At 42.9% G+C, this 57,671-nt stretch carries 52 protein-coding genes (1 of these 52 running past the window's edge); 40 read left to right on the forward strand and 12 right to left on the reverse strand.

The window, feature by feature from the left end; all coding sequences use genetic code 11:
• From NSS66_RS22175 to NSS66_RS22190, 4 genes are all read left to right on the forward strand, one after another.
• Positions 1 to 2,238: condensation domain-containing protein (locus NSS66_RS22175; protein ID WP_340959792.1), on the forward strand; the 2,238-nt coding region annotated here is incomplete at its 5' end.
• Positions 2,239 to 2,684: 446 nt separating this feature from the next.
• Entirely contained in the window at positions 2,685 to 3,008 is a 324-nt protein-coding gene (locus NSS66_RS22180; RefSeq protein WP_068938307.1) for a hypothetical protein, read from the forward strand.
• A gap of 67 nt (positions 3,009 to 3,075) precedes the next feature.
• Positions 3,076 to 3,408 (forward strand): hypothetical protein, encoded by a 333-nt coding sequence (locus tag NSS66_RS22185; protein ID WP_053326166.1) that lies wholly within the window; start codon positions 3,076 to 3,078, stop codon positions 3,406 to 3,408.
• Positions 3,383 to 3,658, forward strand: a complete 276-nt coding sequence (locus tag NSS66_RS22190) for a hypothetical protein (RefSeq protein WP_023990460.1) — start codon at positions 3,383 to 3,385, stop codon at positions 3,656 to 3,658. The genes NSS66_RS22185 and NSS66_RS22190 overlap by 26 nt, the downstream gene beginning before the upstream one ends.
• Positions 3,659 to 3,750: 92 nt before the next feature.
• On the opposite strand, the gene NSS66_RS22195 is transcribed toward NSS66_RS22190, so the two are convergent.
• The 3 genes from NSS66_RS22195 to NSS66_RS22205 form a co-directional block, all read right to left on the reverse strand.
• A complete protein-coding gene (locus tag NSS66_RS22195) occupies positions 3,751 to 4,854 on the reverse strand; it encodes a sensor histidine kinase (RefSeq protein ID WP_340959793.1) in 1,104 nt (367 codons plus the stop codon).
• The gene (locus NSS66_RS22200) at positions 4,847 to 5,527 is read right to left on the reverse strand and encodes a response regulator transcription factor (protein ID WP_023990458.1); all 681 of its coding nucleotides are present in this window, start codon (positions 5,525 to 5,527) and stop codon (positions 4,847 to 4,849) included. The genes NSS66_RS22195 and NSS66_RS22200 overlap by 8 nt, the downstream gene beginning before the upstream one ends.
• Positions 5,528 to 5,690: 163 nt before the next feature.
• Entirely contained in the window at positions 5,691 to 6,257 is a 567-nt protein-coding gene (locus NSS66_RS22205; protein ID WP_081365978.1) for a class I SAM-dependent methyltransferase, read from the reverse strand.
• An 809-nt stretch (positions 6,258 to 7,066) separates the two neighbouring features.
• On the opposite strand from NSS66_RS22205, the gene NSS66_RS22210 reads away from it, so the two are divergent.
• The 6 genes from NSS66_RS22210 to NSS66_RS22235 all read left to right on the forward strand — a co-directional run bounded on the left by NSS66_RS22210 (position 7,067) and on the right by NSS66_RS22235 (position 11,453).
• A complete protein-coding gene (locus NSS66_RS22210; protein ID WP_023990456.1) occupies positions 7,067 to 7,657 on the forward strand; it encodes a DedA family protein in 591 nt (196 codons plus the stop codon).
• 44 nt (positions 7,658 to 7,701) lie between these two features.
• A complete protein-coding gene (locus NSS66_RS22215) occupies positions 7,702 to 8,268 on the forward strand; it encodes a class I SAM-dependent methyltransferase (protein ID WP_340959794.1) in 567 nt (188 codons plus the stop codon).
• Positions 8,269 to 8,865 (forward strand): DedA family protein, encoded by a 597-nt coding sequence (locus NSS66_RS22220; protein WP_068938306.1) that lies wholly within the window; start codon positions 8,269 to 8,271, stop codon positions 8,863 to 8,865.
• Position 8,866: 1 nt separating this feature from the next.
• Positions 8,867 to 8,992 (forward strand): winged helix-turn-helix domain-containing protein, encoded by a 126-nt coding sequence (locus NSS66_RS22225; RefSeq protein WP_445671363.1) that lies wholly within the window; start codon positions 8,867 to 8,869, stop codon positions 8,990 to 8,992.
• 546 nt (positions 8,993 to 9,538) lie between these two features.
• Positions 9,539 to 10,708 carry an MGDG synthase family glycosyltransferase gene (locus NSS66_RS22230; protein ID WP_023990452.1) on the forward strand — a complete coding sequence of 390 codons (1,170 nt, stop codon included), beginning with the start codon at positions 9,539 to 9,541 and terminating at the stop codon, positions 10,706 to 10,708.
• A gap of 46 nt (positions 10,709 to 10,754) precedes the next feature.
• On the forward strand, positions 10,755 to 11,453 hold the full coding sequence (locus tag NSS66_RS22235) for a polysaccharide deacetylase family protein (protein ID WP_023990451.1): 699 nt from the start codon (positions 10,755 to 10,757) through the stop codon (positions 11,451 to 11,453).
• A 193-nt stretch (positions 11,454 to 11,646) separates the two neighbouring features.
• On the opposite strand, the gene NSS66_RS22240 is transcribed toward NSS66_RS22235, so the two are convergent.
• From NSS66_RS22240 to NSS66_RS22250, 3 genes are all read right to left on the reverse strand, one after another.
• Complete coding sequence (locus tag NSS66_RS22240) at positions 11,647 to 12,795, reverse strand: sensor histidine kinase (protein WP_075154804.1); 1,149 nt, start codon at positions 12,793 to 12,795, stop codon at positions 11,647 to 11,649.
• Entirely contained in the window at positions 12,788 to 13,468 is a 681-nt protein-coding gene (locus NSS66_RS22245) for a response regulator transcription factor (RefSeq protein ID WP_023990449.1), read from the reverse strand. The genes NSS66_RS22240 and NSS66_RS22245 overlap by 8 nt, the downstream gene beginning before the upstream one ends.
• A gap of 98 nt (positions 13,469 to 13,566) precedes the next feature.
• Positions 13,567 to 14,148, reverse strand: a complete 582-nt coding sequence (locus NSS66_RS22250; protein WP_264454492.1) for a class I SAM-dependent methyltransferase — start codon at positions 14,146 to 14,148, stop codon at positions 13,567 to 13,569.
• A gap of 454 nt (positions 14,149 to 14,602) precedes the next feature.
• Here NSS66_RS22250 and NSS66_RS22255 point away from each other — a divergent pair, with 454 nt between their 5' ends.
• From NSS66_RS22255 to NSS66_RS22280, 6 genes are all read left to right on the forward strand, one after another.
• Positions 14,603 to 15,277, forward strand: coding sequence for a phosphatase PAP2 family protein (locus NSS66_RS22255; protein WP_023990447.1), 675 nt, complete (start codon positions 14,603 to 14,605; stop codon positions 15,275 to 15,277).
• Positions 15,278 to 15,487: 210 nt separating this feature from the next.
• Positions 15,488 to 16,594 (forward strand): TolC family protein, encoded by a 1,107-nt coding sequence (locus NSS66_RS22260; protein WP_076295693.1) that lies wholly within the window; start codon positions 15,488 to 15,490, stop codon positions 16,592 to 16,594.
• 33 nt (positions 16,595 to 16,627) lie between these two features.
• Positions 16,628 to 18,082 (forward strand): efflux RND transporter periplasmic adaptor subunit, encoded by a 1,455-nt coding sequence (locus tag NSS66_RS22265; RefSeq protein WP_076295692.1) that lies wholly within the window; start codon positions 16,628 to 16,630, stop codon positions 18,080 to 18,082.
• A complete protein-coding gene (locus NSS66_RS22270) occupies positions 18,079 to 18,816 on the forward strand; it encodes an ABC transporter ATP-binding protein (RefSeq protein ID WP_023990444.1) in 738 nt (245 codons plus the stop codon). Before NSS66_RS22265 ends, NSS66_RS22270 begins: the two co-directional genes overlap by 4 nt.
• A complete protein-coding gene (locus tag NSS66_RS22275) occupies positions 18,813 to 20,027 on the forward strand; it encodes an ABC transporter permease (protein ID WP_279835098.1) in 1,215 nt (404 codons plus the stop codon). The genes NSS66_RS22270 and NSS66_RS22275 overlap by 4 nt, the downstream gene beginning before the upstream one ends.
• A 133-nt stretch (positions 20,028 to 20,160) precedes the next feature.
• Positions 20,161 to 20,412: an RNA polymerase sigma factor gene (locus NSS66_RS22280; protein WP_226887837.1), complete on the forward strand. Its 252-nt coding sequence runs from the start codon at positions 20,161 to 20,163 to the stop codon at positions 20,410 to 20,412.
• A gap of 334 nt (positions 20,413 to 20,746) precedes the next feature.
• Here the strand turns inward: NSS66_RS22280 and mprF are convergent, their stop codons facing one another.
• On the reverse strand, positions 20,747 to 23,392 hold the full coding sequence (gene mprF / locus NSS66_RS22285) for a bifunctional lysylphosphatidylglycerol flippase/synthetase MprF (protein ID WP_028541751.1): 2,646 nt from the start codon (positions 23,390 to 23,392) through the stop codon (positions 20,747 to 20,749).
• Positions 23,393 to 24,506: 1,114 nt separating this feature from the next.
• Entirely contained in the window at positions 24,507 to 24,602 is a 96-nt protein-coding gene (locus tag NSS66_RS26865) for a hypothetical protein (protein ID WP_176716843.1), read from the reverse strand.
• A 140-nt stretch (positions 24,603 to 24,742) separates the two neighbouring features.
• On the opposite strand from NSS66_RS26865, the gene NSS66_RS22290 reads away from it, so the two are divergent.
• Together NSS66_RS22290 and NSS66_RS22295 are read left to right on the forward strand one after the other, a co-directional pair.
• Positions 24,743 to 25,144: a VOC family protein gene (locus NSS66_RS22290; protein ID WP_028541752.1), complete on the forward strand. Its 402-nt coding sequence runs from the start codon at positions 24,743 to 24,745 to the stop codon at positions 25,142 to 25,144.
• A gap of 209 nt (positions 25,145 to 25,353) precedes the next feature.
• Positions 25,354 to 25,590, forward strand: a complete 237-nt coding sequence (locus NSS66_RS22295) for a hypothetical protein (RefSeq protein ID WP_023990439.1) — start codon at positions 25,354 to 25,356, stop codon at positions 25,588 to 25,590.
• Between the two features lie 403 nt (positions 25,591 to 25,993).
• Here NSS66_RS22295 and NSS66_RS22300 read toward each other — a convergent pair whose 3' ends face one another.
• Together NSS66_RS22300 and bglS are read right to left on the reverse strand one after the other, a co-directional pair.
• Positions 25,994 to 28,843: an alpha-amylase family glycosyl hydrolase gene (locus NSS66_RS22300; protein ID WP_110455570.1), complete on the reverse strand. Its 2,850-nt coding sequence runs from the start codon at positions 28,841 to 28,843 to the stop codon at positions 25,994 to 25,996.
• Between the two features lie 767 nt (positions 28,844 to 29,610).
• Positions 29,611 to 30,324: a beta-glucanase gene (gene bglS / locus NSS66_RS22305; protein WP_023990437.1), complete on the reverse strand. Its 714-nt coding sequence runs from the start codon at positions 30,322 to 30,324 to the stop codon at positions 29,611 to 29,613.
• Positions 30,325 to 30,823: 499 nt separating this feature from the next.
• Here bglS and NSS66_RS22310 point away from each other — a divergent pair, with 499 nt between their 5' ends.
• The 5 genes from NSS66_RS22310 to NSS66_RS22330 all read left to right on the forward strand — a co-directional run bounded on the left by NSS66_RS22310 (position 30,824) and on the right by NSS66_RS22330 (position 36,561).
• The gene (locus tag NSS66_RS22310) at positions 30,824 to 31,801 is read left to right on the forward strand and encodes a LacI family DNA-binding transcriptional regulator (protein ID WP_023990435.1); all 978 of its coding nucleotides are present in this window, start codon (positions 30,824 to 30,826) and stop codon (positions 31,799 to 31,801) included.
• Positions 31,802 to 31,965: 164 nt separating this feature from the next.
• Positions 31,966 to 33,291, forward strand: a complete 1,326-nt coding sequence (locus tag NSS66_RS22315; protein WP_023990434.1) for an ABC transporter substrate-binding protein — start codon at positions 31,966 to 31,968, stop codon at positions 33,289 to 33,291.
• A 59-nt stretch (positions 33,292 to 33,350) separates the two neighbouring features.
• The gene (locus tag NSS66_RS22320) at positions 33,351 to 34,235 is read left to right on the forward strand and encodes a carbohydrate ABC transporter permease (protein WP_061828966.1); all 885 of its coding nucleotides are present in this window, start codon (positions 33,351 to 33,353) and stop codon (positions 34,233 to 34,235) included.
• Complete coding sequence (locus tag NSS66_RS22325; protein ID WP_023990432.1) at positions 34,235 to 35,062, forward strand: carbohydrate ABC transporter permease; 828 nt, start codon at positions 34,235 to 34,237, stop codon at positions 35,060 to 35,062. Before NSS66_RS22320 ends, NSS66_RS22325 begins: the two co-directional genes overlap by 1 nt.
• 83 nt (positions 35,063 to 35,145) lie before the next feature.
• Complete coding sequence (locus NSS66_RS22330; RefSeq protein WP_340959800.1) at positions 35,146 to 36,561, forward strand: glycoside hydrolase family 32 protein; 1,416 nt, start codon at positions 35,146 to 35,148, stop codon at positions 36,559 to 36,561.
• A 75-nt stretch (positions 36,562 to 36,636) separates the two neighbouring features.
• Here the strand turns inward: NSS66_RS22330 and NSS66_RS22335 are convergent, their stop codons facing one another.
• Complete coding sequence (locus NSS66_RS22335) at positions 36,637 to 37,824, reverse strand: macrolide family glycosyltransferase (RefSeq protein ID WP_264454498.1); 1,188 nt, start codon at positions 37,822 to 37,824, stop codon at positions 36,637 to 36,639.
• 199 nt (positions 37,825 to 38,023) lie between these two features.
• Here NSS66_RS22335 and NSS66_RS22340 point away from each other — a divergent pair, with 199 nt between their 5' ends.
• The 17 genes from NSS66_RS22340 to NSS66_RS22420 all read left to right on the forward strand — a co-directional run bounded on the left by NSS66_RS22340 (position 38,024) and on the right by NSS66_RS22420 (position 57,139).
• Positions 38,024 to 38,218: an H-type small acid-soluble spore protein gene (locus NSS66_RS22340; protein ID WP_023990429.1), complete on the forward strand. Its 195-nt coding sequence runs from the start codon at positions 38,024 to 38,026 to the stop codon at positions 38,216 to 38,218.
• A gap of 19 nt (positions 38,219 to 38,237) precedes the next feature.
• Complete coding sequence (locus NSS66_RS22345) at positions 38,238 to 38,408, forward strand: hypothetical protein (RefSeq protein ID WP_007432293.1); 171 nt, start codon at positions 38,238 to 38,240, stop codon at positions 38,406 to 38,408.
• A gap of 247 nt (positions 38,409 to 38,655) precedes the next feature.
• Entirely contained in the window at positions 38,656 to 39,381 is a 726-nt protein-coding gene (locus NSS66_RS22350) for a FadR/GntR family transcriptional regulator (RefSeq protein WP_023990426.1), read from the forward strand.
• A 48-nt stretch (positions 39,382 to 39,429) separates the two neighbouring features.
• Positions 39,430 to 40,614: a M20 metallopeptidase family protein gene (locus NSS66_RS22355; RefSeq protein WP_340959802.1), complete on the forward strand. Its 1,185-nt coding sequence runs from the start codon at positions 39,430 to 39,432 to the stop codon at positions 40,612 to 40,614.
• A 67-nt stretch (positions 40,615 to 40,681) separates the two neighbouring features.
• Positions 40,682 to 42,229, forward strand: coding sequence for an ABC transporter substrate-binding protein (locus tag NSS66_RS22360; protein WP_028541762.1), 1,548 nt, complete (start codon positions 40,682 to 40,684; stop codon positions 42,227 to 42,229).
• Between the two features lie 85 nt (positions 42,230 to 42,314).
• Positions 42,315 to 43,232 carry an ABC transporter permease gene (locus tag NSS66_RS22365; protein WP_340959803.1) on the forward strand — a complete coding sequence of 306 codons (918 nt, stop codon included), beginning with the start codon at positions 42,315 to 42,317 and terminating at the stop codon, positions 43,230 to 43,232.
• Positions 43,233 to 43,249: 17 nt separating this feature from the next.
• Positions 43,250 to 44,182: an ABC transporter permease gene (locus tag NSS66_RS22370; RefSeq protein WP_023990422.1), complete on the forward strand. Its 933-nt coding sequence runs from the start codon at positions 43,250 to 43,252 to the stop codon at positions 44,180 to 44,182.
• 23 nt (positions 44,183 to 44,205) lie between these two features.
• On the forward strand, positions 44,206 to 45,183 hold the full coding sequence (locus tag NSS66_RS22375; protein WP_023990421.1) for an ABC transporter ATP-binding protein: 978 nt from the start codon (positions 44,206 to 44,208) through the stop codon (positions 45,181 to 45,183).
• Positions 45,180 to 46,184 carry an ABC transporter ATP-binding protein gene (locus NSS66_RS22380; RefSeq protein WP_053326145.1) on the forward strand — a complete coding sequence of 335 codons (1,005 nt, stop codon included), beginning with the start codon at positions 45,180 to 45,182 and terminating at the stop codon, positions 46,182 to 46,184. Before NSS66_RS22375 ends, NSS66_RS22380 begins: the two co-directional genes overlap by 4 nt.
• 45 nt (positions 46,185 to 46,229) lie before the next feature.
• Positions 46,230 to 48,254 carry a S9 family peptidase gene (locus NSS66_RS22385; RefSeq protein ID WP_103744683.1) on the forward strand — a complete coding sequence of 675 codons (2,025 nt, stop codon included), beginning with the start codon at positions 46,230 to 46,232 and terminating at the stop codon, positions 48,252 to 48,254.
• Positions 48,247 to 48,714: a hypothetical protein gene (locus NSS66_RS22390; protein WP_103744682.1), complete on the forward strand. Its 468-nt coding sequence runs from the start codon at positions 48,247 to 48,249 to the stop codon at positions 48,712 to 48,714. The genes NSS66_RS22385 and NSS66_RS22390 overlap by 8 nt, the downstream gene beginning before the upstream one ends.
• 186 nt (positions 48,715 to 48,900) lie before the next feature.
• A complete protein-coding gene (locus tag NSS66_RS22395) occupies positions 48,901 to 50,139 on the forward strand; it encodes a sensor histidine kinase (RefSeq protein ID WP_340959805.1) in 1,239 nt (412 codons plus the stop codon).
• On the forward strand, positions 50,136 to 50,786 hold the full coding sequence (locus NSS66_RS22400; RefSeq protein ID WP_023990417.1) for a response regulator: 651 nt from the start codon (positions 50,136 to 50,138) through the stop codon (positions 50,784 to 50,786). The genes NSS66_RS22395 and NSS66_RS22400 overlap by 4 nt, the downstream gene beginning before the upstream one ends.
• A gap of 201 nt (positions 50,787 to 50,987) precedes the next feature.
• Positions 50,988 to 52,379 carry an efflux RND transporter periplasmic adaptor subunit gene (locus tag NSS66_RS22405; RefSeq protein WP_028541768.1) on the forward strand — a complete coding sequence of 464 codons (1,392 nt, stop codon included), beginning with the start codon at positions 50,988 to 50,990 and terminating at the stop codon, positions 52,377 to 52,379.
• Entirely contained in the window at positions 52,376 to 55,486 is a 3,111-nt protein-coding gene (locus NSS66_RS22410; protein WP_023990415.1) for an efflux RND transporter permease subunit, read from the forward strand. The genes NSS66_RS22405 and NSS66_RS22410 overlap by 4 nt, the downstream gene beginning before the upstream one ends.
• A 167-nt stretch (positions 55,487 to 55,653) precedes the next feature.
• Positions 55,654 to 56,115 carry a MarR family winged helix-turn-helix transcriptional regulator gene (locus tag NSS66_RS22415; RefSeq protein ID WP_028541769.1) on the forward strand — a complete coding sequence of 154 codons (462 nt, stop codon included), beginning with the start codon at positions 55,654 to 55,656 and terminating at the stop codon, positions 56,113 to 56,115.
• Complete coding sequence (locus NSS66_RS22420) at positions 56,102 to 57,139, forward strand: threonine aldolase family protein (protein ID WP_075154794.1); 1,038 nt, start codon at positions 56,102 to 56,104, stop codon at positions 57,137 to 57,139. Before NSS66_RS22415 ends, NSS66_RS22420 begins: the two co-directional genes overlap by 14 nt.
• Positions 57,140 to 57,362: 223 nt before the next feature.
• Here NSS66_RS22420 and NSS66_RS22425 read toward each other — a convergent pair whose 3' ends face one another.
• Positions 57,363 to 57,671: the final stretch of a helix-turn-helix transcriptional regulator gene (locus tag NSS66_RS22425; protein WP_023990412.1), read on the reverse strand. Its footprint extends 531 nt past the window's final position; the window shows 309 of its 840 coding nt (coding positions 532-840); its start codon lies beyond the right edge, outside the window; its stop codon occupies positions 57,363 to 57,365.

The raw sequence follows: 57,671 nt of genomic DNA on the forward strand, positions 1-57,671 counted from the left end.
GTGACGGAAGCGGCGATCGACTCAAGCTTCTACGACGAGGAGCTGGCGAAGCTGCCGCAGACAGGCCATGTGCCGATCGGCAAAGCGTGGCTGAATGCGAAATTCTACATCGTGGACGCGCATCTGAACCCGGTGCCGGTCGGGGTGCTGGGCGAGTTGGTTATCGGCGGAGTCGGGGTAGCGCGCGGGTACTTGAACCGTCCGGAGCTGACAGAAGAGAAGTTCGTAGACAGTCCGTTCGCCGCGGGCGAGCGGCTGTACCGCACGGGAGACTTGGCGCGGTGGATGGAGGACGGGAACGTGGACTTCATCGGCCGGATCGACAACCAGGCGAAAATCCGGGGCTACCGGATCGAGACGGGCGAGATCGAGTCGCAGCTGCTGCGGGTGGAAGGCGTGCGCGAAGCGGTGGTGCTGGTTCGAAGTGACGCGAACGGGCAGAAAGCGCTGTGCGCGTACTACACAACGGATGGCGAACTGACGGCGGCAGACCTGAAACGGGCGATCTCCAGCGAGCTGCCGGGTTACATGATCCCGTCGTACTTCGTGGAGCTGGAGCGCCTGCCTCTGACGCCGAACGGGAAAATCGACCGGAAGGCGCTGCCGGCGCCGGAAGGGGGAGCAAGCGCAGGCCGCGAATACGTGGCGCCGCGCACCGAACTGGAGGCGAAACTGGTCGCCATCTGGCAGGACGTGCTCGGGCCGGTCACGATTGGCGTGACGGACAACTTCTTCGACCTCGGCGGGCACTCCCTGCGGGCGACGACGCTGGTCAGCAAGGTGCACAAGGAGCTGAGCGTGGACCTGCCGCTGCGCGATGTGTTCCGGCACTCGACCATCGAAGCGATGGCCGAAGCGATCAGCCAATTGGAGCGGCAGGAACACCTCTCCATTCCAGTTCTGGATAAGAGGGATTACTATCCGCTTTCCTCCGTGCAAAAACGGCTGTACATCCAGCAGCAGATGGAAGGCGCCGAGCTTAGCTACAACATGTCCGGCATGACGGTTCTCGTCGGGCGTTTGGAACGGAATCAATTCGAGGCGGCGCTCAAAGGATTGATAGCTCGTCACGAAATTTTGCGAACCGGCTTCGAAATGGTCGACGGCGAACCGGTACAACGGATTTATCCGGACTTGAAGTTTGCCGTCGAGTATACGAAAGCGACGGAAAGTGAAACGAAGAGCATCGTAGACGGCTTTGTGCGCGTCTTTGATTTGGAGCGGCCGCCGCTGCTGCGTGTGGGCTTAGTCGAATGGGAAGCGGAACGGCATCTGCTCATGCTGGACATTCATCATATCGTCACGGATGGCATGTCGATGGGCATCTTCGTCGAAGAGCTGCTGCGCCTGTATAACGGCGAGACTCTGGAACCGCTTCGGATTCAATACAAGGAATTCGCCGCTTGGCAGCAGTCCGAACCTGTAAAAGAGCGGCTGAAACGTCAGGAAGCCTACTGGCTGGACGTGCTGGAAGGCGAACTGCCGACGCTTGAACTGCCTACGGACTTTGTCAGACCTGCCGCTCGCAGCTTTGAGGGAGATGTGCTGCCTTTCAGCATCGACAAGCAGATGACCGACAGCTTGCAGCGCATCGCCGATGAGAACGGTGCCACCCTTTATATGGTGTTATTGGCGGCCTATTCAATCCTGCTCAGCAAGTACTCGGGACAAGAAGACTTCATTGTAGGCACGCCGGTTTCGGGCCGCACACATGCCGACCTGGAGGCGCTCATCGGAATGTTTGTCAACACTTTGGCGATTCGCCATTATCCGTCCGGGGAGAAGACGTTCCTCGCTTACTTGAACGAAGTCAAAGAAACGATGCTGGGGGCCTACGACCACCAGGATTATCCGTTCGAGGAGCTTGTGAAAAAGCTGCAGGCGCCGCGAGATCAAAGCCGCAATCCTGTATTCGATGTCATGTTTGCTCTGGAAACCAAGGAAGATAACGTTCAAAGCTTCGGGGATATCAAGATCGAATCTTATCCGGAAACTCATACGGTTTCCCAATTTGACCTTACCTTGGTCATTTCGTTGCTGGATGAGGGAATGAACGGGCAGTTTGAATATGCCACTAAGTTGTTTACGCTCAATCTGATCGACAATTTCGCTCAGGACCTGCTCGTGATCATCACCCAAATTTGCGAACAGCCTTCGGTGCTGTTGAAGGATATTTCCCTGAACGGGCAATCCGAACAGGAGCAAGATGTGCTAGAGGCCATTGATATTATTTTCTAATCCCTTACCCGGCTTGGGTGTATGCCGTATTTCTCTCGGTACGCATCCTGCCGGGTGTTTTTTTCCAAATGAAAGGGAAAAATCCACCACAGGAATCTGACGTCAAGTGCCGCTGAGTAACTATTTCAATTTATTGGAAAATCGACAAAACACAACAGACTACTATCCAAATCTGCTTGGTAGTTTTTTTTTTTTGTAAAAGGGGTCGAATAAGCTGAATTGAGATTTTTAAGACTCTCTTTATATCCTGCATTTCCTGCATAAATCCCATTTAGATTTATCATAAAATGATGCTGTTTTTTCAAGGCTTATCCATCGAGATATTTTTTGTGCCAGTTTTTTTGTTCTCAGATCATTATCTCACTCACGGTTAATTGAACGAACAATAGGCTCACCTCATTAGGTTTTTTAATATTGTATGATGGCACGAAGACTGTGCGGCTCCCGTGACACTAGATACCTTGGAAGCCTTAGAACAACAAATAAAAGTAATAAAGCACGATAATGGAATTTATAAACTTAGAACGATTACAGACGAAGAGGATATAATACCTGTACCTGCAATTGGTAAACTGGTTTATAACATTGAAGAGGAAGAATCAACAATTAGAAAAGAAGACGTTAACGGAACTGAACTCGATTACGAAGAATATGATGAAGGGGCTGATTACTTTGTTCCATTACCTACTAATATTAAACCAATAATAGATAGTTTGAATTCACTAGATGACAGAAGAGTTCAAACTGTTATAAATTCTTATTATTGCTAATTGTTGCGTATCACATCTTTCGTTACTTATAAATACACTTGTCTCAAATATCTCGAACGAGAACCAATTGTCAGTTTATTATGACAATTTAATTGAGAGAGTAAAAAAATTTAAGGAAGATCAGAAGGAAGAGTTTATCGGTTTAATGGTGGATATAATTGATTCGCTTAAGGACTATGTTCACAAGGGTCAACTTAATGGGAAAAAGAATTTAGCGAAACCAAACTTAGATAAATTGAGCTACTTTTTAACTATTTGCGGAAAATCAATCTATAAATCTGCTGAATTAGAGTACAAAGATGTCCAAACCGAAGTATGTTTAGTTCCAGGGTATCAAGAGATAATAAGGAAACGTGAAGCTCTTGGAGAAGACAATGGCTTCATTGAAAGAAGTGAATAATGAACTAGTAAGAGATTTGATAGAAGAATTTAATAAAATAAAAATGGATAATAACCTAACTTTAGTTCAAAAAGAGCATCTGAAGACAGCACTTCTTCTTGAACTCTCACGAACTACAGGGCGGTTAGTTCAAATATATGGACAATGGACTAAAGATGGACAGATTATTAGAGATAATTCTTTGAAAAAGAAAATTGATCATTTAAGCACGTTATATGCGACATTCAGTATATTGAGGAAATGGTTATGAAATAGGAATATCCTGAGTCGCTGTAAATGGATTTATTAAGATGTAAAATTATAATAATCCGCCACTGTATAAATATTCTTTAAGGACTGCGGTTAGCTACTTGAGTTGTTTACAAAAGGTAAATTCAATTGGAATGTAAATACGTTATGACTATGATTGAGCGTTAGGGTGCCTTGATGTAACTCAACAATATTCCTAGCGATGGAAAGACCCAGTCCTGCTCCAGTTTGGATACCTTCGCTACTTCTTGAATGGTCAACCTTATAAAAACGATCAAATAGCTTCTCCTCTTGATCTTGCGTGAGGGGAGCTCCTTTATTTTCGACCTCAATCGTAATTTGCTCATGACTCGTTTTCAGTCGAATGCAAATGCCTCCCGGCTTCAAGGAATACTTTAAGGCGTTCATGAGAAGATTATCGATTGCTCTGGCAATTTTATCGCTATCAATGGAGGCAACGATTGGGGAATCACCGATATCTTTTACGATATACACACCGTTTTCTTGAGCAATGGGTTCGAACTCGAACAGCAATTGATCCAAGAGTTGAAATAAATTGATCCTTCTCAGATTTAAGTGGGTATCGACTGAAGTGAGCCGAGTATATTCGAACAAGTCATCGAGCAACTTCTTCAAATGAATTGCTTTGTTATAGGTGTTTTGAACAAAGCGCGTATATTCATCTTTATCCTGATATGAGTCTGTTCTTAAAAGCTCGATATAGCCGATAATGCTTGTCAGAGGCGTGCGCAAGTCATGTGAAATACCTGTGATCAAATCCATCTTGGATTTCTCTATTTCACGTTCTTTTACAATCTGTTGCTCTAAACGTTCTGTCATTCGATTGATGTTGAGCGCAACCCGTCCAAGTTCATCTTGCCGAACAACAGGTACCCGATATTTTAAATTACCTTCGGAAATAATCTGAAGCCCTTGCTCCAATGTAATTAAGTCTCTAACGATTCGCCGTGTCAAAACTAAAAAAGTAAAAATAAACGTTACCATAAACAAGGGGGTAAGAAGATAAGGAAAAAAATTGCGAAACCAATGCCATTCCATAGTACTGCTAATTTTCAAGAAAAGTAAAATGAGAATATCATTTATAGCAATGGCGATAATAAAACTTAGCACCATTCTGATTAAAATGTTGACTTGAATCCGTTTTTTTCGTTTTGACTTTTGTACATGTTCATTCAATTTTATAGCCAACTCCCCACACCGTTTTAATATACTGAGGATCTCTTGGGAACTGCTCTAATTTTTCTCGTAAATTACGAATATGAACCATTACGGTATTATCAGAAAATCCATATGGCGCCTTCCATACATTTTCGTAAATGTGCTCCGAACTAAAAACCTGCCCAGGATGGCTGGCAAGCAAGACCAGAATAGCAAACTCCAGAGGAGTCAACGAAATTTCGTTGCCCTTTAACTTTACGGAATGTTTACTCTTATCGATGATCAGGTCTTTAATAAGAATAAGGGAATTAAATTCTTCTTTTCCTATTAATGTTTGACGACGTAGCTGCGCTTTTACGCGAGCAAGCAATTCTAATGGATTGAACGGTTTGATCATGTAGTCATCGGCCCCGGTAGTCAGTCCGTTAATTTTATCAATATCTTCTTCCTTGGCTGACAGCATGATAATCGGAGTATTCGATATTTCCCTTATTTTAAGGCATGCTCTGATTCCATCCATTCGTGGCATCATGACATCCAAGATAACCAGTTGAATCGGTGTTGTCTTTATGGCATCCAGGGCTTCTTCACCATCGGCTGCTTCAATCACATGGTATCCTTCATTACGTAGATATACATGAATGACATCCCGAATCTCGGAATCATCATCCACAACAAGAATGGTATTCATTACTGACTGCTCCTTCTTTTTTGACTGGGTAGAATAAAGGTATTTAAGGTACCTGAAATTACGCAACTAGTATAGATATCCTGATAATAAGGTAAAGTCTTCACTTTTTCTACATACGCATAAGCAAAACATTTAATGGAGTGAATGAAAGTGCCATCATCATTTAAATTGTTTCCTTTTTGCGACAGACGTAAACGAAAGCGGGAGGGATATTGAAAGGTACTAAATCAATTTTTTCAATGATAAATTTTTCGGAAAGCTGCTTTTTCATTTGAAGCGAATATTGAAAGGCGATAAACAAGCCTCCAGGTTTGAGTGCTTTATAGATCTGTTCAACCAAGGTATCTCTCAATTCACGCTCAAAATTAAAAAAAGGTAGTCCGCTAAAAATACAATCCAGCTGATGAATGTTCTCTTTCTTCATTGCTTCTACTAACTGAGCAGCGTTCGGATGACAGGAGAAGTCTGGGTATTCTGTCTGTAAATTATTCCTCATAGTCTCATTCATCTCAAACAATAACACTTTCGTGGGTTCACTCACCTGGGCGTTGATAAAGCGGGTGATGGCACCTGTACCCGATCCGAGTTCTGCGACTGCCTTAATCTCGTTCCAGGGGGCTTGTTTAACCATTTTGGTCGCTAGAAACCGAGAGCTTGGTATAACACTGCCTACATTTTTTGGGCTGTGAATAAAGCTTTGCAAAAATAAAAGGTATTCATTAAGTTTCAACTGATTTTCCTCCATTACTGTTTTTATTGTCAGGAACAATGCTGAATATGGCACAAAAATTAACAAATTTATTTCTTTTATCGAAACGAATGGATACCGGAACGATTAAAAATGAGAAAATTGAAGTGAAGACATAGGGAGAAAATATCGTACGATTGGGAAGAACATACCGATGCACATGGCCCAATCTCTCTATTTCTGCACCTCTTTATTGTTTCGATACAGAAATCATAATGAAAAAAACTAAGGAATTAATGAGTATATTTCTAAAGAAAATCTAAAGATTCATCTATAGAAGGCTTAAAATCTATATCATCCAACCCAAAAAGCCTTACCAACCAAGTCGGTAAGGCTTTTTTATAAGGGCAAACTGTTCCGCCACGCAACTCAATGATATTTATAGCTATAGAAAGACCTAGTGCGACTCTAATTTGTATCCCTTCATAATGTTGGGGAGGGGGATGTTTATGAGATCGTGTATTTTCTTCTACTTGTATGTGAAGCTATGTTTTCACTAGTACGAGTGGGAATAGGAGAGTGAACTCTCTCTTTTTCAATTTCCATCAGTGCTAAAGAAGTAGAATTACCAAAGTGTTAGGATAAAGTTGAGGTCTGATTAGCTTGGTTAAAAGCTGATCAGACCTTTCCTACATTGGGCGTAAAACAGTTTAAGATGTCAAGCCATGGCTTGGAGGGGAGAATTAAAGGCGTTTTTGTATTACTTCAGAATTTCTTTAGAAATATCCCTATAAGCTCCTAAGATTTTTATAATAATATACTTTCATCGACATTAACGAGGAGGTTAGAACATGATTAGTGATATCGTCTTACAGCTAGTCGATCATTATGGATATCTCTTTTTTTTCTTAGCCTTCTGCCTAGGCCCATTCGGCGTCCCGGTTCCAAATGAAATAACCATACTAACAGGTGGAATTTTGAGTAACAACGGAGCTTTAAACCCGTGGATTGTATATATTGTTATTCTCGCTGGCTTATTTACAGCAATTACAATTGCTTATTTTGCGGGCAGAATCTTTGGAGAAAAATTTAAACTAAAGTTTCAAAACAACCGTCACTTTCAGAAAGCAGAGAAATTTTTTGAACAACACGGAGATATCGCAATGTGTCTTGGACATTTCATACCAGTCATTCGGTATATTTTGCCTGTATTCGTTGGTCTAAACGGTACCTCATACAAGAAGTTTGCTTTGATTTCGTATTCCAGCGCGTTTGTTTGGACCGCTACGTTCTTTACCTTTGGCAAGTTCCTTGGACATTATATATTGGCTTTGCTAGATTTGATCGATCCTAAATTGGCCGTGGTTGCTCTAATGATAGCCGTTGGCACCTTTATCACAACCAAGTGGTTCAAGTCGAAATTATCCAACTTTACTGCATAAGCTGGTGAACAAATGAAAAAAATAGAAGAAAGGGGGAGAGTCATTTGACTTCAAATCAGTATGCAATGTTCTTGCAACGATTTATTAAAAATCCAAAGCGAGTTGGAAGTGTTTTGCCCAGTTCATGGTTTCTGGCGAGTAAAATGGTTCAATCTGTGTCATGGGATGATGTGAGCACAATTGCAGAATTCGGTTCTGGCACAGGAGCTATCACACGCTTTATCGAACTGCGAGTAAATCGATCTGCTAAGGTGTTATTGTTTGAAATGGACGATAAGATGAGGAGGGTTTTGCAAACAACCTACCCAAACTTCTCATGTCATTCAAACGCTTGTCATTTAACAAAAATAATGAATCAAAAAGGTATTGATTCGTTGGACTGTATTATTAGCGGATTACCCTTTTTTAATTTTAAGAGCGAATTAAGAGAAACTTTACTCCATCAAATTACCGAATCCTTAAAACCAGAGGGCAAATTTATCGCTTTTCAATACTCCCTTCAAATGAAGAAACATTTATCTGAGAAATTCATTATTGATAAAATCGATTTTGTGCCCCTCAATTTTCCTCCTGCTTTTGTTTATACATGCCGTAAGAAGGAGGGGATTTAAGTGAGTTATGACACACTAATTCATTGGATTGCGCAGTTTGGTTATGCTGCTTTATTCTTTGCATTATGGCTCGGAATTGTTGGAATGCCAATACCGGACGAGGTTGTCGTTATGACCGGCGGAGCCGTTAGCAAAGTAGGATTACTCCATTATTTCCCAGCATTTATTATCACTTATTTAGGAGTTATCTCCGGGCTATCTCTTGGTTATATTCTAGGCAGGTTTTTCGGTTCGCCGGTGCTGGATAAACTTCGCCATAAAAAAAATTTGGGGAAGCATATACAAACATCAGAACACCTTCTAAATAAATATGGAAATATTGCATTGAGTTTTAGCTACTTTTTTCCGGTGGTGAGGCATATTGTTCCCTATTTAGTCGGAATTAATAAAATGTCATTTCGCCGTTATATTCTTTATTCCTATACAGCCGGTCTTGTTTGGACGTCTGTCTTTTTTGTAGTTGGCCAATTTGCAGGTGGTCATGTGGAAACAATCGGGACAATGATTTATCACTACGGTATATATGTGGGACTTGCCTTAATCATAGGAATTGTCATATTCATGATTCTTAAAAGTCGGAAAAGGAGCAAAGCGTGATGTGTGGAATCAATCTTTAGGAGATTTAGATAATACGGTAGTAGTTCAAATTCTGAATTTACACGAGAAAATAGATGATCTCCCAAGAGAGCCGCGATATATAAAAACCGTTTGGGGAGTTGGGTAGAAAATTGAAACTGATAAACGGCAAAAGAAATGTTTGCTTTGAGATTTTTTTGGCGTTAGTTTTCAGTCTCGTCATTGCATATCTCAGTTTCGCCATTGTAATAACTTGTATCAATTTGTTTGTAAATCGATTACAAGCGGGATATTTTTTTCTAAAGCTAGACCAGCCTTTATTTTCCCCTTTTTTTAAACTGACCCGACACATGTTTAAATACATTTTTGATTTGCCCGAAGGTTCGCAAGTTCACTTTTGATAGATTTAAAGGAAATACAACAAAGTTATGATTTCACTGTTGCTATATATTCTAGCAGCTCAAACGATTTTCACATAAGGCGAAATGCTGATTAAAAATATAAATCGTCATAGTCAGATATACTCCCACCAACTCCCGAATTTCATTTCATCATCAATAATAAGAATCGTTTCTTTGGCATATGAAAGCATCCTTTCTGTGCCTTCAGTTTATGCCGATTTCTCTTAACATAAAAGGAAAGTGATTCTTAAACGTTTCTGAGATTTGATTTTTTGAAAGGAGAGCTGTGATCCATGAAAAAAGGAACGAAAGAAAAAATGTTGATTCTTACCGGAAATTATGGAGATGGTCACATTCAAGTAGCCCAAGCGATACAAGATGCGATGCAAATTCGATTTCCTCATATGGAACCTGTCATTATTGATTTTATGGAATGGGTCCATCCTTATATGAATCATTTGAGTCGAAATGTTTATCTCCAAGCCGTAAAAACATTCCCTCAAGTTTATGGATATCTATATCAGAAAACGCGGAGACAAAACACCCTATCCTATATCATAAAGACCGTTTTTTCTACAGGAATCGGACGAATGATGAAATTGATTAATGAAATACAGCCTGCTATTGTAGTATGCACCTTCCCTTTGGCGGCAGGCGTGATGTCGAAGTTGAAATCATATGGTTCAATCGATATTCATACTGTTACTATCATTACCGATCACACGGATCATAGTTCATGGATTTATCCATATACAGATCAATATATTGTGGGTTCCAGAAGTGTACGTGATTCTTTAATTCAATTAGGTGTTGAAGAGACTCGGATTGCAGATACGGGAATTCCCATTCGCCCGCAATTTTCTCAGTCCATAGAAAGAGAGAAAACAGCTAAGAAGTATGGTTTAGATCCTCATATGCCTACTGTGCTTGTGATGGGAGGAGGTTGCGGCATGATTGGCGATGGAAGCTCTACTATTCAGAAATTTGATCTATTGTCACAGCCTGTACAATTCATCATTGTTTGTGGGCATAATGAAAAACTTCGAATGAAATTGAATGAGAGTCTGAAAATTTCCAAACATCGCATCTATTTAACAGGTTATATTAACTATGTTCATGAGTTAATGGCTATATCTGATATTATGATTACCAAACCAGGAGGAGTCACGACTTTTGAGGCGATTGCTATGGAACTGCCGATGCTACTTTGTAAACCAATCCCTGGTCAAGAACAGGATAATGCCAAATTTTTAGTTCGTTCTGGGGTAGCCATTCATGCAGAGACATCTGGGGATCTAACCGAGCGCCTATCGGAATTACTAGATGATGCAAAACTTCTTCAACATATGATAGAAAATACTAAACAGTTCCATCCTAAAGAGTCCGCGTTTGCTTCATTAGAAGTTATTTTTGGAACTATTGCAATGAATAATAGATCCAGTGAAATAAAGATATGCTCCTAGAAAAAAGGCAAGCATGGATTTATTACTGTTAAAAAGGAGCAGGATCATGAAGCAGACATTCATAATTCTCATTAGTGCATTACTCGTATACACGATTATCCCGACCCTTATAATCCGACTATTTGGAATCGGAGTTTATAAAAGGGGAACGGGCGAGCAGCCCATTGCGTTAACTTTTGATGACGGTCCGGACCCAGAATTTACGCCTCTTTTGCTTGATTTATTAAAGAAATATAATATAAAGGGTACCTTTTTTGTCCTTGGTCGCAAAGCAGAGAAATATCCCGATTTAATCCAACGGATGCACAATGAAGGACATCTTGTCGGAATCCATAATTATGTACATTGGTCAAATGCTTTAATGAGTCCTAAGAGGGTTCGCGAGCAGGTAAACAAAACGGCCAATGTCATTAATCGTATTATTGGAGAGAAAGCCTTCTATTATCGGCCCCCGTGGGGAGTCATTAACCTATTTGATTTTTTTCTGATGAAGCAATTTCGCATGATTCTTTGGTCTGTTATTGTAGGTGACTGGAAGAGCTCTGGCGGCAAGCAAAAAATTAAGCAAAGGCTGCTGTCCAAGCTAAGGGGTGGAGCTGTTATCGTTCTTCATGATAGCGGGCAAACGTTTGGAGCTGACAGGGATGCACCTGCATACATGTTGGAGGCATTAAATGAATTTATCATTGAAGCATTATATACGGGATATTGTTTTCAGAGAGTAGATGAGAAAAGAGCTGCATAATGAACAGGCTAAATATATGAGCATTAATTATGGTACGGCCGTGATAAGCGCGGCTTTTTTGTTTTACATAAACACATTATCTGTCAGCACTCTCGAGGATTATACTTAAAAAACAGAGTAAGTTTAATTTGGATACTAAAAATCAAAACTTAAGCCCGGGACAAAGTATTGTTCGGGGCTTAAGTTTTTTTACTTATACATCAAGGTTGCCGGAGTGGCCTTCTTCTGATCCAATGGAACGGGTCAGAACTCCTTCGAAAGGCAAAGTAAGAGTAAATTTAAATATGTTATTTATATGAATGAGCGTTAAGGTTCCTCCATGCAACTCAATAATGTTTCTAGCAATAGAAAGGCCCAGACCTGCTCCCGTTTGAATGCCTTCACTACTTCTTGAATGGTCTACTTTATAAAAACGATTGAAGAGTTTATTTTCTTGCTCTTGTGTGAGGGGATTCCCTTTATTTTCGATCTCAATACTAATTTGCTTATTATCCAACTTCATTAAAATACGTACGGTTCCTGGCTTTACAGAGTACTTAAGGGCATTCATGAGTAGATTATCGATTGCTCTGGCAATTTTTTTACTGTCAATAACGGTTATAATAGGAGAGTTACCTAAGTCTTTAATAATATGGATACCGTTCTCTTGAGCGATCGGTTCAAATTCAAAAATTAATTGATCTAGAAGCTGGAATACATCGATTTTATTTAGGTCCAGGCGGGTATCGACCGAAGTAAGTCGGGTATATTCAAACAAATCATCGAGCAATTTTTTTAAATGAATAGCTTTGTTATAAGTGTTTTGAACAAATCGCGTATATTCATCTTTATTTTGAAATGAATTTGTTCTTAAGAGTTCTATATAGCCAATAATGCTTGTAAGTGGCGTACGCAAGTCGTGTGATATGCCTGTTATCATTTCCAACTTGGAGATTTCTAGTTCACGTTCCTTTTCGATCTGCTGTTGTAGACGTTCCGCCATCAAGTTGATATTAAACGCAACCCTCCCAAGCTCATCATTTCGCATGACAGGCACTCGATAGCTTAAATTACCCTCGGATATAATTTGAAGCCCCTGCTCCAACGAAATTAAGTCTCTTACGATTCGTCGAGTTAAAGCTAGGAAAGTAATAATAAAGTTAACCATAAACAGGGGGGGGAAAATATACGGAATGAAATTGAGGAGCCACTCGGATTCCATGCCATGGCCAATATCCAGTAAAAGTAAAATGAGCATGTTATTTATGGTTGTGGCGATAATGAGACTTAGCATCATTCTGATTAAAATATTGACCTGAATCATCCTTTTTTTTCGTTTTGGTTTTTGCACATGTTCAGTCAATTTTATAACCAACTCCCCAAATCGTTTTAATATACTGAGGATCTCTGGGGAACTCCTCTAATTTCTCTCGTAAATTACGAATATGGACCATCACGGTATTATCGGAATACCCAATAGGATCTTTCCACACGCTTTCGTAAATCTTATCAAAGCTAAATACTTGCCCAGGGTGGCTTGCAAGCAACTCTAGAATTGAAAACTCAAGAGGGGTCAGCGAAATGTTATTTTCTTTCAATGTAACTGAATGTTTACTCTTATCGATCACAAGATCTTTGATGAATATAACAGAATTAAATTCTTCTTTTCCTATTAATGATTGTCGCTGCAAATGAGCTTTTACTCGAGCGAGTAATTCTAACGGATTAAAAGGTTTTATCATGTAATCGTCCGCACCGGGAGTAAGACCCGAAATTTTACCAATATCTTCTTCCTCCCCCGATAGCATGATAATGGGGGTGCTCGATATTTCCCTTATTTTAATGCAAGCATTAATGCCATCCATTTGTGGCATCTTAATATCTAAGATGACAAGTTCGAAAGAGATTGATCTTATTAAATCTAACGCTTCCAGACCATTTGCAGCTTCTATGACAAAGTATCCTTCATTGCGCAAATAAACGTGAATGACATCTCGAATCTCTGTATCGTCACCTACAACAAGTATTGTATCCATTACATGATGCTCCTTTCCTACTTTTTATGATTACGGCTACTAAAATTCTATAATTAAGGCAAACCCAATGATTGCTACGAAAAGTTTATTAATACCGATTATTGCCCCCCCCTTTTGCGACAGGTATATACAAAAGCTGGAGGGAAATTGAAAGGTACGAACTCGATTTTTTCGATGATTAAATCTTCGGCAAATTTTTTTTTCATTTGAAGTGAGTACTGATAAGCGACAAAAATCCCTTCTGGTTTTAGTGCCTTAATAATCTGATTGAGTAAGGTTTCTCGCATTTCACTCGTAAAATTAAAAAATGGCAATCCGCTAATAATACAATCAAGCTGGCCGATGTCATCTTGATTCAATTTTTTGATTAATTGGCAAGCGTTTGAATGACACGCGAAATCCGAGTATTTTGTCTTCAGAGTAGCTCTCATTTTCTTATCCCTTTCGAACAATAGCACTCTTGTTGATCCGGTTAAATGTGGCTTCATGAAACGTGTAATAGCACCTGTACCTGACCCGAGTTCTGCGACTGCCTTTACCTCATTCCATGGTATAGACTCAACGATTTTAGCTGCTAGAAATCGGGAGCTAGGTATAACACTTCCTACTCGTTGTGGATTTGTGAGAAATCCTTGCAAAAAAAGTAGACATTCACTGATATTCAACTGTTTTTCCCCCATTATTTAATTTCTCCCTTTTGGGTACCCAACAAATAAAGGGATGATATACCGAACAACTGGAAGGAATAATCCAAAACATATTGCCATATCTCCTCGTTTTGTTATTTATATCAATATAAAAATAGTAACGAAAAAATCTAAGGATTTTACGAGGATATATCTAAAGAAAATCTGAAGATATGTACACTATTCAGACTCGAAGTTTGCAAGAAGTGCATGAAAATCAGAAAGCTGATCTGATTGAAGAACCCAAAAAGCCTTGCCAACAAAAAAGTTGGCGAGGCTTTTTATTACGTAAATTGTTGATAAGATTCCCTATAAATAAGATGCGAGAGGGACTACCCCTTACCAACTAATGTTAAGAAATTCTTTAGAAAAATCCTCTAAAGTTCTTCAGAGTTTATCATTATGATGGGTTCATTGCTATAGATAAACCTAATCAGGAGATGATAACGTGACTCACCCTACAAAACAATCCTTCCTTTCAACTTGGCTGTCTCTTCTATGGCTTACAGTGGTTCCGTTATTGTATATTTTTTACGGTATACTTAACCATCCTACCGAACACGTCTATAGCCTCGTAACGGATCTAGATCGCCTAACGCCATTCGTTCCGTCCTTTATTATTCCTTATGTTCTTTGGTACCCGTTCATTGCATCTGTACTGATCGGACTTGCGTTCAAGGACAGAACAGCTTATTACCGGACGCTACTTGCGCTCTGTGGAGGGCTGATCCTTTCTTATATCGTCTATGCCCTTTTCCAAACGGCTGTTCACCGTCCAGACAATCTAGCCCAGACAGGCGTCATCAACCGTTTGGTCTGGTTGGTGTACAGCCATGACCAGCCGTTTAACTGTTTCCCGAGCATTCATGTGCTAACCAGCTACCTGATGCTTCGTGGAGCAAGGGTATTCGGAAGAACGATTCGCTGGGCAGTCACCGCGATGTCTATTGTCATTATAGCGTCCACTTTGCTGGTCAAGCAGCATGTACTAGCAGATGTCGTTGGCGGTATCCTAGCCGGAGAGCTGTTGTACCGATCGGCGGGCATAGCCTTATCATACCTACGGGGACATAGAAATCGCCTGACTCTGAAAGGAGGCGAGCGTCATGTTTCTGCTGAGTAAAGAGAGACGCTCATTCATATCTCATTTTATGAGAAAACCCTGACATATGATTACATTGCTAGATCGTTTCATCCCGAAATACTTTTAGCCAAAGCAGAAAGCAATCTGCACGTGTCTATGATTCATTTGTAGTTGCTCAAAAGAGAACAATAGATAATTCATATAAGAATGTGTTTGTACAATTATTTAAAAATAGAAAGAGGGGGTTCTATGAAAAAACGTATGTTCATTTTATTGCTGTTGGCCTTATCAACCAGTTCTTTTTCAGGGTCCTTTGTTCAAGCAGAGGGGCAGCAATTGGCTTCCAATGCAAGTGTGAAACTAACATTGAGTCAAGCCCAGCAATGGGCGCGATCCAATAGCTTTAGCTTGAAGGAGGCCCAGCAAACGATAGATCGCAATCGGATTAACTTGAAAAATGCAGGTAAGAATCTGGACTTCATTCCCGCAGGTACAGGTAATGGAGAAGAGGATGCGGCCAGTAGTTCAGCATGGAAGGGGTATGCCTCATCGACGGTTTCTTATCTGGAATCCAAGAAGCAAATCGAGCTTGCCCAAGATCAGACAGACTACACTACAATGAAGAACTATTATGAGGTACTTCTGGCTGATAACAAGGTGAAGAGCAGTGAGGATGCACTTTCGCTTGCATTATTGGAGGAAAAAGCTGCTGAGGCAAAAGCCAACCGTGGGAAAATTTCTCCAAGTGATCAAAGCAGCATTATTCAGACTCGTATAGAAGCACAAAAAAATATAGAGATTGCAAAAGCTGCGTTGCAAAAAGCGATGGATTCACTAAATACCCAAATGGGGCAACCGCAAGGTACGGTCTATGAACTGGTGGATCGACCTGTTTACCGAAAAATGGATAGCACGAATTTGGATACGCTTGTGACACGTGCCATTTCGGCGAGTCCTTCGGTATGGAGACAGGAGGAGGCTGTCAAGCTGGCAAAGATGGAAGTTAAATATTACACGTGGAACTCAGGGAATGATGATTATGAAATTAAACAGATTGATGTAGATTCAGCACAAGGTGGACTGGAAAATACCAAAGACCAATTGGCAGAAACATTGAAGAGTATGTACTTTAATTTACAGCAAAATGATGAGCAATACGAACAACTGCAAAGTAATCTGCAGAACGCTAATAAAGTATTAAACATTTCTCGTAAAAAAAAGGAACGGGGATTTGCCACAGGTATGGAGGTCGCTACTAATCAGTTAAAAGTGAAGCAAATAGAACGGAATATGGATGAATTGATTGTTCAAATGACACAGTTACAACATGCTTTAAACAAACCGTGGAGTGTATAGGATTTAAAAAAATATATTTAAGGGGATATGACATTGCCGGAAACAGTAAAAAAAGATGCATTGCAAATATTAAGAAAAAAAAGAAGATTAAAAGTGATCATAGGTATTCTGGCCTTGATCATTATAGTGGGAATCGGTGGTACTGTTTATATGAATAGGGGGCAGGAAAAGCCCGTGGAGGGTCCTGCGAATCAGATTGTTCAGGTGAAAAAAAACAATATAACCGAATCGCTTGCCGTGACTGGGACCGTTCAGGCTTCCAAGGAAGTGAATATTAATTTTACAAATGTCGAGGGTGCCAAGCTCATTGCGGTCAATGTCAAAGCAGGAGATAGTGTTAAGGCGGGCCAGGTTTTAGCTCGTTTAGATGATTCAGATGCCAAATTACAAATTAAAGATGCCCAGTCCAATGTTGCGATTGCAAGGGCCAAGCTAGAGGAAGCCAAGCGTGGACCAAAGCAAATTGATATTGAGCTCCAGAAGGCAAATGTCCTAAAGACACAGATGGCGATTAAAACAGCCAAGGACGGGATGGAGTTAGAGGAAGCCGCTGCACAAAAAGAGGTTGCCAAGGTGACCTTGGATAAAGCCCAGAAGGATTATGATGACCAGACTTATCTAGTTCAGAATGATGCGGCCGCAGAAAGTGACCTGGCGACGGCCAAGCAAAGCTTGGATAAGGCAAAATTGGATATGAGTAATGCCGAGCTTCAATACAAGAAGGCACAGATCAGACAAAACCAGGCTATTGAAGATGCTGAAATGGGTTATAAAACCGCTTTAATTCAATTAAAGGCAGCACAGTCCCCGCCTGAAGCTTCCAACATTCAATCTGCACAGGCTTCTTTACAGCAGGCCGAAACAGAGTTGGAGCAAAAGAAAAGTGTTCTGAATAAATTACAGGTTACGGCGCCGTGGGATGGGATTGTTTTGAAGGTCAACGGCGATGTGGGCACCAGTCCTACTGCACCTTTTATCATAATGAATAACTCCAATACAGGGGTCATGAAGGTTAGTGCCAAGGTTAACGAAAGTGATATCGCCAAATTGAAGACCGGACTTCAGGCTACAATGCATACCAATTCATTTCCGGACAAGCAATTCAAAGGAGAAGTTCTTTTTGTTTCTCCAGAGCCAGTTGTGGAATCCAATGTGACTACATACAAAGTTGAATTGTCTTTGGATAGCCAAAAAATAAGGCTGCAACCGGGGATGAACATGGATGTATCCCTTCTGTTAGCTGAACACAAAGACGCGCTGTCTGTGCCATTGTTTGCATTGAGATCTGAAGGTGGTGTAGATGGAGTATATGTGGCGAAGAACGCGGCAAATCCTGCTGATTATGGATTTAGACCGGTGAAACTAGGCGTATATACAGCGGATCAGGCCGAAATCAAGTCTGGTGTCAAGGAAGGCGAAACTATTGTTATTCCTCCTCAGAACAGCAGTGCTGATCCGAATGGCAGTGGAGGGGGGCAGGCACAATGAGCGAAACTCAATCCAATAAAACGGTGATCGAAATTAAAGAACTGAAAAAAATGTATGAAGTAGGCGGTCAGGAGATTCAGGCTCTGCGCAGCGTGAATTTATCCATTAGCGAAGGTGAGTTTGTTGCTATCATGGGACCCTCTGGTTCGGGCAAGTCTACCATGATGAATGTCATTGGTTGCCTGGATCATCCGGATACCGGAAAATACTACCTGGATGGGTATTCCATATTGGATGCTCGTGAGAACGAACTTTCGGAGATTAGAAATCAGAAACTAGGTTTTGTGTTTCAAAAATTTTATTTACTTCCCCGAACTACAGCATTAGCCAATGTAGAGCTACCTATGATGTATGCAGGTATACCTGCCAAGGAACGCCGGGAACGAGCCGTGGAGGCGCTACGAAGCGTTGGCCTTGCCGAACGGATGTATAACAAGCCTAACGAGCTTTCTGGTGGTCAGCAGCAGCGTGTCTCCATTGCACGTGCATTGGTAAATAATCCTGTTATTCTGCTGGCAGATGAACCTACGGGCGCACTGGATACGAAAACGAGTATTGAGATTATGGAACTGTTTCAAGGGTTGAATGAGCTGGGAAAAACTATAGTTCTGGTTACTCATGAGCTGGAAATAGCTGAATATGCCAAACGATTGATTAGTTTTCGGGATGGCAATATTGAGCGGGATGAGCAAATTACGAATAGACGAATTTCATCAAGGACGGTAAGCCTATGAATGTGATGGAAACGATCCGTGTATCAATGAATAGCTTAACCACCAACAAGATGCGTTCATTTTTAACGATACTCGGTATTATTATTGGGGTGGCAGCGGTTATTGCCATTATGGCAATCGGAAACGGTTCTAAAGCCAGTATTAAGGAGGAAATAAATAGTCTAGGGAATAACGTGATTATGGTTGCTCCAGCCATGCCAATGACCGAGGAAGAAGTCAATGGGGACAACTTGCCCTCCTTTACGTGGGCTGATATCAAGGCAATGGAACAAAAGAGTTCGATTGCGGCATTAATGCCCAGTATTTCGAGCAATTCAAAAGTTGTATGGGGTCGATATAACTATAATGCAACTATTATAGGAACATCCGCTTCATTTTATAAAGTTAAAAAGTTTTCCTTTGCTGAAGGCAGGACATTTACCAACGATGAGTTGGATAAACGTATGAATGTTGCTATTCTGGAAAGCCAAGCGGTTGTACGTCTTTTTGGTGGGGATACCAAAAACGTGGTGGGACGAACGTTTCAAATTAAACAGATCCCCTTCAAAGTGATCGGAGTATTGAATTCTCAGCCCGTTACGAATTTAAGCCGCAGTACAAATGATCAAATTTACATCCCTGCTACAACCATGATGAACCGTCTGGGTGAGAGAAATATCACCAGCCTGGATGTCTCCGCCAAGTCACCAGCTATGATGGATCAAGCTCGTTCAGATATATTGGGGAGCTTGCGTGTGACGCATCAGCTAAAACCCTCAGAACCGGATCAATTTCAAACTATGAGTCTGTCCGAAGCAGCAGGTGCAGCTTTGGGTGTAGATGATATCATGAGCAAATTGCTGGGAGGTGTAGCCGCAATATCGCTCGTGGTAGGGGGAATCGGAATTATGAATATTATGATGGTCTCCGTTATAGAGCGTACAAGAGAAATCGGTATTCGCAAAGCGATTGGCGCCAAGCCTAGAGATATTATGATTCAATTCCTGTTCGAAGCAGTCATTTTCGGTCTAATGGGAGGTATACTTGGGGTTGCTGCTGGCATAGGAGCGTCTAAAATAATTGAAGCAACAACTCGTATGACCATTGAATTCACGGTCTCGCCGATCATATATTCGTTTCTTAGCTCTGCAGGTATAGGTATCTTATTTGGGGTATACCCAGCTTATAAAGCAGCGAGATTGAAGCCGATAGATGCATTGAGATACGAATAATTTTATTGAAAAATGTTCATGAAACGTAAATAGGTATTGTTGAGGGTGCAGTATTTGTTGAAAAGCAATCGAAACAGGAAGGAAAAGTAATGCCAAAAATCTTGCTATAGATGTATTAAGAAAACGAAAAAAGATGAGAGAATACTCTTCACATAGAGAACTATTTGATTATCACTGGGATACCCTCGATTTTGTAATTCAAGAGGAAGTCGAGCGAATTCTTTTGATGGTAAGTAATGACGAGCAAAGGACTGTACTCGAATTGCGCCTAGTCCAAGGATACTCCATAAAAGAAACAGCTAAAATTTTAAACAAGAGCGAAGCTGCCGTGAAGTCGTCGCTGTACAGAGCTTCTAAACATATTAAATTAAGATATATTTCATGAACTGATTGGGAAGAACCTAATAAGCAGTAGGACTGACAGTATTCTTTTTGCTGAAAGAGCTTTTTTTTCAAGCTCTGATCCTTAAATATCTTTTTATTGATCCAACTAATACCTCTAGTTTATCTGTTATCTAATACAATAAACCACGTTTTTTATGTCTAGAAGAGTGTAGGTAGAATAGTTGAGTCAAAACATTAAAAGGTGGTCATTTGACCACCTTAGGATGTGAAGGAATTGCGAATATCTAACCGTGAAAAATAATTACTTTCATTCTATTACCCTCATTTTTTCAGTCCACGTAACTGTAGCCTATCCAAAGAATTTATTCTGAAGGTTAAAGAAGCTCTACTTGTTCTGGACGACGAGATACCAGTCGGACAAGATCCAGCGTAAGCATTGGAAGTGTCATACCTGCCGGATAAGCTAAATATCTTGCTTGCCATTCAGGTGAGAATTTTTCCTTGTAACGGCGCAATCCCTCAAATCCATACCAGTGCCCACCATATCGGAACACCAGCCGAGCTAATTTTTCTTCACGATGCGCATTCTGATTTTCACCCACACTGGAGAGAGGAGACATACCCAAATTGAAATAAGAATAACCTTGTTCTTTTGCCCATTCAATTATACGTACAAATAACACATCCATCGTTCCATTCGGTGTATCATTCAAATGGCGCATCAGATCAATTGAGATCACTTTATTTTGGTCATAAGCTGGAGCTAATGTTGCAAAAGCCAAAATGTGACCCTCAGCATTACGAAGCAATGTTAAGGGAGAGCGTTGAATATACGCTTCGTTGAACCAGCCTAAAGAATAAGCTTTTTCTTTACGATCGCCTAGCCACTCATCCGAAATCTGACGTAATTCAGACAGTAATTCTGAATGATAGGGTGGGGCAAGCACTTCAAATATTTGACCTTCACGATCTGATTTATTTTTAGCAGTTCGCAAGTTCTGCTTACTTTTCCCACTTAATGTGAATGTAGTTAGAGGAACCAAAGCTTCTTCGCCTAGTTTGAAGAATTTGTAACCATTCTCATGATAGATCGATAGATATTCAGGTGTTGCTTGATAAAAAACAACGGTTAATGCATACTGATCCGCATACCTCTGAAATTCTTGAATCGCAGCAGAGACAAGATTTTTATTACCAACTGGGTCGCCAAGTACAATTAATTTGTGACGCACTCGAGAATAGGGAATTAAAATTTGATCATTTTGCGCCCAATAAAAATTTTTGTCTCCTAGATAGAGAAGATGAGTCAAAAGATTACCGTCTTCTTTGGCAATAAATTGAGTTAATTTCTCTATACCCGCCTCATCTGGACGTATTCCTGTGTAGCGATGCGGGCGTAAGGTGAATATAGATGCCATTAAAATTAAAGCACCGATTAATCCAACAAGAGCCGTCACTGCATATTCATGCGGGTTCAAAAACCATTGTTGAGCACGCATTGGTAGATGTCGCAAAATAGCTGGATGAATATGTGTACCAATAACGTAATACGATAACGATGAGATAAAAGCAAGGAACGCCCAAATCCAGATACTACGTAAAGAAATACTAGCACTTTCACTGTTAAATCGAGCCCGAGATATCCATAGCACCAATGCAACAATAAGTAAAATAATAGCTTCCTCGTAATCGAACCCTTTGGCAAATGTGAAGATAGCACCTGCTAACAACAATGCTCCTGTCCATATGTAAGCGCGACGAGTACGCATTGAAATACCACGTGATACGACAATAAGCATAATACCGATAGTCACAGATAACTGTTCTGAAAAACGCATAATAGGTAAAGATAACACATGTTCCATAAAACGTAGGCGAGCAATTAGGCCTGGGGTAGCCGCAGAAAGTAGTAATATGATACCACTGGTGAATACTAACTTTCCAAGCGCCCATGCTCCTAGATCACTAAGTAGACCGAAATGAGAAGGCCAGCCCCAGAATTTGACCCATGTGTTACGTGAAGCGTCCAGACTAGTTGTAATCATTTCACGCATTTGTTTACTGTTCGGACTCATCTCAAACGTAGCTAGCACAAGACCGATCAACCAAGGAACTACAAAGTAAAAAATGCGGAACAATAACAAAATCGTTAGTGCACGTGATGGATCAACACCTAATGTCTGAAGTCCAAGCAACACGATCAGATCAAATGCTCCAATACCACCTGGCGCCATACTAATAATCCCTGCAATTGCTGCTACAATATACACACCGAATACCGGGGCAAACGGTAAATGATTCAGATCATTAAAAGTGAATAACCAAAATAATACCCCTGCACAAGCCCACTCTAGAACAGAGGAACCTAGAGAAGCGATGACTACTTTCCAAGGTAACTTGCCATCGCCCTTATGAAACCATTTGGCGAACAGGGAAGATCGTTGCATTAATAGGAAGAACGGTAAGTACAATGAAACTCCCCATACACCGATACGAAGCCAAGGAAGTTGTTCAAAAATAGGTTCTACAGGAAAAACACCGACCAGTACAAGACAGCCAAGTAAAGATAGACCGACTAATACGATAGGCGATAAAAAGAGTGCAGCAGCTCCCATTGTTTTCATAGGAACGCCACTTCTCTTATACAGTAATGTACGTAGTCCTAGACCGGTAAGACCAGCGAACCCAATCATATTGTTAAATGTATTGGCTATCCATGCATATCGATAAGTCGTTTTCCAATTGATATCAAGCTTAAATTGTTTTCGTATTAAATAATCATAAGTACTCATTACAGATACCGCTATAAAAGAAGCAATGATCAATTGAATAACGACATGAACGGGCATCATGCGTAATTCATAAATAATTTTAGCTAAGTTAATATTCTGAATTTCGTGTCTTCCATATACATAGATAATGACTAAAATAGCTACAGGAATCAGTATCCTAATAATTTTAGCACGGTACAAAGCCAAAAATAGCTGTAAAATTTTAAGCTTTCGAAGCAATTCTCTCATTGTGTCGTCGACTCCACCTTCGGACAAAATAATATCGATATTTTTAATACAAGACGGATTGTCAAACCAAGTGCGACAGGACTTCTGTGAAAGATTCGTGAGCGGTCCTCCAATCCAGACATTTTCGGGGTCGGGGGTTAATTAGATCCAGTAAATGAAGGAGATCTTCGTCCGTGACCCAAGCCATCAGTACTCTTGGGGAGGAACCCAGCAGTAAACCGTTAGCATTTTCATTCAAACTGCGTTGCTAGGACAAATAGCGTCAGCAAAATAAACTAGCAGGTTAAGTATAGCTTCCATATCCGCCTGGCAAGCAAACTACTTGGTTCAGTTAGCAGTGGCTGTGAATAAGCTGCCTGCGGGGTACTGTGTGATGATTACACCTAGCGCAATCTCTATGAACAACTCCGTACGATCGGCATTGTTGATGGGAGTATACAAGCGGGTTTATGTTCAATTATTGTGGCTACGTACGCTTCATCCTTACCGTGGGCCAGATACGAGGATACTAGATGTAGTTTCATATGGGATTGTATTCTAAAAGAACTCAGAGAGAGGGCGAAATAAGAATAGATAGCCCTAGGAATTAATAAATTTTTAGGTTATATCTAACCATTTTTTACTTCTCTCTCTTTCTTTCAATGCAGAAAGCATAATAAAAAAAACTAAGGAATTAATGAGTATATTTCTAAAGAAAATCTAAAGAATTTGTATAGCTAAGTAATAACTTGAAATGGAGATTCTTTCGCTAAGACTCTTCATCGTTAAAGTTGAACAGGGCTTCCTACGCAAGTGCTCCAGTTGCAAGCTCCATGATTAAGCTTCAGCGCTCCCCATCTCGGTTAAAAGACGGAATTCAGTGTGAAAGCTCTAGCTACGCATGAAGAGTTGAATATATTCTTGACTGAATCGTATTTGGTTTATTGATACTCGGATATTTTATTGTTTTGTGAATATAAAAAATCTTATTTCCAATAAATATAGTTATAAGCTAAAGGGAAGAACGATGATGCCCCTAAAATCAGATTCTTTGAAAATATATGATTTTGCTTCAGTGACACCTTTGGGTATCCATTATCGGCATGCGCATTCAATATACCCAACTGACTGGAAGCTAGTGCAGAATTGTTGTAAGAGAGTCATTACTTTGATGCGAAATCCATTCTTGGCTAGATCGATACCTTGACGGAGACGATGCTGGAGCAGTCAAGTAAATAAGTTTACTAAGGAAACCGCAGAATGCATGACAGGAATGTCATACCTTGCGGTTTCTTTTATAAGATTCGCTTCTGCTGCCAGAAGTAGAGTATAGTAGGAGCAGTTGAAAATATATTCCAGGAGGCTACAGCCATGTCACAGGAGATCTGGATTAATCTGCCGGTCAAAGATGTTGAGAGGTCAACTGCCTTTTTCAATGAGATTGGATTACATGCGGCTAGCGTTGGTAACGAGAGAGCCAAGCTTGCCATAGGCCAAACAACGATTCTGCTGTTCCCGGATGCGGCGTTTGAGAAATTTACAGGTTCAAAAATCGCAGATACTTCCCATACCGCAGAAGTAATATTTTCCATTGGCGCTGAAAGCAGAGAAGAAGTAGATGCCTTTATTCAAAAAGTAGAGTTTGCCGGAGGAAACATCTTTGGCAAACCGAGTGAAATTGACGGCTGGATGTACGGCGCAGGATTTGCCGACCTGGACGGTCACCGCTGGAACCTGCTGTACATGGATGAGAGCAAAATGCCGAAACGCTAATATGAAAACGCCGGTCACCTCCTTAAGGTCACCGGCGTTTTTTACACCCCCTATAATCTCATATCCGTAATTCAAATCAAAATCGTTGCTTAGAAGGAAAAATTCGTGGGTTAAATTTATACAAATCACCTGGGCTATCCCTAAGCTAAAGGGATATATTAGATATTTCCAATCCTTTTGAAAATCTCGATCGCTCAAGAGTAGAACTTGTGCATGGATTGACCCATTTGCTTAATAATGCGGGATTAGACCCTAATAATTTAAGTGCTTTTTCTTTAAGAACAGAAGTTATAAAAATCACGGCCAACTTTAACAGCTGGCCTGCGGAAGTAATAGATTTGTATCTAACAACTTCAAAAAACGTTCTAGAAGGTATAAAGGAGATTATTCAGTCTTTTGCTGACCCGAACACACAGCTGAAAGAATTGTTAAAGAAACGTGTGTGAAATACAATGCAAATGGAGGAAACAACTATAATGATTGTATTACAGTTTTGCCTATCATTATTATGGCAATAGCATTATACATTCATGAAGGACATCCTCAATTATCATATGCTTTAGGTACTTTTGGTCTAACGCTTGTACCCGTTGTATGCGGTAGAACATATCCGGATGACCGGTCAGAACCCGTTAATACTTGATGGTTGTTGGTCATTAAATATACGGAGGAATGTACGCACATAGAAGCTGTCGTTGGTGCATCTTGGTTCACTCCCCATCCGTTAAAAATTTAGTCCAGAGCAATATCCTGACTCTCTCTCTTGGATATACTTTTTAATTGGAAGCAACCTTAGCACGGTGCAATACCGAACTGAGGTTGCTTCAGTTAACTAAGACTTACTGCCGTTTACTTCAGATAGGTTCCCGTTTCTCCAATTCCACCGCTGCCATTCAATACATATACCCTTGCGTTTCCTTTGCCGGAGCATGTCAGGGTAATCTTGCCATCAGTAACGGTTTTGGAATTACCAGTCACCGCATCCACATAGGTTCCGTTCGGAATTCCGGTAAATGTGGCGTTTCCTGAAATCGTGACCAATGCAAAGCTGTCAATGCCTTTGGCGCTGTCGGTATATCTTCTCTTAAACGCCAGATTGCCCGTTACATTCTCTGTGGAATACTGTCCTTTTTGCAAGGCGGGAACAGCTCTTCTGATTAAATTAAGCTGTCTGATATGTTTGGCCAGAGGATGGTTGAGCGATTCCGCAAGCGTGCCGGTAGCATTTGTGTATTTGCCGTAATCTTGTACTGTAACACTGCCTTCCATGTGATCGCCGTAATAAGCCCGTCCCGTTTTGCTTAGCGGTGCGTTTGGACCCGGATCAATGACAGCCCCCTTTTGGAATTCGATTTCGGAACCATAGAAGATAGCGGGTATTCCGCGGAAGGTGAACATCAGATCGAGATTCTCGGCCCAAGTGTCCTGTGTGCCCGCAAATCTTTGATTTTCCGGAGCCTGGTCGGGCGCATAGTCATGCGAGTCGATATAGGTTACATTCCAGGTAGCATCATTATAGTATTGATCACCACTTCTCATATTGAATGCTTCCTGCGCGGTCTTGAATGCCCAATGCATCGGAAAATCAATCACATCCATGCCCGATTTCATTGAATAGTCAGGCGTATGATAGGTATTTCCGTTTAAGAGAGCATTGTTCGAGGTTGGCTGTCCTGCTGTAGTAGAGTTGTCCGCCCACTCTTGTTCAACCGACACTTTATTGGAGGCGTAATCATTCTTTCCATCGCCCGGATACGATTTCGAGCTTTTCCAAGTATAGAATGGCGTCGAGATCGCCGGAATTCCACTGTTCCAGACATCTCTGTAACGGGTGGCTACTTCTCCAAAAATATAGAAATCCGAGCCGCCTCTTGTCTTCCAGGCAGGAATATAGTATTTATTGAAAATATACCGGCTCACATGCTTCACCGTATCGACACGGAAAGCGTCAACACCCATGTCTATATAGTGATTGTAGGTATCAATTAAATATTCGTTAACTGCAGGGTTTTCCGTGTTCAAATCCACGCAATCTCCCGCTATCTGACCAGTTTGAACAGTATAGGATTCCCAGGAGAGGCTTTTCTCTGTATGGTAAATGTTATTGTTCGTTTCCGCGTTCTTCATTAAAGCGAGCCTTGCCTGATACTGCTGATCGGGTGTCATAGTATCATAGTTTGACGGCAGCTTATCCGTAGTTTTCACCAAGTTGTTAGCCGTATCCGGTTTAGCCGGATCTTTCTTGAACATGGGGTACAGATTCTCTTCACCGAAATTACCGGTATGATTGACAACGATGTCTTGAATAACCTTCAGCCCTTTGGCATGGGCCGCATTGATCAAATCCTGGTAAGAAGCTCCCGCCGATTCATATCTTGGGTCTACTTTGGCGAAATTTATTGCATGGTAACCATGATAATCATAACCGCTGGCATTCTGCACAACAGGTGTAATCCAGACGGCGCTGAATCCGAGGGCTTTGATATAATCGAGCTTTTGAATCAGCCCCTTAAAGTCCCCTCTCCAAGCCGGGTCCGAATCCGGATTACGCGCCTTGGCATCATCCCATGCGTGCATGTTGTTGCTCGAATCACCGTCATAGAACCGGGAAGTAATCACGAAGTAAATAGTATCTTCCCGAAAATCACCTTTATTTCCAATATTATAAACAAAGCTTTGTTTGGTTTGATTGCCAGCGCCGTCTATAACGAGAAATTTTAATGTCGTGGTCTTGGAGATAAGGATGGACGGTCCGGTCAATCCGGCCATAGCGTTGCCGAGGATATATACTTTCGAGCTTATGGTTGGTTCCGTACCATCGTCCGTGTAGTATGCCTTGGTCGTTGCCGCCTTGTTATCATTTAGGTTGAAGGATACAGTCACAGAGGAATCGGAATGTCTGGTAGGCAAATTCGCTGTGATTGTCGGAGCTTGCAGATCTGAATTCAGGTCAATCATATAAGCGAAAGAGGATGCATTTCCAGTTTGACCGATTGAGTTGACACCGAAGGCCTTAATGGTCAAAGAGGAAGCAACTTGGATTGGAGAGGTATACAAGGTAGAGGATGTCGTAGGTGTCGAGCCGTCTATCGTATAGTAAATCTTATCGTCACTGTTGGTGCTGGAAAGCGTCACCGATTGGGACGAATCATATGTTTTGGGTACAGGAGAGGCGGAAATCGCCGGAATTTTAGGCATTTCCGGGCTGGTATCATACCATGTGTTATCTGTGTAATACCAGCCCTCTTTCACACTGCGGGACAAGTCGGCCGTCTGTTTGCCGCTACCGTCATTAAAGATGAGACTTGAGCCTGTGGCCTCGGCAATGGTGTAGCTGTACCAGTCGTTTCCATCCGACTTCATCAGGATTCCCGGCCACGCTCCGCTTATCGGAACGGTTGTCGGATTCAGATTCCAGTAATGGATTCGAATCGCTGAATTCCAGCTTGAAGGTTTCTTAAAGTGAACCGTTAACCCAGTTTGAGTTGATTTAGGTATTGTGGTAGGTGCATACGTTGCGGTAACGGTAGACGTGATCGAAGCGGTTGTAGAGGGAAGGGTAGTCGCTGTGGAATTCGTGTAGGTGGCTGTATAATCGGTGCTACTGGCCGAAGCTACGCCGGGTAAACCGAAGAAGTTGAAGCAAAGCGACAAAATAATCAACCAAGAAATAAAACTCCCAGTTTTTTTTCCTAGCAAGTTAACAACCTCCTGATAATATTTAGTGGAATAGATAATGCAACCGGTTGCATTAAAAATAAAAAAAAAAAAGACATTTATTTTGATAAAATGGATTCTTTGATCGCCTCCTCCGTGGTATATATGGAAAATAATAATTGTACGCGCTTACAAAAGAAATTATGAGAAAAGCCCATTCACACAGGGCTCTATACCAATGATTTTTTCCTTTTATGATTATATCATCCATACTTTTACTGGTCAATGAATTGCTAGGGACATGTTTCAAACCTAAGCTAGCCTGTTCATAATTGAAGCCAACGTCCAAAAAGCCTTGAAAGGCACATGTTAATGTATCAAAGCGAGTCGCTAAGCAGATGTCAATAAGCAGTATATGGTCAGGAAAGAAAATAGAAAACGCGAGCGTGAGTATCCTAAGGTGGAATGGACAGCAATATAAGCTTGAACTTGAAGCTGAACCGGGGATGATTCCTTCAAACGTAATACTTGTTGTCTGACTTCCCTTCATTAAAGTTGGTTCCTGAGTTATAAACCGATTGGAGTTACATAACCCCTTTCCTGTATTGGTATCTTTAAAGTAATTGAAGCAGGAAAATGCTAACCACCCGCAAACATATGGGTTAAACAGGGGATTTATTAAATGCCTGATTATATTCAGCTGCGCATCGGTGATCGCCAGCTTTGAATAGATTTCCAGCGATTTTATTCATGGCCGAATGCATCATCAAAAAAAACAGCCACTACAGGGCTGCTTTTGGTACTATGGGCTAATTGCTCGTGTATTTTACCCAATCATATTCAGCGTATAGCGGATTCGCTCCATTATACGAACCTAGCCAGTCGTCAACGCCAGTGCCATTCCATAAATTCATCATAATCTTGCCTGGCGTGCTTGGTATGTTTGTAGTTGCCGTATGCTTTAGAACCCCGTCAACATACCACTTAATGTATCCTGGCTGCCAATCGAATGCATAGGTGTGAAAGCCTTTTGATGCATCGAAGCCCAGATCTACAATCTTCTCGTGACCACCGACCCCGTTTGTATAATAGTTGAATTGCACTTTTGTCGTGTCTTTGCCTAAAAATTCAATATCTATTTCATCCCATTGCGTGCCATCAGTAGGTCCCGTATACGTAAAAAAGGAAGATACGATCCCTGTATTTTTAGCCGGCTTCATGCTGACCTCGTATAAGCCGTATCTGTAAGTGTTCGTCGATCGATACTCTCCGCAATCAAATTTATTGTACGCAGAACTTGTTAAGCCAAGCTTCATTTTGCCATCGTTCGTAAAATTGACATTATTGGCACGCCAAGTGCAATTAAACATGTTCCCATTGGAATATCCATCCGCTTTTTGCCATGCACCAGAATTGAAACCATTAAGTGGTTCCCAAAAAACATTCCCCGCATAAACGCTTACTGAAAAAAACAGAGAGACAATTCCAGTTGCCAGTAAAGTAAACCAAGATTTCTTCTTCATTTTACACCTCCATAAAAGATTGACCAAACATGAAAGAAGCGGCTGACAATGATACATTATTTCAAGTATTGACCGGCTTACCGAAAAAATATAAAACGCTTCCATATTTGGTATCTTCATTGTAGCTTGAAATTGAGGCGTAGACTATAGCAAACTTAACGCTTGAAACATAATTTAAAAAAACCTAAATTTTATCAAGTTGTGGTTTAAAAATGCACCGCTGGGCCGCTACGCTACTCACCCCGATAACCAGAGCCTTTACGTCCGGCGGGGAAGTTGAATCCAAGAAGGATGGTTAAAGAAAAGATAGCAAGACCTTTTTAAGGGGGCCTTGCTATCATTATGGTTTAGAGCAATTGTGACCTTTAATTTTGGATTCGCAAAGTTCAGTCACCTAACATTTACGGCCATTTTGAGGCCTTCCGTTATGTAAGGTTGTTGAAATGATGAGGAGAGAGTATAGTTTGTATGTATTTATTTTGTGCGGGAAGAGGTTAATATGGCGACAATTCATGATGTAGCATTAAAAGCGGGCGTGTCAGTCACTACAGTATCCCGTGTAATGAATAACCGAGGATATATCAGCGAAACTACACGCAAAAAAGTGTTTGACGCAATGGAGGAGCTTAATTATCAACCGAATGAAATAGCACGATCTCTGCTACGTAAGCAGTCCAATATTATTGGCCTTATTATTCCCAATGTCTCGCATCCTTTCTTCGGTGAGCTTGCCAATCAGGTCGAGTATTATGCCTATCAGCATGACTGCAAGGTCCTGCTGTGCAATTCACATATGGATCCCGTGAAGGAAAAAGTATATATCGATATGTTGAAGCGGAACCGGGTGGATGGCATCATTATGGGTAGCCATACATTAGAAGTAGAAGAGTACCGACATTTGAATTCACCGATCGTGACGTTTGATAGGCAGATCGACCCGTATATTCCTTACATATCCTCGGATAATTATCGCGGAGGCGAGCTGGCTACGGAGCTGCTCATTCGCAAAGGCTGTCAGAAAATTGCGCATATCTGCGGAAATCTGGAGCTGAACATGCTATCCAATGAGCGGACCAAAGCATTCCGGGATGTCGTGGGCAGGAATGGTGTCGAGCATGTGATCGTTCAAACAGACTTGAATGTGTTCGACCAGAAGGAGTACGAGCGAATCATTTCAAAACTCGTTCATGAACATCCCGATGTGGATGGAGTGTTCGCAACAAGTGATATTATTGCCGCTTTTGCGCTGAAAGAATATATTCGCGCTGGAAGGCATGTGCCAGAGAATGTGCGCATTGTAGGCTTCGATGATGTAAGCGTTGCTTCCTGGCTGACGCCGGAACTTACATCGGTAAGACAGCCGATTGCAGACATCGGCAGACTGGCGGTCGAGCTGATCCGCAGGCAGGCGGAAGGGGAGCAGGTACAACCTGTCAATCTGCTGCCTGTTGAACTAATTGAGCGTGCAACGACCTGAATGAAAATCTGTTCCTCTAACAAGGGGAACAGATTTTTTTTAGTACATGTTAAAAATTCAACATGTCAAACGATTGACACAAGTTAAACCTTTGACATATAATCCGTTTGTAAGCGTTTTATTTAAGTGTTCAGAGCCATTATATAAATAAGGGGATGACAACAATGAGGAAATTCAAAAGAGTTCAATGGATGGTAATGCTGCTTCTTTTGGTTATGGTGGTGTCTGCATGCAGTGGCTCCGGAGGAGAAGGTAATTCGGCTTCTGGAGGGGGATCAGGGGATTCAAAAAATGTGAAAATTACGCTTTTGAACTCCAAAGGCGAAATCCTTCCACAGCTGGAGGAAGCCGCTAAGGCGTTCCAGAAAGACAATCCGGGCATTACTGTTGAAATCCAGCCGGTTCCGACTGGTGGTTCTCCTTTTGAGCGTGCCTCCGCATTGTATGCATCAGGAAACCCGCCGACCATGATCATGCTAGATACAGGTGATGTTGAGAAATTCAAGGACCGTATCCTCGATTTAAGTGGGGAAAAGTGGAATGCGGACACTGTTGAAAACGCTACCACTGCTACGACATTTGATGGTAAAAATTACGCGTTTCCACTGGCTGTTGAAGGCTACGGATTCATTTACAACAAAGCCGTTGTAGATAAAGCGGTAGGCGGAAGCTTTGATCCCACCACAATTAAAACCCGAAATGACCTTGAAAAACTGTTTCAGCAAATCGAGACATCCGGAAAGAAAGCACTGGTGATTTCATCAATGGACTGGTCCCTGGGCGCTCATTATTTGCCTCTTGCTTATGCAGGCCAGAACAAAGACATGGCTGAAGTGGACAAATTCATGGCGTCACTAAAAGCGGGCCAGGCGGACTTGGCTAATAATCCTGTATTTAACGGACTTATGGATACATTCGACGTCATGATGAAATACAATATCGATCAGGCTTCTCCGCTAGCAGGAACTTATGAACGCGGACCGGAACTGCTCGGCAAAGGTGAAGTTGGCATTTGGTTCATGGGCAACTGGGCATGGCCGCAAATCAACAGTTTTGATACCGCTAACAAAGAATATGGTTTTCTGCCTGTACCAATCAGCAACAATGCCGATGACTACGGCAATCAGGAGATTTCGTCTGCTGTATCCAAGCGCATTGTTATTGACAAGGAGAAGGCTACTCCAGAACAGCAAGAGGCGGCGAAGAAGTTCCTGAACTGGATCGTCTATGAAGCGAAAGGCCAGGATTTCCTCGTGAACCAAGCAAACATTATCCCGGCGTTCAAAAATATTACACTGCCTGCGGCCGACCCGCTTGGCAAGTCCATCCAGGATTATATCGCAAAAGGCAAGTCAGAGCAGTCGATGAGTATGCTGCCTGCCGACCACTGGTCCAAGACAGGATCTTCCATGCAAAAGTATCTGGCGAAACAGGGTGATCGCGCAACACTGGTTAAAGAAATCGAAAACTACTGGAAGACCGCAAAATAAGGTTGTTTTCAAATTACCCGGAATAGAGAGAGAAATCAGGGACAAAGAGAGGGATCATCATGATTGCGGAAAAAGGAGTATGGAATCGGCTGCGGACGCGGCTGCTGTTTACCGGACCAACCTTGTTTGCCTTCATAACAGTAATGATCATTCCATTTTTGTACGGCATCTATCTGACGTTCACAAACTGGGATGGTATTTCCACCACACTATCGCTGGTTGGCGTCCAAAACTATCTGGCTGTTTTTAGAGATATTGAGTTTTGGAAATCGTTCAGCTTGACGCTCAAGTATGTGTTTTATACCGTTGTTCTTATCAATGTGATCGCTTTTATGCTGGCTTATGTGCTGACAAAAGGGTTAAAAGGACAGAGTATTTTCCGGGCGGGATTTTTCCTGCCCAACCTTGTCGGCGGCATTGTACTCGGTTTTATATGGCAGTTTATATTCAACAACGTGCTTGTCTATTTGGGACAACATGCCAGCATACAGTCGCTCAGCACGACTTGGCTGGCTGATCCCGACAAAGCGTTCTGGGCACTCGTGATTGTAACCGTGTGGCAGAACGCGGGTTACATGATGGTCATTTACATCGCAGGGTTGACTGGTGTCCCGAATGATATTATGGAGGCTGCAAGCATTGATGGGGCAAACAGCTGGACCAGGCTGCGGAAAATGGTGCTGCCCTTGATGGTTCCTTCTTTCATCGTATGTATATTTTTGTCCCTGCAGCGCGGATTTATGGTCTATGACGTGAACCTTGCGCTCACGAAAGGTGGGCCGTTCAGCAGTACTCAAATGGTGTCGATGCATGTGTATGAAAAGGCATTCCTTTCCCGTGATTATGGTGTGGGGCAGGCAGAAGCATTCGTGTTGTTCCTGATGGTTGCTCTCATCACTCTGCTTCAGGTTTATTTTAGCAAGAAGTTGGAGGTGGAGGCGTAATGACAAGAAAAAGAATTGCTTCCTCCGTGATCAAATTCATTGTGCTGACAGTCATACTCATATTGTTCATCGTACCTTTCGTCTTTCTGCTGATCAATTCGTTCAAGGAAAACATGGCCATCACCTCAAATCCGTTATCGCTTCCAGAGAGCTTCAGTATGGTCAATTATATGAATGCATTTGATAAAATGAATTACATCGCTGCCTTCACCAACTCATTGGTCATAACGGTGTTAAGTGTTCTGTTTATTTCACTGTTCGCGGCGATGACGGCCCATTATTTTGTCAGAAACAACACCAAGTTCAACCAATATACATTTATGCTGATGGTTGCATCCATGATCATTCCATTCCAGGCTATCATGATTCCATTGGTGAAAATCTACGGGTCACTTGATCTGCTGAACAGCAAGTGGTCGCTGATTTACATGTATATCGGTTTTGGTAGCTCGTTGGCCGTCTTCATTTATCATGGTTTTGTAAAGAGTATTCCAAAGGAACTGGAGGAAGCGGCGCTAATTGACGGCTGCACGCGGTTTCAGACATTCTTCCGGATTGTGTTTCCGGTACTGATGCCCACGACGGCCACCATTTCCATTCTCAATGTACTGTGGATCTGGAATGATTTTCTGTTGCCTTCCCTTATTCTGGTCGATCCGGAGCAAAGGACACTTCCGTTGTCCACGTACAACTTTTATGGAACCTATACAGTGGATTATGGTCCATTGATGGCAAGTTTGGTACTGACGATATTTCCGATCATTATCATCTATCTGTTCGCCCAGAAGTATATTATTCAGGGTGTTATGCAAGGCTCGATTAAATAACTGCAGGGGAAGGATGCTTTATCAAACAAACTAAAGCGTATACGAGAGAGCGTGCAGATCAATTTATTTCCCAATCGAAGCATATGCTTCGGCCGGATTATCGCCTGAACTACCACTTAATGGCTGAATTCGGCTGGATGAACGATCCGAACGGCTTCATTCAATATAACGGGCAGTATCACTTGTTCTATCAGCATTACCCGTATAAATCAGTATGGGGACCGATGCACTGGGGACATGCAGTCAGCCGCGATCTTATGAAGTGGGATTATCTGCCGATCGCTTTGGCACCGGACGGTGAGTTCGACCAGGATGGCTGCTTCTCCGGCAGTGCGATTGAGCAGGACGGGAAGCTTGTCCTGATGTATACCGGACATGTTGTAACCGGGCCTGACAAAGATCAGGATTACAAGCAGTCGCAGGGAATCGCAGTATCAGAAGACGGAGTAACGTTCGAAAAGTGGGAGGGCAACCCGGTCATCGGTTATGACGCCATACCAGACACGATCAGCCGTAAAGACTTCCGTGACCCTAAGGTGTTCAGACACGAAGGTCAATATTACGCCGTTCTCGGTTCTAATGATGCGAAAGGGAACGGACTTGTACTGCTTTACCGTTCTGAAGACCTGAAAAGCTGGACGTATGTCAATGTACTAGCCGTGAGTGACGGACGCTTCGGCGATAATTGGGAGTGCCCGGATCTGTTCCCGCTCGGTGGTCGGCACGTATTTATGCTGTCCCCGCAGCGCATGCCTGCACAGGGGGAGGCTTACCGCAATCTGCATTCCACCATGTACGGTATAGGTGATTTCAATTCCGCTGCCGGAATATTTACGGCAGAGCGGTATGCTCAGGTGGATCACGGATTCGATTTCTATGCCCCACAGTCAACCTTGGATGATAAAGGGCGGCGTATCGTCATCGGATGGATGGATATGTGGGAGTCGGAGATGCCGACCCAGCAGGGGCACCATTGGGCTGGTGCGATGAGTCTTCCGCGGGAAGTGGTTATCGACGGCGCCAGGCTGCTGTTCCGTCCGCTTGAAGAGGTAAAGAATTACCGATGCAATCTGTTCGAGCAGCGGGATATCTTACTGACAGGTGAGCAGATTATGGACGCGCGTGGAGATAGCTACGAACTGAAGGTCGTATTTGAGTTTGAGGCCAGTAACACCGATGAATTCGGTTTGAAACTGCGGGTGGGTAGTGAAGAGGAGACTGTACTGTCGTACCGTCCCGATGACGGTCTGTTCCGTTTCAACCGAGAACGTGCCGGTATAGGCCCAGGCGGGGAGAGAAGAGTGCCTGTGGGCTTAAACGAGGGCCGTCTGGAGCTTCGGGTTTTTGTCGATAAAAGCTCGGTGGAAATATTCATCGGCGATGGTGAATACGTCCTCACAGGAAGAGTGTATCCGGGAGTGGAATCTACGGGCATTCGAGCGTTCGCGAGCGGAAAGTGTACGATTTCTTCGTTCCAGAAGTGGGATATATCCACATAGGAAATGCATGACAAACAGGAACCCGACCATTGATGGTCAGGGCTCCTGTTTTTTGTAGAATTGTAATCGTGTGATTTACACAAGCTTATTTTGAAGATAGGCATCAATTTTTGCGAGGGCTTCTTCTGTACCGCCAGATTGCTGGAAGCTATCATTTATTTTTTGTACGCCCTCTTTATACGCCGCGTTCGACATTACCTCATCTACGGCATCTCTTAACGATTGGACATTGATTTGGTCTTTGGTTATTCGATAGCCAGCCTGAAGTTCTGTTAACCGCTGCGCGACCATGGGCTGATCCTTGTCCTGAGGCAGTACAACCAAGGGTACATTAAAGTGAATCCCTTCATTCACACTGTTCATTCCACCATGAGTAATAAATACATCTGAATGACGTAGTACCTCCAATTGGGGAACATAGGGCGAGATGATAAAGTGCTCTGGGGCTGGATTGATTTTCGTAAAGTCAGCTTTCTCGCCAGCTGCAATCACGACGATACCTTCAAAATCGGAAAAAGCTTCAATACAGGTGTTGAAAAAGTCCTCAACATGATCCAAAACCGTTCCCATCGAAATATACAGAACTTTTTTATCTTGTAGTGCGTCCAAAGGAAATGAATTTTCCCCTTTGCGTTCTGGGAAGCTGGGACCAATAAAGAGATTCTCTTCACCAAAGCTGTCAGCGTCTGGTTGGAAATATCGGCTGGTGTATACAACGTTTAGAGCCCCTGTATTGTTCATAAATTGAACCATATCTTTGGGAGCAACACCGAATCTTTCTTTCATGAGATGTAGTGAGGTCGTGGCCTGTTCATCAAGTTGAAACGGCTCATTTCCATTAGAGCGAAAGAGATTGGTAGCCATCCGATTCTGCGAAATCAGAAAAGATGGGGAGGAAGCAATACCAGGGATTTTCAAATAGTCTCTAACTAACTCGCCAGCTCCGAATCTATCATAGAATACAAAGTCAAAATCAGTGCTTTCAGACAGTTGCTTAGTGATTGCTAATATGTCCATCGAAGTCTGAATATGAATATTCATAAATGCACTCAACCCAGCCGGAGTACTGGAATCAATAGAAGCAGTCCTGATCAGATCGGTATGCAGGTGAACCGTTGCTCCAACGGCTTCGAGTCTGTCCTTGTATTTCTCAGTTGTAATGTAATGTACTTGGTCCCCTCGTGCTGCAAAGGCTTGCGTCATCCCGATCGTAGGGTTCACATGTCCTTCTGCCGGAAAGTTAACCATTAATATGTTTAACATTCATCATTACTCCTTTTCTCTACAATTAAGATCGCAGTTTTCACTGAATCTCTCAATCCATAATAACAATAATATTTATTTTTTCAAATGATATCCTTTCACGGTCGTGAAACACATGTTGGCATGAAATGTGTATAACAAATATTTAACTCGTGCATAGTAAAGGCGAACTCTACTTAGCAAGGGAGGTTTTTTCTAAGTGAATGTTCAAAGAGCGCAAGAAATAGCGTCCTCTTCCATAATGGCGAATGTGTTGTGTGATGGGCTACCCATTTATATTCAGCATGTGAACGAGCAGAGTGAGACGGCACGCATTTATGCGCTGAACCATCCAGAAGAGGAACGGGAAGTACCTTTGTACACGTTAACGGAAAGAGATCAGGTACTGGAATAAGAAAGGAGCGATATGAAAAATGAAACCAAATCAACAGAAAGTAGTCGAGGCAGACCGTTTGAATTTTCGTGACCAGACGGATGATGTGGTTAGAGAAGTGCCGGCCACGACGGATGCCAGCGAAGCAGTTGCAGCAATGACCTCACATATCAATAAATACGATGTACCGGATGAGTTGGAGGAGAAATAGAGAATGACCGAGCGCGCACAGGATAACCTGTTGCGTGCTTTTTATATGATGCATAAGGATAACCAAAGATTTAGCAGCTCTGCAAGGGGCTGCTTCTTTTTATTGTTTCGAAAGCATCATAAATATTTTTAAAAAAAGTATTGCATATAGGTTTACTAGGTATTATGATAACAACAGATTTATATTTTTTTGTTTTTTACAATGGTATAAGGTTTAGACCTTAAAGATTTATGATCGGAGTGTTCATATGTTAATCCAAACTCCTCTGCGCTTTGAAAAAGTATCAGCTAAAAAAGTGAGTGATTTTATTAGAGAGCAGTTGGAAGAGGCTATTATTTTAAAGGAATTGCTTAGCGAGGAGCAACTACCGACAGAACGGGAACTCGCAGAAATATTTAATGCCAGTAGAATTACAGTTCGTGAGGCGTTATCTCAATTGGAATCCAAGGGACTCATTGAAAAGAGAGTAGGTGCCAAGGGAGGGACCTTTGTTCTTCCAGTGACAGCAAACTCTCATAAACGTACCCGGGAAGAAATTGCAAAAGATTGGGAGCACATGCTGAAGGTCTTTGAATATCGGATGATTGTGGAGCCAGAGGGTGCTTTTTTAGCGGCTGCGCGGATCACCACGGATGAACTGGACCTGCTTCAGCATTACCTGGAACAGAGTATTGAAGCGGACTGTACCCGAGAATGGTTTCGGGCCTTGGATGTTAAATTCCATCTGGCCATTGCCAAAGCATCTGGCAATCCATTTTGTGAAGATGCGGTTAGGCAGATTCGTACCAAGATTAACCCGGCACTTGATCTCATGCCCTATGATGATCAGATTCGGACGGTGAATTACGACGTCCATACAGAAATTTTGAGTGCACTTCGGGCACGAGATGCTGAGAAGTCGCGGGAAATGATGAAGCATCATATCGGACATTCCGCAGATGCCATTTATGCAAGAGTAGTTGCAAAAGGCTAACGATATCATACAGAAAAAGAATACGATTCGAGTGGGGAGGGTGAAAACATGAACATACACGAGCTTTTGGCTTTATCTAGACCACTTCAAGAGCAATTGATCACATGGCGAAGGGATTTTCATCGCCATCCTGAAACGGGTTATGAAGAGATTCGTACATCGGGCATTGTAGCTGAGCACTTACGTAGCCTCGGGTTGGAGGTGACAACCCAGGTAGGGAAAACCGGGGTTGTGGGTCTGTTACGGGGAAAAAGCCCAGGGCCTACCATCGGTCTAAGGGCAGATATGGATGCATTACCGATTCAGGATCAAAAAACGGTTCCCTATCGTTCGGAGATCCCAGGTAAGGCCCATTTATGTGGGCATGATGCCCATACAGCCATACTGATGGGAACTGCACAGTTACTTGCTCATTTGGAGCGACCTGAAAGAGGAAATATCAAATTTGTCTTTCAGCCGGCTGAAGAAGGTTTGGCAGGGGCCAAGGCTATGATCGATGACGGTGTATTGGAGAATCCAAAAGTGGATGCGATGGCAGGACTACATATGTTCCCGGGTCTGAAGACAGGAACACTGGGGGTCAGCAAAGGGGTCGCTTTTGCATCGGCAGATAGCTTAACCATTAAGATTCTAGGCAAAGGCGGTCATGCTGCCCGTCCACACGAGGGAATAGACGCCATTGCCGTGTCCGCGCAGGTTATTTCTGCCCTGCAAAACATTCCAAGTCGTATGGTTGATCCCCTTGAAACCATGGTCATTACGATTGGCAAAATTAGTGGCGGGTATATGGGAGCGGCCATTGCACCGGAAGTAGAGATGATCGGTACCGTGCGTACCCTATCTGCGGAACTGCGTAACCGGATGCCTGAGCTGATCGAACAGGTGGTCCGTGGGGTATGTGAGTCGTTCGGAGCTGGATATGAGCTGAGTTATCAGCAGGGCTACCCGGTTGTGCAGAACGACCCGGATATGGTCGATCTGATGACGGAAACGAGTGAGCAGTTGTTTGGCTCCAAGGAGTGGGACTACATCAAACCGTCAACAGGCGGGGAGGATTTCGCTTTTTATTGTGAGCAGGTACCCGGCGTGTTTTTCCGGCTGGGATGTGGGAGAGGTGATGAAGATACTAGCTATCCATTACATCATCCCAGATTTGATTTAGATGAAATGGTACTGCCTTATGGGGTAGCCATGATGTCGGCCACCGCGCTGAATTTTTTGAAGACAACATAAAATTGGGATTAACGCTCAAATGCAGCTGTGTGGCAATATACAACCTTAATGGAGTGGAGTGGACAAGATGAATAGACATAAGTGGTTTAGAGGCGGGATTACGTTACTGATTGCTGCGATGATCCTGGCAGGCTGCGGTACCCAATCCACAGGCGATAGTAAAGACAGCGCAACATCGACCGACAGTAAAGTACTGACAATTGCTAATGCTACGGATATTGAAAGTTTTGATCCACATAACAATAACAATACGGCGAGTGAAGCTGTTCTGGTTAACGTATTTGACTACTTATTGAAAAATGATAGTCAGCAAAAGAAAGTACCTGGACTCGCTACTTCCTGGGAAAAGGTAGATGATACCACTTGGCGTTTTCATCTGCGCGAAGGGGTAACCTTCCATAACGGTGATCCATTCACAGCCGAAGATGTGAAGTACACGATAGAAAGAGTAGCAAAGGATAACACACTCAAACAAAATTCCTACTTTAAAAATATCAAAGAAGTGAAAGTGGTAGATGAACATACGGCAGACATCATCACCGATGGACCTGATCCGTTGCTGTTGAATCGTTTATCCAAAATGGGAGCTGGCATCTTACCTTCCAAGTATATTGAGAAAAATGGGATAGAGGCATTCCTTAAGAATCCGATAGGTACGGGCCCTTATAAATTTAGCCAATGGATCAAGGATGACCGGGTGGTACTCGTTAAAAACGATAAGTATTACGAAGGTCAGCCCAAATGGGATCAAGTTGTCTTCCGCTCCATTCCAGAAGCCTCTACGCGTGTATCTGAACTGCTCGCAGGCTCGATTGACATTGCATCTGGTATCCCTTCCACGGATATAGAACGTGTTCAAGGCGAAGAGGGTAAAAAAATCGTTAAGGCTCCGATCCAGCGTGTGCTGCAATTGATTTTACGTCAAAGTCAGGGCAGTGTTACGGCTGACTCCAAAGTGAGAGAAGCGATAGATCTCGCGATTGATAAAAAAGGAATCGTAGACAGCATCGCAGGCGGTGCTGGGATTGTAACCCGTACTTCCGTTACACCAGGCAACTTTGGTGCCGATCCTTCCTTATATGAGAAAACATTATATGATCCGGCTAAAGCTAAGGAACTGCTGAAGCAAGCCGGTTATGCTGGCGCAGGCCCGACATTGACCCTTTCAGTATCCTCAATATACAAAGAGTATGCCGAGGTCGTAGCCGCGATGTTAAATAAAGAAGGATTCAACATTAAATTGGACGTGCTGGAGCCAAGTGCTTTCAGTGAGCGTTACAGTTCCAAATCTTTCAAAGAAATGTTTATGATCGGCATTGGTAATTCTCTATTTGATGCTTCCAACAACTATAATCGCTATCTGGTAGAAGAGGCAAAAGGCGAAACGGATTATAACAATCCGAAGGTAGAGAAGCTGCTGCAGCATGCGCTGACGAATTTGGATACAGCCTCGCGTGAAAAAGAGTATCAGCAAGTGCAACAGATTTTGGCTGAAGATCGTCCAGCCGTATATTTGTTCCAAATGGAAGGGATTTATGGCACCGGTAACGGTGTGAACTTCCAACCGAGAAGCGATGAAATGTTCTATGCAGAGGATATTACACCTGCTAAATAAAGATGAGAAATGAACGGGCGGGGACCTCAATGAAGGTTCCTGCCCGTCCTTTTAAAAAAAGCCTGCTGGTTACGGAGGTGACAGATTGAAAACGTATATCGCTAAATCACTGCTTCAGGTTATTCCTGTACTGTTGATTGTCTCCCTTATTGTATTCATCCTGGTGAGGGTAACCGGGGACCCTGTGGCCCTTATGCTGCCGGAGACCGCTACAGCTGAGGATCGTGCAGTGTTAACGCAGGCGCTGGGGCTAGATCAGCCCTTATATACGCAATACATTAAATTTATTGGCAGTGCCTTACAAGGAGAGTTTGGTACCTCGTTTCGCTATGGTGAATCGGCTTTGCCGTTAGTATTGGAACGGCTGCCTGCCAGTTTTGAATTGGCAGTAGCCGCCATGATTTTTGCGGTCATCATTGCTGTGCCGTTGGGCGTCATCTCAGCAGTCAAACGGAATACCTTTACCGATTTAATCATTTCCAGTTTATCCGTAGTCGGAAAGGCCATGCCTAACTTTTGGATGGGGATTATGCTCATCTTATTATTTTCCGTCATGTTAGGGATGCTTCCGGTGTCCGGCCGGGGCGGGATGGATCATTTAATACTCCCGGCCTTTACACTGGGTGTCGGCCTTTCTGCACAGATGACCCGACTCATTCGCTCCAGTATGCTGGACATTTTGAATCAGGACTATATTCGAACAGCCCGAAGTAAAGGGATTCTAGAAATCGTGGTTATCGGAAAACACGCTTTCCGTAATGGATTGATTCCGGTCGTTACGATTATGAGCTTGCAATTTACGAGCTTGATCGGCGGTACACTGATTACAGAGACGGTATTTGCATGGCCGGGTTTGGGACAGTTACTTGTCGTCGCTGTGAATACGCACGACATGGCTATCGTTCAGGCTGCTGTATTTGTGATTGCCTTTATTGTGGTGGTCAGCAATATTTTAACCGATGTCGTTTACCGACTGCTTGATCCAAGGATTAAATACAACTAGAGAGGGGAGGGGGAAGCGTGGCAGGCATTCATGATGTACAAGCCCTTGGTCCAGATCTAAACCTGGATGGCAAAAAGCAGACACAACCGTCCGGTATCGGACGCATATGGAAGCAACTGTTACGAAGTAAAACCGGAACAGTCGGCGCAGTAATCTTACTGCTCGTTAGTTTAACGGCATTATGTGCCCCTATGCTGGCCAGTCACAATCCTGCGGAAATTGACCCGCTTAACCGTCTGAAACCGCCTATGTGGCTGGATGGTGGATTGCCGAAACATTGGCTTGGTACAGATAACCTAGGACGAGATATGTGGAGTCGTATCGTATATGGAGCGAGAGTTTCGCTTATCGTCGGTATTGGTGCAGTTCTGGTCTCAGGCACCATTGGCGCAATCCTCGGCCTCCTCGCCGGGTTTTATGGTAAATGGGTGGATGCCACCATAATGAGAGTTGCCGACGCCTTTTTGGCTATTCCGGCTATTCTGCTGATGCTGGTTGTCTTGGCCGTGGTAGGGCCTGGCATGACTACGCTCATTTTCGTCATTGGGGTTACAAATTGGGTTTCTTATACGAGAGTTGTCCGGGGCGAGGTATTGAGTATCAAGGAACGAGACTTTGTTAAAGCAGCCAAGGCGATTGGCTCTAAAAATAGTAGGATTTTGTTGAAGCACATTTTACCGAATGTCCTGTCTTCGTTTATCGTCATTTCCGGTATGAATGTAGCAACGACGATTATTATGGAAGCTTCTCTTAGTTTTCTCGGGTTAGGGATTACACCGCCGGCAGTGTCCTGGGGTGGCATGCTGAGCGATGGGAGACAGTATATAGCCACGAGCTGGTGGGTGGCAACGTTTCCCGGTCTGGCGATTACCATCACAGTCCTGGGCGTCATTTTTCTAGGTGACTGGCTTCGCGACGTGTTAGATCCCCATATGAAAGCGAAAGAATAGCAGAAAGCGGGGGATCGGAAAAGATGACCACGAGATTGCTTGAAGTGAATCATTTGAAAACCTACTTTAAAACGGAGGATGGCATCGTTCCTTCGGTCAACGGTGTCAGCTTCACTGTGAATCCAGGCGAAACAGTAGCTATTGTTGGAGAGTCCGGTTCCGGTAAAAGTGTAACCTCCTTGTCTATTATGGGTTTAGTGGCAGCACCAGGTAAAGTCGTGGGCGGGGAGATTCTGCTTGAAGGACGAGACTTGCTCCAATTGTCCAAGGGAGAAATGCGCAAATATCGGGGAAACGAGGTATCCATGATTTTTCAGGAGCCAATGAGTTCGTTGAATCCTGTATTTACGATTGGCAACCAAATCAGTGAGGTCATCCGGCAGCATCAGAAGCTGAGCAAACCCGAAGCACGGCAGAAAAGTATAGAGATGCTGGAAAGGGTAGGTATACCTGGCGCGTCGAAAGTGGTAGGTTATTTCCCACATCAGTTGTCGGGAGGAATGCGTCAGCGGGTGATGATCGCAATGGCCTTGGCCTGCCAGCCAAAACTGCTCATCGCTGATGAGCCGACGACGGCTCTGGATGTAACGATACAGGCTCAAATTTTGAATTTAATCCACAAGCTGAGCAAGGAAGAGAATACAGGCATCATTCTTATTACCCACGATTTAGGTGTCGTCGCGGAAATGGCTGACCGGGTAGTCGTGATGTATGCCGGGGAAGTAGTCGAGGAAGCGGACGTATTTGAATTGTTCGAAAAGCCGGGCCATCCCTATACGATCGGACTGCTAGGATCACTCCCTAAGCTTACGGAACAGAGAGAATGGCTGGATTCCATTCCCGGTACCGTTCCTAATATGATGCAGATGCCAAGTGGTTGTCCATTTCATCCCCGCTGTCCTTATGCCCAGGAACAGTGCACAAGGATTCATCCTGAAATACAGGCTAAGAATCCAGGACACTATGTCAGATGTTTACGGATGGAGGAGGTGTCAGTATGAACGAGACAGCACAGAAAACACCGCTTCTCGAAGTGAATGGGCTCAAGAAATATTTTCCGATGAACAAGGGCTGGTTTTCCAGAAAGAGCGGTTATGTACGGGCGGTTGATGATTTGAGCTTTAAGGTGATGCCAGGAGAAACCTTAGGTATTGTAGGGGAATCAGGGTGTGGCAAATCAACAACAGGACAAATGATTACACAACTGCTAGAACCCACGGCAGGCGAAATTCGTTTTCAAGGGCAAAGCCTGTCTGATTTAACAGACGAAGAAGTCCGTAAAGTCAGACGAGATTTACAATTTGTATTTCAAGACCCGTATTCCTCTTTAAATCCAAGAATGAAGGTTTTTGATATCGTCGCGGAACCGCTGCAGGTACACGGGATTGCTAGAGGCAAGGAGCTTAAAGCTGAAGTTTTTCGACTGTTGGAAACGGTAGGGTTAGGCGCGCATTTAGCGGATCGGCATCCCCATGAATTCAGTGGCGGGCAGCGTCAACGGATTGGCATAGCGAGAGCACTGGCTATGAAACCGAAGCTCATTGTTTGTGATGAACCTGTATCCGCGCTGGATGTGTCAATTCAGGCTCAGATTTTGAATTTGTTAAAGGAGCTTCAGCAGCAGTTCCAGCTTACCTACATTTTTATTGCCCACGGGTTGCCCTCCGTCAAGCATATTAGCGACCGCATCGCGGTGATGTACTTGGGCAAAATCGTGGAGCTTGCAGATCGTGACGAGTTGTTTGCAAGACCGCAACATCCGTATACAAAAGCATTGCTTGAGGCAGTGCCTGTTCCTGATCCGAGGCTGCGTAAAGAACGGATCACATTGACGGGGGAAATCCCCAATCCTGCCAATCCGCCTTCGGGCTGTACTTTTCACACGCGTTGCCCCTATGCACAAGAGATATGCCGACTACAGAGTCCATTGCTCGAAGAGCATACTCCAGGACATATTGCTGCCTGTCATTTTCCCCTGCATGAGCAGGTGGCTCACGAATAGATGAACTTTTGGAAGTAGGCGTTAACCAAAAAAAGGAGGCTACTCATGAATAAACGATCAATTGTACCGGAGGATTTGTACGGATATCAGTGGATCAGTGATCCCACAATAAGCCCCGATGGAACGATTGCCTACGTCAATAAAAGCATAGATCGCCCAAAGAATGACTACCAAACACACATCCGTGTCGCATCCCTTCTTGGGAACGACGATCAGCCGTTGACCGGTGGCCACAAGGATTCGGCTCCAGCTTGGTCACCCGATGGATTACAGCTAGCTTTTTTACGTCTGGCGAATGGAAGCAAACAGCTATGGACGGTTCCGGCTGAAGGTGGAGAGGGACAGCAGCAGACGGAGGTGAAGCGGGGAGTGGGTGCATTCGTCTGGTCACCGGACGGAAAGTATATTGTATTCACAAGTATGGTGAGTATACACGCTGAGCGGGAAGCCATGGGGCTTGAGGAATATAGCAAGCAATCAGGTGAGCGGGGGCGTATTGTGGATCGCACCACTCCCAAAGCTGAAGGATCGGGCTGGTGGAATGGTCTATTTAGTCATTTATATGTATTGGAGCTTGAAAACGGCCGGATCACGCCAATAACGTCGGGACCTTGGAATGCATCTTACCCTGTATGGTCCACGGACAGCAAGCAGATTTCCTTCTTGTCCAAACGTGTAGACGACGACATGAAGGATGCAGACATGCTTTCGTTTTCGGATGTGTATACGATCGATTGCGACGGCGGTAATCTGGTGAAAGTTACGGATTCCAGCTTGGCGATTAGCCAATTTTCGTATGCCCCAGACGGAAAATCATTGACTCTGATCGCTAGTGATCGCATTTATGGAAGTGGTAGCCAGAATCGACTATACACCGTGCCTGTTACGGGGGGAGCCCCGGAACTATTGGTTCCTGAATTAGACATGCAAATCGGCAACTTCGCCTTAAGCGATATGAAATCATTTGGTCCGTCTCCATCTCCGTTATATGCTCCTGCACGATTGAAGCCAGAAATGTATGTGCTCGGGACGTTGCAGGGTGCTGTTCATATATACCGCATCACAATGGACGGGGATGTTCAAGCGGTGACTGGCGGAAGTGATAGAGATATCTATCAGTACACGCTATCTGCTGACGGCCGCTATTTGGTTTTTGCTGCACTTGATGTGGACCGGCCAGGCGAGCTGTATCAAATGAATCTGGAGACAGGGGAAGAGAAGCGACTTACGCACCATAACGACGATCATATGGCTTCCTTGCAAGTGAGTTCACCAGAGACATTTTGGTTTGAGGCTTCGGATGGCTTCAAGGTACAAGGATGGATTTTCAAACCGGCCGGAATGGTACCGGGGGATCAGGTTCCTTTGATCTTACAAATTCACGGCGGACCCCATGCGATGTATACTGGCACGTATAGCCATGAAATGCAGACGCTCCTTGCGCAGGGATATGCCGTGCTCATGACCAATCCGCGCGGTAGCTTTGGTTATGGTCAGGATTTTGCTCAGGCCTGCCGGGGGGACTTTGGGGGAGGAGATTATCGTGATCTGCTGGACGCCTTGGACTTTGTGCTGAGCCAGTTTGATTGTATAGATGAAACCAGGCTCGGGGTGGCTGGCGGCAGTTATGGCGGCCTGATGACCAACTGGATCATTTCTCACACGAACCGATTTCGAGCTGCCGTTACGCAACGCTGCATCTCCAACTGGCTCTCCTTCTATGGCTTGAGCGATATTGGTATTTCCTACACAGAGGGAATCGTTGGGGCTAACCCGTGGGAAGATCCTGAGCTACTCTGGTTCAAATCCCCACTGGCACATGTAAATAGCATTGAAACTCCGTTGCTGATTTTACACGGCGAGGAAGACCTGCGCTGCCCTGTTAGCCAAGGGGATGAGTTATATACGGCTCTGAAGCGGTTGGGTAAAATAACACGCCTCATTCGATATCCCGGGTCCAATCATTCATTGCTAAAGAGCGGTAAACCGTCCCTTCGTGTGGATAACTTTGAACAAGTGGTGGCTTGGTTCAATTCCTACTTGAGTAAAGGAGTATACTCCAATGAGTAAAGTGAAATTGTCCATCCCAGTGGCCTTTCTGATCGAGAACTTACGTACGAGTGGTGAACCGAAAGACGTCATCATTGAATGTATCAAAAAACAGGATTTCACTCCTTTGCTCGACAAGGTTAAAGAAAAAACAATGGATTTCAAAGAACGTTGTCAAACGGCAGAAGACATAGGGGACGAGTGGGAAGAAGCGATCCTTAGTGGTTATGAATTTAAGTTTTTACACATCAATGGATTGAAAAGGCTGCTTTATTTTCGTTTTGATCGAGCCCTAGATCGCGATTATGAGCAAGATGGGATCACGTTGAAAAATCTGTATCTTGATCCTATCGAAATTGATACTTTACAAGGGCTCATCGGCAGACAGTGGCAGGTGATTGCTGAAGACAATGAAGCTGCAGGTAACGTACAAAGGAGAGTTAGCATTAAGCTTTTATACCAAAATGAAGATGATTCTTAAAAAGCAAATAGTATTTAATGCCCAAACGTACAAATGATATTGCCCATGTGTACGTTTTTTTCTTTTTGTTTTTTTGTAAAATAATATATAAATGATTTCTGTTCAAACTAAATGGACCAGGCGCTCTCATAGCGGCGTTGTCTCTAATAAGTTGAAAAGCCGAATTCAGAATTGTAGGAGGGAATTATGATTGATGTATTCAATGAACAGATTCAAAATCTAGATCCAGAAATAAGTGAAAGTGAAGGTGAATTTGAGAAGAAAGATATTTCAAAAGTGTTAACTATAATATGGATTTTTATAATTTATAGTGAGTCTGTCATTCTTCAACATTTGTCCAGCGGTCTAAATCTGCCGCAAAGTGTCTTATTCACTGTAATCATCATATTGCACATCCTCTTGTACTTGCATGCTCAAAGAGTTGCAAAATATTTTTCATGGGCTTATTTTGTTGTGCAAGGGGGATTGATCTTTTCTAGTGCATTTCTTCTACCTGAAAGTTTCTCCATTGTACTGGTTGGGTTAATGCCAGTTTTGGTGGGTCAGAGTATAGGCATTTATTACAAGCCGCTTAAGGTTATTCTTGTATTTTTGATCTCCTATGTACTTTTTTGTGTGGCTGTGGTCTGGCATAATGATGGCAAGCAATTTGTGTTGTTCATCCCGCTGTTTTTTCTAATTGCAGTTGTTATAGTAGCTTATGCCATTCTTTTTCTCAAACAAGTCAAAGCACGAATCCGAACGCAAAACGTTCTTAAAGAACTTGAAATTGCACATCAAAAGGTCGAAGAACTTACAATTGCTAACGAACGACAACGTATGGCCCGTGATCTTCATGATACGCTGGCTCAAGGGCTTGCTGGGCTAATCATGCAACTTGAAGCCATTGATGCCCATCTGACAAAAGGAAGTACGCAAAGAGCTCAGGAGATCGTCCAACAATCGATGTCACAAGTGCGAAGAACATTGTCTGATTCAAGGCGAGCTATAGACAATCTGCGTTCGAAAACCATCTCGGAAGTTGATTTTGCAGAAGCAGTGGAGGAAGAAATACAGCGATTTACAATGGCTACGAGCATTCGTGTAATACGCAACATCAAAATTAAAGCTTCAGTTCCCAGACTGGTGTTCGAACATGGATTGTTTATTATAAGCGAGTGTTTAACCAACGTAGCGAAGCATTCACATGCTAATACCGTATGGATTAATATTTTAGATAACGAAGGCAAGATTGAAATCGAGATTCGCGATGATGGAAAAGGATTTGATACGGATATTATTGCCAAGCAAACAGGGCATTACGGAATAATAGGTATACATGAACGTGTACGGATACTGGGTGGAAAAATCAATATTAGCAGTATATTTCAAGAAGGTACAGCTATAAAAATAGAGGCGCCTCTTACTAAAGGAGACCTATCATGAAATACAAGATTTTAATTGTCGACGATCATTGGGTAGTTAGAGAAGGATTAAAGCTGGTGCTGGAGACCAATGACAGTTATGAGGTTATTGGTGAAGCCGGAGAAGGTGTAACGGCTCTTAAATTGATTGAAGAACTTCAGCCGCATGTCATATTGTTGGATTTATATATGCCACAAATGAGTGGTTTGGAAACCATGAAAGCCCTCAGAGAAAAACAAAATGAAACACCAGTCATTATCCTGACGACCTATAACGAAGATGATTTAATGATTAAGGGGCTCTCTTTGGGAGCAAAAGGATATTTATTAAAAGATACCAGTCGAGAAAATTTATTTCGCACTATTGAGTCTGCGCTAAGGGGGGAAACGCTGCTTCAGCCAGAGATAACAGCAAGGGTATTCGCTGCCACGAATAAGAGAGAAGCTGAGATAGAGTCACACGAAAGAAACTTAGTTCTGACTGATAAGGAAAAGCACATATTAAAGTCTGTTGCACATGGTTATAAAAGTAAGGAAATTGCGTTTGATATGGGAATTTCCGAGCGTACCGTAAAGGCACATTTAACGAATATTTATAACAAGCTTGGTGTTGATTCCAGATCCGAAGCTGTTGCTGTTTCGTTGGAACGTGGTATTTTACAGCTTTAGAAATAATAACTGAAAATATGTTATTTATTTGCCCAGTCGTACATAAGGTGCTTGCCCCTTTGTACGATTTTTTTGTTTGTTCATTGTTATAACATGAAAAAAGGATGAAAAAGTTTACTTGACCCACGGGTTGCTGATAGCACCTTTAGAAGAGAGAATCAGAGAGGATGACATTAGTTGAAGAGAAAAGGAATCAGAATAATGATTGCAGGGGTTGTATTAGCTATAGTAGCTTCTGGTTGCTCCAGTGCAACGGAGAACTCTGTAACACAAGCCAGTCACCCGGTAAAAGTGGAGAAACTTGCAATGAAACCTTTGGCCAATGATTTTAATTTGGCGGGGACATTGCAGGCAAGTAATGAGGCCAATGTTTCCTTTGAAGCGGATGGACGTATATTGAACACCATGGTCGAGGTTGGAGATTCAGTAGAAAAAGGGAGTGTCCTTGCGAAGTTAGATACATCTGCTTATCAGTTACAGCTGGATCGGGCAAAGGCAACCATGGAAAAGGCAAAGGCTGGTGTTAGCCAAGCGGAGGCTTCTGTTCAATCGGCACAGGCGGGCATTCATAGTTCACAATCCCAGGTCAATGCGGCCCAATCCAAATTGCAGGAATTGAACAATGGCGCCAAAAAGCAGGAGATTGCACAGTCTCAAAATGCGGTTACTGTAGCAACTAATAATTACAACAAGAAGAAAGCGGATGCCGCACGGTCCCAAAGTCTATTCCAGGCAGGTGCAGTATCCTTAACGGAAAATGAGAATGCACAGTTGGAATTAACGAACGCACAAGAAAGTTTAAGTGATGCGCAAGAGAAATTGTCTCTTTTGCTTGCAGGGGCATCCCAAGAACAACGTGCACAAGCTTCGGCTGGGGTAGATCAGGCCAGAGCAGGGCTGGAGTCAGCTAGGGCTACTAGGCAACAAGGGATAGCCAGCAAAGCCCAGGCGCAGGCTACCTATGAGGATGCATTGGCTGCTTATGAACAGTCATCCTTGTCACTGAAAAAAGCTACTTTAACCTCCCCGATCACAGGTGTTGTGATTGAAAAAAAGATATCTGATGGTCAACTGGGCTCCAGCGGGAGTGAGGCATTTGTTGTCGGGAATATCAAGACTTTAAAAGTACTCCTCCCCGTACCGGACAGTGAAATCTTATCTTGGAAGAAAAACCAAAAAGTAAATATGTCTCTCTATGATGAAATTAGAACAGGGACTGTTACCCAGATCTATCCATCGACTAACTCCAAAACGGGAAGCATCAATGTGGAAGTTAGCATTCCCAATCCTGAACTGAATTGGAAGCCTGGTCAAGTCATTAGTGCTTCTAAAAGCATGAATCAAAACGAAGCGCTTTTAGTACCCGTAGAGGCTGTAATTAGTACGGAAAATGACCCGTATGTCTTTAAAGTTGTGAATGGAAAGGCCGTAAAAGCCGCGATTAAACTGGGGAAAGTGACTAATAATCTACTCGAAGTGGTCTCTGGGCTACAGGCAGGCGATCAAATCGTTACGCAAGGAGCAGGAACCTTATTTAATGGTGATTTAATTGGGAATGATGTACTTGGGAAATCGGAGGAGTCGTCCGAATGATTAAATATATCGTTAAAAAGCAGAAAATCACACTTATTTTCTTTGGCATGTGTATTTTGCTAGGGATTTACAATTTTGCATCGTTACCTAAACAGGAGATGCCCGACGTTATTCCTATGTCAGCCAGTGTCACAACTGTGTATCCAGGGGCCTCACCTGAAAGAATCGAACAAACCATTACGAAGATATTGGAACAGAAAATTAAAGAAGTGGAGGGTGTCAAAACTATTTCTTCCACTTCATCTAAGGGCCAATCTAGTATAAGTATAGAAGCTTTGGATGAGGCAAATCCGACAAAAGTGTGGGCCGATCTTCGTACAAAGGTACAGGATGCGCAGTCTGAACTTCCGGACGATGCGATGCAGCCCATTATCAATGATAGTATGGCAGGCTCCTTCATCGGGTCATACGCAATCACTTCTGATAAAGTTGAAAATTTATATGCGTTAAATGAATTGATGAATAAATGGAAAGATCAATTAAAAACGGTCTCAGGAATTTCAAAAGTTAATATTCAAGGAATTCCAGAACAAGAAGTACGGATAAGCCTGAACACTCAAAAAATGCAGCAATATGACATCTCCTGGGAACAGGTCGTTCAAGCCATTAAAAATGAAAACGATAGAGTGCCTACAGGAAGTCTGGATTTCAATCAGCGTACGTATCAGTTGACAGTAGATGCTTCAACTGATCCCAATGTTTTAAATAATGTTCAGATTTCAAGCAACGAAGAAGGGTTCCCTATATCCTTGAAGGATATAGGTTCAGCCTCGCTTGTTTTAAAAAAAACGGGGAGTTATACGTATGTGAATACCAAGCCTGCTATTTCAATCAGTTTGAGTGGAGATAAAGGCACAGACGTACCAACGGTATCCAAAGCGGCAACAGCCAAAATCAACGAACTTGCGAGTAGTTTACCTAAGGATGTACATTTTGAACTACTTTTCGCTCAAAATGACCGTGTAAGTGAAATATTTGGTAATCTCTCCAAAGAGATGATGATTGCTATTGCATCGGTTATTGTGATTTGTACATTAGGTTTGAACTTGCTGACCTCTGCATTTGTGGCCTTGGCTATCCCTGTTTCTATTGCCATCGGTTTTATTGTCTTGCCGATGACAGGAACGACGCTGAATCAAATTTCAGTCATCGGATTAATCATCGTACTGGGGATACTGGTTGATGATGCCGTTGTGGTAAACGACAACATTGAACGCCGACGCTCTGAATTTGGGGAAGATGCTACGGAGGCGGCAATTAAAGGAACGAAAGAAGTATCCTTATCGATCATTACAGCTACGCTAGCTACGGTTGCAGCATTTGCCCCGCTTTTATTTCTACCGGGCAATATGGGAGACTTTATTAAACCGATCCCTACCGTTATTTCGTTAACGATGCTGGCCTCCATGATTATGTCGCTTACGATCATTCCTATTTTCCGTCAATGGTACGATAACCGTCATAAAGGTAAAGAACGTAGCAAACCGACCAAGCCTCCAGGGCTTCTTGGCAATCAAATTCAGTCCCTCTCTAATGTATACGCTAAAAACTGGATGCCGAGAATACTGCGTCGACCACTTTTCACTGCGCTTATTGGTCTTATGATTGGTACGGCAGCTTATGGACTGCTTGCTATTGTGCCCATTCAATTATTTCCTGAATCGGACCAACCGGATGCCACAATCAACGTAACGATGCCAGAAGGAACGTCGTTGCAGGCAACCAATCAGGTTATAACCGAGATTGAGAACTGGGTTAAAAAGCAGCCAGAAACCGAACATTTGGCAGCAACGGCAGGTGGTGGAGCACCTCAAATGTACAGCGATATAGTAGCTGGTAGTGGCTCCGTGGGAGCGGTACACGGACAACTTACTGTTGTTGGTAAAGAGGGAGTCTTTGATATCAAAAAAACAGTGGACAGCTGGACAAGTACGCTGCAAGCCAAATATCCAGCAGCATTAATAAGTATACGTGTTCCTCAATTAGGCATCCCAGTCGGTAGTGCAGTATCTGTCCGTATTAAAGGAGAAGACCTTGGAAAGTTGCAAACGATGACCACAAAAATAAAAGAAATTGTTGCGGGAACTTCTGGAGCTGTAGATGTGACCGATAATATGGGGATGCAAAGCTATAATTTGAATTTTCAAGTCAACCAGCAGGCCTTGGATAAATATCAGGTCAACTATTCCAACTTAACCCGCACTTTGTTGCTAATGGGTGACGGAGTGAAGGTCACGGATTTTGACACGGGTAAGGAACTGCTGGATATCAATATGTACATGGATAAACCTAACCATGATCCTGAGGTGTTATTCCAACAGCTAAGTGTCACTAATGCGGGAGGAGAGCAGATCCCGTTATCCCAGTTAGCCACGATGAAACCGGACTTTTCCATTCAGCAAATCCACCGCTATGATTTGGAACGGACGGTAACGATCTCCGCCAATGCAAAAGGGCGTACGGCTACGGAGCTCACCCAGGACATCCGTAGCAAGCTTACAAGTACACATTTCGATTCGGGGTACACTTGGGAAATGGACGGGGAAACATCTACGCAGACCGATTTGTTTAAGGATTTAGGCAAATTAGCCGTTATCGTTGTTTTTCTCATTCTGCTCTTGATCACCATGCAGTTTTACTCGGTTTCCACACCGATCATTATAATGACGACTGTGTACCTGGCAGCAGCAGGAGGAGTGCTTGGTAGCTTTATTACAGGTATGCCAATTGGTTTTATGAGTATTATGGGTATCATTTCACTTGCCGGTATCGTCGTGCGCAATGGTATTGTATTGATCGAGTTTATTGAAGATGCGCGGCGTGAAGGCGCAGAATTAACAGAAGCCATCTTAATGGCATGCTCTGCCCGTTTCCGTCCGATCTTGCTCACCTCGCTAACTGCGATCGTCGGAATGATACCGATTGCTACGATGGGAGAAATTCTATTCAAGCCATTGGCAGCGACCATTATATTCGGACTGATTTTTTCAACCATTTTAACGTTGTTTGTAGTTCCGACTCTTTATATGGTCGTAGCTCATCTGAAGCTGAAACGGAAGCATAAGAAGGAAAAGGCTATAAATAGCGATAGCTCAATGACCTTGTAGGTAAATATAGAAAAGAATATACTTCATTTTTCCTTATTATTATGAAATCGTACATTAGACGAGTGTCTTAATGTACGATTTTTTCTTTTGTGATTATTATTTCATTGACAGAGTCCACAAAAATCATTACTATAATTGTTGCAAAAGTCCACTAAATTGGGGGAGTTATGATCAATATAAATGCTAATATGATAGCGGATATGAGGCGTTTTAATCGGTTCTATACGAATATACTGGGTGTTTTAGATAGACATGTGCTGGATAGCGGATATTCCTTTACCGAGGCCCGTGTCATTATAGAGATCGGGTTGATCGAGCCATGTATTGCGAATACTCTTGTCGAATCTCTTAAAATTGATCGCAGCTATATGAGTAGGATCATTGCTAAATTTTGCAAAGAGGGCTTTCTTGTTAAGGAAAATTCAACGTTGGATAATAGAACAAATCTGATTCGTTTGACTCCTAAAGGAAAGGAGTTCTATAACCAACTGAATGAAAGGTCTGATGAACAAATTCTAAAATTAGTTCAAGGACTTTCAGAAGAAGAGATAAAGGAATTACATGCTTCTATGTTGTTAATTCAGAAGAAATTGGATAATTTGGAGAGGATACAGAATGATACGATTTGAATGCGACTATACCGAAGGTGCCCATGAGCGCATATTAAAGCGACTACTGGAGACTAATGATGAACAAACTCCAGGTTATGGTGTGGACGATCATTGTGAAAAAGCCAGAGCATATATTAAAGAAGCATGTGACTCCCCAAATGCGGATGTACACTTTTTGGTTGGAGGTACACAGACCAATACCACCGTCATTTCTTCTATTCTGCGTCCACATCAAGGCGTCGTTGCGGCAGTTTCTGGACATGTTGCTGTTCATGAAACCGGAGCAATTGAAGCTACTGGACATAAAATACTTACTTTGCCAAGCGGGGATGGGAAGATCCGGGCCGAGCAGGTACAAGATTTGTATGACGCTCACTGGAATGATGCCGCTCCTGAGCATAGTGTACAGCCCGGGATGGTTTATATTTCCCAACCTACTGAAAATGGAACGATTTATAGCAAATCAGAGCTGGAGGCATTAAGTAGAGTCTGTCGAGAGTGTGGTTTACCACTGTTTATAGATGGAGCCCGATTAGGTTATGGCTTGGTGGCCGAAGATAGCGATGTATCTTTAGCAGATATAGCGAAGCTATGCGATGTATTTTATATTGGTGGGACCAAAATTGGAGCCTTGATGGGAGAAGCAGTAGTCATTCTAAATGATACATTGAAAAAAGATTTTCGATATATGATCAAGCAAAAAGGAGGGCTGCTGGCTAAGGGAAGAATGTTGGGCATTCAATTCGAAACTTTGTTTGAAGACGGTTTATACGTTGAAATTTCCAAACACGCTATAGATATGGCCATGCTGCTTCAAAACGGATTATCTGAGCAAGGGTTTTCTTTTCAATACCGTTCTACAACCAATCAGCAGTTTCCGATTTTACCAGATCGTATACTAAAGGCATTGAGTGAAAAATATACTTACTCCTTTTGGGAAAAGGTTGATGATGCACATAGTGCTGTTCGATTCTGTACCAGTTGGGCAACGAAGAAAGAAAATGTTGAATTGCTAATTCAGGATATTAAAGCATTGCGATAAAGGTCATAGAAAGAGTAATTTATAATTTTAAAGATGTAGAATGACTATGTAATAGCCATACTTCGTTGCATGCATTGCAGCGAAGTATGGTTTTTTTTGTGCATTTTACTTATTCCAAAGTGGCTTGTCTTTAGTTCCATGAAAGAGCAAGTGGATATAAAAATGGAAAAACAAGACAAGAGCGGAGGTATAAAATCGGCGTCTAATTCTTTACACTGAATATCTACCGAACCTGCTTGCGGTACTGAAGAGGGGAGAGCCCAGTTATTTTTTTGAAGATTTTATTAAAGTGGGAAGCATGACCGAACCCGACATCCTCTGCAATATGCTGGATTTTGTCCTTGGTGGTTCGAAGTCTGGTTTGGGCCGCCCTGACCCTCACTACGCGGATGTATTCGCTGAAATGAAAACCAGTCAACTTTAGAAAGATACGGCTTAGGTACGCTGGACTAATGAAAAAGCAGGCGGCCACTTGTTCGAGAGTTAACGGTTCATTGTAATGATCCTGAATAAAAGAAGAAATTTCCGTGAT

This window comes from Paenibacillus sp. FSL R10-2748, assembly GCF_038005565.1.
Taxonomy (GTDB): Bacteria; Bacillota; Bacilli; order Paenibacillales; family Paenibacillaceae; genus Paenibacillus; species Paenibacillus polymyxa_B.

Bases quoted from the DNA above. Each gene is read 5' to 3' on its own strand.
- NSS66_RS22190 (WP_023990460.1), top strand. From the start codon at position 3,383: ATGGCTTCATTGAAAGAAGTGAATAATGAACTAGTAAGAGATTTGATA.
- NSS66_RS22200 (WP_023990458.1), bottom strand. From the start codon at position 5,527: ATGAATACCATTCTTGTTGTGGATGATGATTCCGAGATTCGGGATGTC.
- NSS66_RS22210 (WP_023990456.1), top strand. From the start codon at position 7,067: ATGATTAGTGATATCGTCTTACAGCTAGTCGATCATTATGGATATCTC.
- NSS66_RS22230 (WP_023990452.1), top strand. From the start codon at position 9,539: ATGAAAAAAGGAACGAAAGAAAAAATGTTGATTCTTACCGGAAATTAT.
- NSS66_RS22235 (WP_023990451.1), top strand. From the start codon at position 10,755: ATGAAGCAGACATTCATAATTCTCATTAGTGCATTACTCGTATACACG.
- NSS66_RS22245 (WP_023990449.1), bottom strand. From the start codon at position 13,468: ATGGATACAATACTTGTTGTAGGTGACGATACAGAGATTCGAGATGTC.
- NSS66_RS22250 (WP_264454492.1), bottom strand. From the start codon at position 14,148: ATGGGGGAAAAACAGTTGAATATCAGTGAATGTCTACTTTTTTTGCAA.
- NSS66_RS22260 (WP_076295693.1), top strand. From the start codon at position 15,488: ATGAAAAAACGTATGTTCATTTTATTGCTGTTGGCCTTATCAACCAGT.
- NSS66_RS22270 (WP_023990444.1), top strand. From the start codon at position 18,079: ATGAGCGAAACTCAATCCAATAAAACGGTGATCGAAATTAAAGAACTG.
- NSS66_RS22275 (WP_279835098.1), top strand. From the start codon at position 18,813: ATGAATGTGATGGAAACGATCCGTGTATCAATGAATAGCTTAACCACC.
- NSS66_RS22280 (WP_226887837.1), top strand. From the start codon at position 20,161: ATGAGAGAATACTCTTCACATAGAGAACTATTTGATTATCACTGGGAT.
- mprF (WP_028541751.1), bottom strand. From the start codon at position 23,392: ATGAGAGAATTGCTTCGAAAGCTTAAAATTTTACAGCTATTTTTGGCT.
- NSS66_RS22290 (WP_028541752.1), top strand. From the start codon at position 24,743: ATGTCACAGGAGATCTGGATTAATCTGCCGGTCAAAGATGTTGAGAGG.
- bglS (WP_023990437.1), bottom strand. From the start codon at position 30,324: ATGAAGAAGAAATCTTGGTTTACTTTACTGGCAACTGGAATTGTCTCT.
- NSS66_RS22310 (WP_023990435.1), top strand. From the start codon at position 30,824: ATGGCGACAATTCATGATGTAGCATTAAAAGCGGGCGTGTCAGTCACT.
- NSS66_RS22315 (WP_023990434.1), top strand. From the start codon at position 31,966: ATGAGGAAATTCAAAAGAGTTCAATGGATGGTAATGCTGCTTCTTTTG.
- NSS66_RS22320 (WP_061828966.1), top strand. From the start codon at position 33,351: ATGATTGCGGAAAAAGGAGTATGGAATCGGCTGCGGACGCGGCTGCTG.
- NSS66_RS22325 (WP_023990432.1), top strand. From the start codon at position 34,235: ATGACAAGAAAAAGAATTGCTTCCTCCGTGATCAAATTCATTGTGCTG.
- NSS66_RS22330 (WP_340959800.1), top strand. From the start codon at position 35,146: ATGCTTCGGCCGGATTATCGCCTGAACTACCACTTAATGGCTGAATTC.
- NSS66_RS22335 (WP_264454498.1), bottom strand. From the start codon at position 37,824: ATGTTAAACATATTAATGGTTAACTTTCCGGCAGAAGGACATGTGAAC.
- NSS66_RS22345 (WP_007432293.1), top strand. From the start codon at position 38,238: ATGAAACCAAATCAACAGAAAGTAGTCGAGGCAGACCGTTTGAATTTT.
- NSS66_RS22350 (WP_023990426.1), top strand. From the start codon at position 38,656: ATGTTAATCCAAACTCCTCTGCGCTTTGAAAAAGTATCAGCTAAAAAA.
- NSS66_RS22355 (WP_340959802.1), top strand. From the start codon at position 39,430: ATGAACATACACGAGCTTTTGGCTTTATCTAGACCACTTCAAGAGCAA.
- NSS66_RS22360 (WP_028541762.1), top strand. From the start codon at position 40,682: ATGAATAGACATAAGTGGTTTAGAGGCGGGATTACGTTACTGATTGCT.
- NSS66_RS22375 (WP_023990421.1), top strand. From the start codon at position 44,206: ATGACCACGAGATTGCTTGAAGTGAATCATTTGAAAACCTACTTTAAA.
- NSS66_RS22380 (WP_053326145.1), top strand. From the start codon at position 45,180: ATGAACGAGACAGCACAGAAAACACCGCTTCTCGAAGTGAATGGGCTC.
- NSS66_RS22385 (WP_103744683.1), top strand. From the start codon at position 46,230: ATGAATAAACGATCAATTGTACCGGAGGATTTGTACGGATATCAGTGG.
- NSS66_RS22390 (WP_103744682.1), top strand. From the start codon at position 48,247: ATGAGTAAAGTGAAATTGTCCATCCCAGTGGCCTTTCTGATCGAGAAC.
- NSS66_RS22395 (WP_340959805.1), top strand. From the start codon at position 48,901: ATGATTGATGTATTCAATGAACAGATTCAAAATCTAGATCCAGAAATA.
- NSS66_RS22400 (WP_023990417.1), top strand. From the start codon at position 50,136: ATGAAATACAAGATTTTAATTGTCGACGATCATTGGGTAGTTAGAGAA.
- NSS66_RS22405 (WP_028541768.1), top strand. From the start codon at position 50,988: ATGATTGCAGGGGTTGTATTAGCTATAGTAGCTTCTGGTTGCTCCAGT.
- NSS66_RS22410 (WP_023990415.1), top strand. From the start codon at position 52,376: ATGATTAAATATATCGTTAAAAAGCAGAAAATCACACTTATTTTCTTT.
- NSS66_RS22415 (WP_028541769.1), top strand. From the start codon at position 55,654: ATGATCAATATAAATGCTAATATGATAGCGGATATGAGGCGTTTTAAT.
- NSS66_RS22420 (WP_075154794.1), top strand. From the start codon at position 56,102: ATGATACGATTTGAATGCGACTATACCGAAGGTGCCCATGAGCGCATA.